The sequence below is a fragment of the Patescibacteria group bacterium genome, from assembly GCA_041674405.1.
GTDB lineage: Bacteria > Patescibacteriota > UBA1384 > XYA2-FULL-43-10 > XYA2-FULL-43-10 > JBAYVT01.
In genome coordinates this window covers 1-57,671 of sequence record JBAYVT010000002.1, presented here as the reverse complement: position 1 = coordinate 57,671, position 57,671 = coordinate 1, and the positions used below count along the sequence as shown (strand labels likewise).

Below are 57,671 nucleotides of genomic sequence, written 5' to 3'. Positions count from 1 at the left end.
AAAATATTATTCGAGATGAAATGAATAAGGTTGAGGGACAAGAGCTTCTAATGAATGTGCTTCAGCCAAGAGAATTATGGGAAGAAACTGGTCGCTGGAGTAAGATGTCTGAAGTGATGTATCAGTTTAAGGACTCAAGAAATAAGGAGATCGGTCTTGGCGCAACTCATGAAGAACAGATCATCGACATTGTGAGGCATCATATTTCTTCATACAAAGATTTGCCAATATCTCTTTATCAAATACAAACCAAGTTCAGGAATGAGCCGAGAGCTAAGTCAGGTCTCCTTCGTGGGCGAGAATTTATTATGAAAGATATGTATAGCTTTCATATTGATGAAGCAGATTTTGAAAAGTACTATCAAGAAGTGATCAAAGCGTATTTTAGAGCTTTTTCCCGATGTGGAATTGAGACCAAATTGGTCGAGGCTAGCGGTGGAGTATTCTCAGAATTTTCGCATGAATTTCAAGCTTTGGCGACTTCCGGTGAAGATACAATCTTTTATTGCAACAAGTGTGATTTTGCCCAAAACAGAGAAATTGCGAAAGTATCTGAGGGTGATAAATGCCCGAAATGCGATGGTAAAATTGTTATGGCCAATTCAATTGAAGTTGGTAATATTTTTCCTCTTTCAAATAAATATTCATCCCAAATGAATGCTAAAGTTCTGAACTCTGAGGGTAAAGAAGTGGCAATGATAATGGGTTGTTACGGCATTGGTCTAACACGCCTTTTGGGCACGGCTGTAGAATTATTTCACGATGATTATGGGATCATCTGGCCGAAAAACATTGCGCCATTCAGTGTCAATTTAATCTCTTTAAACAAAAATGAGGAAACAGAGAAGATTTACAAGGAGCTTCTTGACGCTGGAATTGAAGTGTTGTATGACGATAGAGAAGAAATCACTGCCGGCGAAAAGTTTGCCGACGCAGATCTGATTGGTTGTCCGATAACCATTGTTGTTTCTGAGCGATCTTTCAAATCCGGTGGAGTTGAGATAGCAAATCGCAAAAAAACAGAAAAGAAAATTATAAAAATAGATGAGGTTGTGAAATATATTAAGCAATTGAAATGAAGAGTTTACAGGATTATATAATTTACGCGCCAAAATCCCCGGGGGTATATCAGTTTCAGAATGCCGACGGGGATATTTTGTATGTGGGCAAAGCCAAAAATTTAAAAAGTAGGATAAAATCATATTTTTTAAAAGAGATTGGCCGTGGTCCGTCAATTGATCTAATGGTTTCAAACGCAAGAAAAATAATTTTCAAAGAAACCGAAAGTGAGATTGAGGCGGTAATTCTTGAAGCCGAGCTGATTAAAAAAATTAAGCCAAGATATAATATTCAGTTCAAGGATGATAAATCGTTTTTTGTAATTCATTTCACAAAAGAAGAATTTCCATGCGTTGGATTGAGAAGAATTAAAGATATACCGCACGAAGAGTTTGCTCGCGAGAAAAAAGCGGGCAGATTATTTGGCCCCTATCCAAATGGAATGGAACTTAAAAAATCATTGCGATATTTGAGGAAAATCTTTCCTTATCGCGATTGTTCAAAAACGAAATATAATCTGCAGGCCAAGAAATGCCGTGCTTGTATATATGGTGACATTCGTGTTTGCACTGCGCCCTGCGCCGATTGGGTAGATAAAAAACAATATAACAAAAACATCACATATCTTAAAAATTTTCTCCGTGGGAAGAAAGCCGAGGTTGAGCAAGCCCTTTACAAAGAAATGAAAGAATTGAGTCGGCAGAAGCGATATGAGGTTGCAGCGTTAACACGAAATCAGGTTGCTGCCCTTGACCATTTACGAGATGTGGCGCTGGGAATTCGGGATGATGTGTTTGATAGCACCAAAGTATATTTCAAAAGAATGGAATGTTTCGATATTTCCAATATTTCTGGCAGCTATGCGGTCGGCGCGATGAGTGTATTTATCTCTGGTAAAAAAGCGCCGGAAGAATATCGAAAATTTAAAATCAAAAATGTGAATGGTGCTAACGACATCGCGATGATGGCAGAAATTCTACGGCGCAGAATGAATAACAAATGGGGTGATCCTGATTTGGTAGTGATTGATGGCGGGGAAACACATCTTAAGGCTGCACTGAAAGTCCTTACGGAATCAGGTTTGCATGCCCCGATTATTTCAATTTCAAAGGGGCCAAAGCGTGACAAAGACGAGCTACACTTTCAGAATCATGATGTAAAAAGCTATATCGAAAAGACCCCCGGAATCAAAAACAACATTGTTGCATTGCGTGATGAGGCACACAGATTTGCAATTTCTTATTATCGAGACTTACATGCTAAAGGGATGATAAAATGAGAGAAAGCTTTTTCAAAACATGGTGGAGAAATCTCGTTTACGAGCCTAACGACCCTCGTCTTCTTGCTGGAAGTGATATTAAAATTGCCGCAATCGGTGGTGGCACGGGTTTATCCGTTTTATTATCCGGGCTTAAAAAATATTCTAATAACATTTCAGCAATTGTGGCTGTGACTGATGACGGCTCTTCCACGGGAGTAATCAGGAAAGAATTTGATATTTTGCCACCAGGAGATATCCGTAAATGTATTTCAGCGTTGGCGGAAGATGGAGAAATATTATCCAAAATATTGGAATATCGATTTCCTGGGAAAAATAAATCCTTATCAAACCATACGCTTGGAAATATTTGGATTGCAGCCCTAACTAAGCATCTAGGATCATTCGAACAGGCAATAGAGGCAACCTCCACGATTTTTCGCACGGCGGGAAAAATTTTACCAGCCACACTGGATAATATTAAAATTGGTGCTGTGTATGCTGGCGGAAAAAAAATTTTGGGGGAAGATAAGATTCCACAAGCTGGAAAAAAAATTAATATTGTCTTTTTAAATAAAGACAAAGTGAGGGCGTATGAAAAAGCGGTCCAGGCGATTAATGAGGCAGATTTGATCCTTTTGGGACCAGGGAGTTTGTATACTAGTGTAATTCCAAACCTGTTGATACCTGGAATTAAAAAAGCCATATTATCTAACAAAATAGCGCTGAAAATATATATTGCAAACATTTCAACCGAGAGAGGAGAGACAGAAAATTACTCTGTCTCTGATCACATTGCAGCAATAAAAAAACATGCCCCAGGCAAAATTTTTGATTATTGCTTAGTAAATAGCCATGTAATAAAGAAGTCAAAACAATCATCAAAACTTGGTGAAGTCTATAATATCACAACAGAAAACGAGAAAATATCTGGAGTGAAAATCTCTAGAGCGGATTTGGTTGATGAAAAAAAGCCTTTGTACCACGATAATACTAAATTGGCAAAGATGATTATTAAGCTATATAATAATGTAAGAGTGAAATAAGTTCTTAAAGCGAGGGAATATGAGACGGCCGATGGTTGTTGCGAACTGGAAGATGTATACGCGGGCATCTGATGCGTATATTTTAGCGACCTCAATCAGAAACTCTGTTGCCAGTCTTGATGGAGTCGAGGTCGTGGTCTGCCCGCCAGTGATCTGGCTTTCTGAACTATCAGAAATTTTGAAAAGAGACGGAAAGGTTAACCTAGGGGCCCAAAATATGTTTTATGAAGATGAGGGTCCTTACACCGGTGAAATCTCGCCGATTATGATTCGCGATGTTTGCAAATACGTAATTGTCGGACATTCGGAACGCCGGGCTCATTTTGGCGAGACAGATTTTGATGTTAATGAAAAAGTGTTAGCAGCCTTAAAACACGGATTGTCTCCAATCATTTGTGTTGGCGAGAAAACGAAAAGCGCCCCCCTGTCCGATGCTGCCGACCAGCTTGAAGAGGCCTTGACTCATGTTCCAAAAAACAAATACAAGGATATTGTTGTGGCTTACGAGCCCGTATGGGCAATTGGCAATCACAATGCCGCACCGGTCGAACATGCAGAAAAAGCAGTGGCCAAACTTCGCGAAGTGATATTCCGAGAAAGCCCAATTTTGTATGGTGGCAGCATAGACCATGAAAAAATATTAAATTTTGCTAAATCGCCGTTGATTGATGGAGTCTTGGTTGGCAGTGCCAGCCTTAGAGCAAGTGTATTTGTCGAAATCTGCCGCATTTGGGCAGCAAATAAAAGTTTTAAAGGTGACGTTGTTATCCCGAAGGAGGTGGATGCTGCGAGTAGCAATTAATGGCTTTGGACGGATCGGCCGGGCGGCGGCGAAGATAATTTTGGACCGGCCGAATGTTGAGCTTGTCGCTTTAAATGACCTGTGCCCGGCAGAAACCCAAGCCCATCTTTTAAAATACGACACATGCTACGGTATTTACGACCGGGAAGTTGGCTTTTCTGATAATGAGATTATCGTCAATAACAAGAAAATCCATTACCTTTCGGAGAAAAATCCGGGAGCTTTGCCATGGAAAGTACTTGATATCGATGTTGTCATCGAGTCGACCGGTATATTTTTGACTAATGATTTGGCAAAAGCCCATTTGGAAGCCGGCGCCAAAAAAGTTGTTTTGTCCGCGCCGGCAAAGGATGATTCGGTTCCGACTTTCGTGATCGGCGCTAATGCTGATAAATACGATGACGAGAGTATTGTCTCAAATGCTTCCTGTACAACCAATTGTATCGCGCCGGTGATGAAGGTGATTGAGGATGAATTTGGCGTTGAAAAATCAATGATGACAACGATTCATTCCTATACGGCTGACCAAAATTTGGTTGACGGTCCGCATAAAGACCTGCGCCGGGCTCGCGCTGCAGCCCAAAATATTGTTCCGACTACGACAGGTGCGGCAATAGCAGCGACTTTGACAATACCCAAGCTTAAGAATAAATTTGACGGCTTATCGATCCGTGTTCCATCCCCGGTGGTTTCGCTCTCTGATATCGTTGCGGTTCTTTCCAAAAAAGTTTCAGTCGATGATATTAATGAAGCACTTAAAAAGGCTGCAGATGGCAGCCACAAAGGAATAATTCAGGTTTCAGAAGAGCCGCTGGTATCAAGCGACCTTAAACAAAATCCATATTCATCGATAGTCGACCTACCATTAACATGCGTGATCGGTGGAGATCTTGTTAAAATAATTGCCTGGTATGACAACGAGTGGGGATACTCAGAGAGGCTTGTGGATATGGTGGAGCGGGTAACAAATTCAAAATAAATAATTCCAATTTTTTGATTTTTAAATTTTGATTTTTGATTTGGAGTGTAGTGACCATGTGTTTAGCAATACCTGGAAAAATCAAAGAAATCAAAGGGGCAATTGCCCTTTTTGATTATGAGGGTGAAGAATACAAGGCCGATATTTCTCTAGTTCAAAATCCTAAAGTCGGGGATTGGATTTTGATGCACGACGGCAGGGCACTTTCAAAAATCTCCGAAACCGAAGCAAAAGAGAACTTAAAATTTATAAAAACCCATAAAGAAATGGACCACCATGACACAGAATAATGCGATTTCTGCATATTTAGATCCTGAATTTGCGAGTTTTTGGAACGAAGCGACCGGAGATAATGGCGGGGTCTACAAACAATATGTGCTCAACCCGCAATTATTATCTGAGATTGGAACGTTAAACGGGAAGACGGTGGTTGATTTGGGGTGCGGCAACGGTTATTTCAGTTCGCAAATTGAGGGTCAGAACCCAGATCGACTAATTCTAATCGACATATCTCCCCATAATTTGGATTTTGCGAGAAAAAGAGTTCAGACCAATATAGCCGAATTTATTGAACAAGATGTTACCAAACCCTGGAAAATAAAACCGAATTCCGTAGATGTAATTTTTTCAGGTTTCTTGCTGAACGAACTCGAAGAGATTGACTTTGTTACGTCCCAGGCTTTTAAAACCTTGAAAAACGGAGGACGGTTTTTGTTTGCAATCACTCACCCTGTATGGGATCTCGTTACCTATTTGCGGGGACAAGCCGACGGGAAAGAGAGGACCATTCGGGGATCGAAAGGGTATTTTAGTAGGGGATACTCGAAATTTACAATGGACAACAGTAAGATTCGGGATGTTGATGTTGCTCAAAAATACCAAAAGGTTTACGAGATTGAACATTATCAACGGCCGATTTCTGATTATTTTAATTCTTTGATTAAAGCGGGGTTTGTGGTTGAAAAAATGTTAGAGCCGGAAGTAACCGCCGAACTTCTTGAAAAACAACCTAAGTTTCCAAAAACCTACCCGATCGGATTAGTTTTCGTTTCTAGGAAACCATAAAATATGGCGAACGGATAAATTTTATACGAATCGCCGATCTCGTTAACCAAATAGCTAGATATCTTTATTATTAAATATCAATATTGAACTAATTATTCCAACCACAAGAACTAAAAGCAAGAATTCGATCTGGTGCCAGTTTATGATGTGATCGGTCAAAAGTTTTTGTGGATTATACATATTAAACAATGTGTATTTTTCGATCTTTGCCAGTTTATCCACGATTTTCGAAAGAGCATTCAATATATACAAGCCCATGATAATAGATACCGTTATCGAGGCAACGGTGATTTTGCTGCGCAAGATGGAAGAAATCAAAACTGCTAACCCGTAAAATGCCCATAAGAATATTATCGCCACAAAAGCAAAAACGAAGATTCCCCGAGTGCTCATTGAAACATCGTATGCCTTTGCAAGAATATAGATACTGCCTGAAGTGGCAAATACCAAAAGTGCAGTGTTGAGGAGCCCGACGATTGTCTCACTGAGTAAAAGCTTAGCCCGAGAAATTGGCTGTGATAGCTGAAAATCCATTGTCCTTTTTTCGATTGCGCCAGCTATGGTTGATCCGGCGGACGAGCCGATATAAAAAGCGATAATTAGTATAAAAAACAGCGAAAGAAATTCTATAGATAAAAAACCTTCTACCGTTCCCATGCTTTCAATCCCGTTGGCGCCAAAAAACTTTAGAAATTCTTTGGGAAATTGGTTGTAAATACCGGCCAGATCTGCCGTCTTCATTGTTGGAAACATGGCGATCATCATCCAGGAGTAGGCGAGTAGGCCGCCAAAATAATATAGAAGTGAAATCGCTTGGTCAATAAATTTTCTGTACATTATTGCGATCATATTATCCATGTAATAACTTAAATGTTAAAACTTAAAACCATATTTTATCAAAACAATTATTTAACGACCCATCCTTAGATTTTACATTTTAGTTTCTAGCTATTAGTTATTTTTCGTAAAAATGCATAAATATTTCTTCAAGCGATGGTTCGGATATTTTAATGTCATCGATTGCAAATTTCGAAATGATTTTTATCAATTCGCCGTTATGGCCCTTGGTGATTAGGCGATAGCCATGATCAGTTTTTTCCGTCTTTTCGACGCCATCAATTTTCAAGGCCGAAAGAGGAATATCTGCGGTGGTTTCCAGATTTATTTCACGAATATTTTTTTCTTTAAATTTGTCGATGTCTTCAATCTGGAGCAGACGGCCATCCTTAATGATTCCGACTCGATCGCAAAGAAATTCAGCCTCATCCAAAATATGAGTTGAGAAAAAAGTTGTTGTTCTCCACTCCTTTGTTTCGGTGATAACCTTGTAAAATTCTTGCTGGTTTAAGGGGTCGAGCCCGCTTGTCGGTTCGTCTAGAATTAGGAGTTTCGGCTTGTGCATCAGGGCTAAAATTATTGCTAATTTTTGCTTATTGCCTTTGGAATACTGGGAAATCTTTTTCTTATCATCAAATTCAAAACGAGATTTTAAATCTTTAAGATATCTGTCATCAATTGTTTCCTTGAAGGATTTAAAATAATTAATACAGCTTTTACCGGTGAGATTTTCCGGCAAAAATATTTCTCCTGGCAAATAGCCGATATCTTGTTTAAGCTCCACACTATGGCGGTGGATATCTTTGCCAAAAATTTTTGCACTTCCCGCTGTTGGCCGAATTAAATCTAGCAAAAGCCTGATCGTTGTAGATTTGCCAGCGCCATTTGGCCCGATAAAACCAAATATTTCTCCTTCAATTACATCCAAATCAAGGCTTTTAATCCCGAGGGTTTTGCCATAATATTTTGTCAGTTTTTTGATTTCAATGATTGCATTCATAAATCGATTGCTAATATACTGATGGTTAATTTACTAATAATTCGTATATTTGCTATTGGTTCAGATTCGACCCGAACGGTCCCCTTTGGGGCTATTCATTTCTGTATTAATGTGTGGCGCAAGTGATGCATGGGTCATATGAACGAATAAGCATCTCAATCATTTCTGTTCTCTCTGTTTCGTCCAAGTCCTTGAGAAAGGGGCCGAGTTTTTTCATGTCATATTCCAATGCTGGCAGATTTTGTACGGTTGGCGTAACAATATCACACTTTTCAAGCATACCTTCTTTGTCAAATTTGTAGTAGTGAAACAGCGTTCCACGCGGTGCTTCGCAAGCAGCAACTCCTTCATCAATTTTTTTTGGTTCAACTATTGACTCTTCGGAAATACCCTCTTTAATTAATTTTTCAATTATCGCTTCTGATTTTACGATAAAATAATAGTTTTCAATTGCTTGGGCAATTATGTTACCGAATGGATTATCGGACAGCTCTTCACCTACACCAAGTTCCTTCAAACTTCCAATTTCTTTTTCCAATTGTTTCTTGTTGAGATTAATCCGGGCAATTGCGCCAACCATCATTTCTTTGCCCTTGAGCGTTCCAAATTTCGCACGATTATATGGCAGAATTTCTTCGTAAATATATTTTTTATAATCTTTTGCTTTAAAATTCTCACCGCTCGTGGTCTTGATTTCTCCGCCATAGAAAGCATATTCATTCAGGTCAGACAACGCCGAGTAAATTATCTTGCGGGAAATTTCAGGATAATTAAATGACTGAAAAAGCTTTAATGTTTTAATCCCAAGATCGGTCATCTTTTTACTTTCTTCCAGTAATTTCCGTAATTCAGAAATTTCCGGAAATTTTTTGAAACCGCCAGGTACGTTCGAAACCGGATGAACTGCCCTGCCTCCGATTATCTCAATAATACTATCGGCATATGATTTTAGGGCAACTGCATCGGCAAAAATATCCGGGTGCTTTTTTTGAAGCTCGAAAGAGGAAGACATTCCCATGAAATCGGGAAGAACCAGAAGGTATAGATGAAGCGAGTGGCTCTGAACCATCTGGCCACAGAGCATTAGTTTCCGCAGTGTTTCTACTTGTTCGGAAACCTTGATATCGAGAGCATTTTCCACAGCTTTGGTTGAGGTAACATTGTGAATTACGGGGCATATACCACAGATGCGAGAGGTAATTACTGGTACTTCCATATAGCTGCGCCCGAATAATATTTTTTCAACAAACCGATCTCCATCAAGGCCAATAATTCTGGCCTTGTCAACTTTTCCGGCACGAAGATGGGCGTAAAAAGTAGCGTGTCCTTCAATTTTGGGAACTGATGAACTCATGATCTATCTCCTGAAATTTTAGCTATATTTTATCAAGCAATGACTGATAATTATCATACTCGCTCTCAAGAAAGCGTTCGCATTTTTCTTTAGACGAATTCCATCCATTATCGCTAATTCTATATCTCAAATCTTCCATATATCTTGCTACAGCGGCGACATAAAGCCAGCGATTTATCTGGCGGTCTGTAAAGCCCTTGCAGACATCTGATTTTGATTTGTATAGTTCTAATTGGTTTTTATTGTTTAACAAAAAAGGAGCAAGATCAAACAAAAATGGCCCATATCCATAAGAAGATCCCCAATCAACCAATTTTTGTGGATTTCCAATGATGTTGTCCTGCTTGAAATCGTGATGTTGCCTCGCAAACGGCATGTTTGAAAAATCATCAAATATTTTTTGCTTATCTTTCTTCAAAAAAGATACCAACTCGAAGTGTTTTTTTACGATTGGCAAATTAGTTTTTGACAAGTCATCAAGTGTTTCCAATCCATATAAAAAATTTTCTGTTATTTGATTTCGGAAAAAACCACCATCAGTTTCGCTAAAATTCGAAATACCAAATATTTCTTTTTCTTTGAGGAAACTAATATTATTCATCAAATTTTGCATTTGGGTAAAACCTAGCAGAAGATTGTCCTGAATCTCCCAAGATTGCAGTGCGTCACCCTCAATAAATTCGGAGACGAGGATATTTTTATCGAGTAGATCAAGATATAAGATTTTGGGATAGAAATCTAGATCAATCATATCTAATATTTTGAGAATATTTGCCTCGTTGTCTTTGATCTCTTTTACAAAAAAACTCGAATTGTGGCTTTTAATTTTATATTTATGATTACTTACTATACCGGCATTAATTTTTACGACATCAGGGTCGTCAAAATCTTTAAATTCTATTTTACTTGCTAGTATTTTCTTTAATTCTTCAAATTTCATTGTCTGTCCTGATCTTTCCATTCTTGTTCCAGGTCTCCATATATGGTAAGGAGATTATTCGTTTTGTCTTCTCCGATCATCGGGTTTAGTATTTCTTTAATTTTATTAAAATTCGTTTGATCTAACGCACCGCGGCACCCAAGACACAATTCTCCACCATTTATACAAACACTATCACATCCTCCCCGGGTGATCGGGCCCAGGCAGGGTCTGCCATTTTTTATCAAGCATTCATTTTCATTTTTTCTACATTCGAAACATACGGCATAATCCTTCGGCCGAAATTTTTTGCCCCAATATGTGTCAAGAAGGGCGGCCACTGCCTCCTTGTGGGAAATCGGGCAGCCAGGAATAACCAAATCTACTTTTATTATGTCACTAATTTTTTTAACTTTTTCTTTTCCGATGTATTTTTTAGGTAAGCGATTTCGCTCTGATTGAATACCGCCTAAATGTGCACAAGCGCCAATTGAAACAACTGCTTTCGATACTTTTCTTATCTTTTTCAAATGCTCAAGTTCCCGAGTTGACTCGGGTGTTCCCTCAACAAGCGAAACATCAAAAAAGCATTCGTCATTTTCTTCTTGCCCGAGGCGAAAACTTTTTATTTCATAAAATCTTGTGATTTTTTCAAAACCAACAAAGTCCTTTAACAGCGAAAATTGGCAACCTTCGCAACAAGTGAGAGAAAAAATTCCTAGTGTTTTTTTGGGGAATATTGCATTCATTTTTCTAACTCCGGTGCTATTTTGCTCCAGGTAAATATGGGGCCATCCTCACAAACTTTATACTTGCCTATAGTACAATGTTGGCAAAAACCGATCCCGCATTCCATTCTTCGCTCGAAAGAAACGTAAATATTTTTCGGATTAATTTTTTTTTGTAATAGAACATCGACGCAGGGGCGAAACATAATTTCCGGACCACATAGAAATACATTGATATTTGGACTCAGATTTGTGTTTTTAATCAAGTCGGTGATCATACAATTTTCACCCCACCAATCTCTGTCGGTTTTTTCGACCGCAACCTTGAAATAGCTTATTTTCTTTTTGTAACGCAAAAGATCCTGTTCAAACATGACGTGGTGCGGAGTTTTAAATCCGGCGAGAAAGTAGATTTTCCCAAAATTACCTCGATATTTCACCAGTTCATCCATAAGCGGCATAAGCGGGATGATTCCGATGCCGCCGGAAATCAGCAAAATATCTTTTTCCAATGTTTTGCCGATTGGCCATCCGTGCCCATATGGCCCTCGAACAAACATCGAATCACCCGGTACCTTTTCAGATATTTTTTCGGTCGTATTTCCGGCTCTGCGAACGCAAAGTTCAAAATATGTTTTTTCATCTTTTTTAGAGCAGGGAACCAGAGTCACTTCTCCGATATGGGGAAATTTTACCTGGACAAATTGCCCTGGATCAAATTTCAATTTTCCTCTAAGTCGAAACAGAAATGTATCTGGAGCAACTTCAGTTTTGTTAGTAATTTTATATTCACGATATGAAAAAGGGCTATTCATCACTTTTTTCGCCTAACTTTTCAATTGATAAAAGAATATTTTTAATATTTAAATTTGCAGGGCAAGCCTTGATACATCGTCCACATCCGACGCAAAGATAAGGGGAGCGGACAAATTTGTGATGATACCAATTATATAGCCGGTCAACATTTTGAGGCCGTAAATCAGCTCTATTTTGTACTTCGGAAAATTCTTTTGCAAAGCAAGAATCCCAATTTATGCAAGATTTGCAGCTGCCATCTAAATTATTTTTCTCTTCTTGTCTAAAACAATAACAAAGCGGGCAAACAGCTGTGCAGGCGCCACAACCAAAGCAGTTATTTGCAATCTTGTTCCATAAGTCATCAAATTGGCCGCGTTTTTCAATCAGTTTTGTTATTTCTTCCTTGGACAATTTGTTTAGGGACTTATGGGTAACTGGGCGCAGGTTTAATTTGTGATCAGGCATTAGCGCTAATTTTTTTAAAATTTTTTCTCCAGCAGCTGTCCCTGAGAATGCATCGTACCCACTGCTATTTTTTTGAATATAAATATCAAAACCTGATCGCTTATCAGTACCGAAAAATTCACAAAAACAAGCATCGTCTGGCTTACATTCAGATGCAATCAGCAACAGATCATCTCGATCCGGTACTAATCCAGAATCTCTTAATTTGTAAATTAAATGATGGATGGCCGAGACATCACACAGGGGCATGCCAACGAAAGCAATCTTTTTATTGAGATCTTCCGAAATTATCTGTTGGTCTTCAAACAAGACTTTTTTGGGTGGCATTTGTGATCTGCCGTTTATCCAGATTAAATCTGATGCAATTTCAATTCTAGAAAATTTTTTGCTTTTTTTGGAAACGCCATAAATTTCATAATACTTATTTATTATGCTAAATATATGGTTTAAATGATGATCTTTAAGCCTGTAAGGCAAAACCCCTCCGTCAATCAGAGATAAAAATTATAAATCTGATTTTAAATCGCAATATTTTGAACGCACATTAATTTTATCAAAACGAACAGAACTCCGCCATGATCTATTTACGGTAAAAATTTACAATGGTAAAATATGGTTAATTGTAAAAGTGAGGGAATATGGTTAGCGTTAGGGATGCAAACGTTAGTGGAAAGCGGATTTTTGTTCGCGTCGATTATAATGTACCGATTAAAGACGGTAAGATTTTAGATAACAATAGAATTGTTGAATCTCTTTCAACTCTCCAGTATTTACTTGAAAGAAGGACTAAGATTATCATTGCCACTCATCTGGGAAAGCCGGCTGGAGAAATTATTCCAGAACTTTCTACCATCCCGCTCGCCTCTGAGCTTGCAAAGCTATTAAAACGGAAAGTGTATGCGACAGATCACATAATTCACCCCTTGGTCGCCAAAAAAATATCAGAGATGACTTTTGGTGATATTTTTATGTTGGGCAATCTGCGATGGCACAGAGAAGAAGAAGCCAACAATGAAAGATTTGGGGAAGAACTTGCAAGCTACGCAGATATTTATGTTAATGATGCTTTCGGGGTAAGCCATAGGGCCCATGCTTCAGTAGATGCGATTACCAATTATCTTCCAAGCTATGCCGGATTTCTGATTGAGTCTGAGAAAACAACTCTTGATATTTTGATACAAAATCCACAAAAGCCTTATAAGATTGTTTTGGGCGGAGCAAAAGTCAAGGATAAAGCCGCTTTGATAAATAATCTGGCAGGACAAGCGGACAAAATTTTAATTGGAGGGGCTATTGCCAATACTTTTCTTGCGGCGTCTGGCCAAGACGTAAGTGATTCATTATATGAAAGGGAAATGTTTGAAACCTGTGAGGATATTCTATCGAGATATCAAGATAAAATTGTTTTACCGGTAGATCAGGCTAGGGAAAATTCTGATGGTGGCCGTTTCAAAATCATGGATATCGGCCCGGAAACAATTGCTAAATTTGAGGCTGAAATAGCGACTGCTGCTACGACGTTCTGGAACGGAAATCTGGGACACTCGGAAGACGAACGATATGAGACTGGAACAAGGAGAATTGCAGAGGCAATTTCCAAAAACAAAGGGACTACCATTGTTGCGGGCGGAGATACGGTTGGGTTTATCGATGCAAACAATCTTCGTGGCGATATTAATTTCATTTCAACAGGCGGTGGTGCAACTCTTTCATACCTTGCTGGTGAAAAGATGCCGGGCTTGATTGCACTTGACAACAATAAATTTGTGAGCAATATCAAGACAAGCGTAATTTGATGCCATTATTAAATCTCAAAGAAGCATATCAAGGAGCCAAAAACGATGGCTATGCCATAGGTGCTTTTAATGTATATAATCTCGAAACAGTACAAGTAGTCGTAGCTGCTGCAAAAAAAATGAATTCACCAGTAATTATTCAGACTACGCCAAGCGCAATCGATTATGCCGGGCTTCCTGAACTATTTGGAATAATAAAAAGCGAACTGGACAGCCAAGATGTTTTTGCCGCAATTCACCTTGATCATGCGCGTGATTTTGGAATAGTCAAGGAGTGCATCGATATCGGATATAATTCTGTAATGATTGATGCTTCAAAACTGCCATATGAATCAAATATCGCTTTAACTAAAAAAGTTGTTTCGTATGCGAAAGAATTTGATGTAGATGTGGAAGCGGAACTGGGTGTAATTTCGCGCGAAGAGGGTGGAGAATTATCGAACAAAAGTTCATATACCCATCCTGATTTAGCTAGTGATTTTATTAATCGAACCGGGATTACTTCATTAGCAGTTTCTGTAGGCAATGAACATGGTGCACCGAGGGGTGAAAAGTTAGATATTTCACTTTTGTCAAAAATCGCCCATGCTAGTTCTGTTCCAATTGTGATCCATGGTGCATCGGGCCTTTCACAGAAGGACATAAAAGCTGCTATAGCAGCGGGTGCGGTCAAATTTAATATTGATACCAAAATACGCAAGGCGTTCTTGTCCAGCGCCTCAAAGAATATCGATATCAGCGATGATCCAAGAGATGTCTTCAATGAAGTGAAGGCTGATATTGAAAAATTAGTCTGTGATTACATAACATTATTTGGTTCAAGAAATAAAGCAAAAGTATGACAAAGTATGATATTGTCACAATTGGGGATGCTTCAGAGGATATTTTTGTTAAGCCTCATACTTTTGATATTGAAAGCAGCCGGAGATATGCCTCGGGCAAATCTGTTTCTTTTGAACTGGGGGAAAAAATTTCTTTAGAACATGCATTTTATGATATTGGCGGTTCAGCATGCAACACTGCTGTTTCGTTCAATCGCCTTGGATATAACACTGCAATTATTACTGCTATTGGAGACGATTCTCCTTCTGAAAAAATACTGGAAAGGCTTAGGATTGAGGGTGTAGACGAAGCGCAGGTCATTAAAAAACATGATGTCCAAACAAATTTTTCAATCATTTTTAATCTTGGGGACGAAAGAACAATTTTTGTTTGCCACGGGGTTTCAGATTACTCAGTGCTGAAGCCTAAAAAAAATTTAAAAACTAAATGGTTTTTTGTTTGCCCGATGGGGGAAAACACCGAAGAAGTTGAAAAGGATCTAATATCTATGGCTTCTGAGAAGGGAACAAAAATTGCATGGAATCCTGGTTCTTTGCAAATCGAAAAGGGTGTTTCGAAATACAGGGCATTATTAAAATGTGTTTCGATATTGATTTTGAATCGTGAAGAAGCAATAAAATTTTCCAATTATCCTGTGCGGCCGCGGGTTGAAGAAATTGCCAAATCGCTTCATGCTCTTGGGCCAAGAATAATTATCGTAACCGATGGAAAAGAAGGCGCTTACGCATTTGATGGGGTTCGGTCATATCGAATCGAAGCAATGAATCGAGAAAGAGTGGATGCGACTGGAGCGGGTGATAGTTTTGCATCAGCTTTTGTTGCGAAATTTTTAGATTCAAAAGACGCGGATTTTTCCGATCAATACAAGATATCTGAAGCACTCAAAGCAGGTATAGTAAATTCTACTTCCGTTGTCAGAATAATTGGAGCACAAGGGGGGTTGTTGCCCAAATCGGAGCTTGAGGCGCAAGTAGCTGAAAATCCACGCATGGTTGTCGAGATTTATTAATAAGGGTATATTCTAAATATTAAAACAAAAACAAACAGCTGTTTGTTTTTGTTTTAATTAGGTGGCCAAAAATATTAAGGCACTTTAGGAGTTTCATGAGGCATTTAGCGATTTTTGTTGGTGATGCTATAGAAAATATCCTGGTTGGAAAAAAAACAATCGAGTCACGATTTTCAATTCATAAAATTGCCCCTTACGGATCTGTTGCAAAAGAAGATGAAATTTATCTTAAAAAATCAGGTGGCGGTATTGTTGGACGAGTTTTTGTAGATAATGTTTTGTATTACGAAAATTTTGGATCGAAAGGTCTTTCGGAATTTCGTAAAATGTATTCTGATGACTTATGTGTCGATGAAAAATTTTGGGAAGAAAAGAAAAAAGCAAATTTTGTTTCTCTGATATTTTTGAAAGATCCTGAACGTTTTGTTGCCTGCGTTAAATACAAGAAACAGGATCGGCGACCCTGGGTAATCATGTCGGACTAAGCTATTTCAATCAATTTGATCTATTTTTATATATCGTATATTATCGTATATGAATAATTTTTAAGGAGTTCTATGGAACGAGAAAAGTTAACCGTCACCATTAAAAAAGACCTATTTTCAAAGATTGATGCAATAATCGATGGTAAAAAAATCAGAAATCGATCGCATGCGACAGAATATCTTATCGAAAATGGCCTTGGCATAAACCAAATCAAAAAAGCAATTCTTCTCGTTGGGGGCGAGGGGACAAGGCTTCGGCCATTTACTTATGAATTACCAAAGGCGCTTTTGCCAGTTGCTGGAAAGCCAATGGTGGAACATGTGATAGACCTTCTGCGCTCACATGGTGTTACCGAAATCTGTCTGGCATTGGGTTATAAGGGGGAGATGATCAAGGATTACTTCAAAGATGGCACAAAATTTGGCGTCAGGATAAATTATGTTGAAGAAAGATCCCCACTAGGAACAGCAGGACCATTGCGATTGGCAAAAAAATTTCTAAATGAAACCTTCTTTATTGTTTGGGGGGATGTGCTTTCGGAAATTGATCTTTCGGATTTTATGCATTTTCATCGAAATAATGAAGGATTAGCTACAATTGCACTCACACCGGTTGAGGACCCGAGCCGTTTTGGGGTTGCATCACTTACCGGCAGCCGAATAACCGGTTTTGTCGAAAAACCAAAGAGATCAGAAGCACCAAGTAATCTTGCTAATGCGGGTATGGCTATAATGGAACCAGAAGTGATCGATAAATATGTTCCCCAAAAGGGGAAGGCAATGGTTGAATATGACATATATCCAAAGTTGGCGGAGGAGGGGAAATTATTTGGTTACCCCTTCTTTAGCCAGTGGCTTGATACGGGTACCTATGAATCATACGAAAAGGCGATTAAGGAATGGAAGAAATCCAGGAGGAAATGATGAAAAGGGTAACTCTGTTCGTGCCAGTTCGTGCAGATATTGCCGGCGGTTCTACAGATATTAGCTACTACCTTAAGAAACTTAAAGCGGATCGTGGCTCGGTTGTAAATATTGCCTTACCGGTACAAGTCAAAGTTGAAGCGAAACTGAATGGCGGCAAGGGTATTAAACTCGAACTTCCTGATTTGGGCGAGAAAATCGAAGGGAGTATTGAAGATCTTATCAAACAAGAAAAAAATAATGTTAGCCAGATTGTCCGACATTTTATTTCGTTATTTAACCTAAAGCCGGATGGATTGGAAATAAAAGTTACCAGTGTTGGCATCATTCCGTCTGCTTCTGGCCTAGGCACTTCTTCGGCGGTAGGGGTTGGAGTGATCATGGCACTTTCCGAACTTTATGAAATTCCCGGTGTAAATGTTCCCGAATTGAACTATTTGGTTGAAATGTCGATGGGAATTTTAGGAGGCAAGCAAGATTATTATGCTGCGTGGCACGGAGGAATGAACTACATGACTTTTGGTGGTCCTGGATATGGAGAAGCGAAGATGATTGACCATAGAGAAGAAAACTCTCCGTTATATAACTGGGTGTTGAATCATATTCTGGTATATTACAGCGGTGAATCGAGATCATCAGGAAAACTAAACTCTCAAATGAGATCTGGATATGAAAAAAATCCATTATTAATTAAGAAGATTGCCAAAAATGCGGAAGATATTTGGCGAGGGATCTTGGGGAAAGACCTATCTATGCTCAAAACAGGAATCGCCAATGATAGGAATTTGCGCCTAGATCTATCAAGTGCATATTATACAAAAAACATGAAAATGATGGCTAAAATTGCGGAAAAATACGGATATTCCCACCGTGCTTGTGGTGCTGGGGGAGGAGGATGTTTGCTTTTCTGCGGTGATAAAAGCAATAAAAAGCTTCTGCTTTCTGAATTAAAAAAATTTGGTGGATATAGCGTATATTGATCTAAAGTGATATATAAAATGCAAGAGGGAATCAAGGACCAGGAGGTAGTTTTATGTGTGGTTATGCCGGCGATTACCAGGTAGCTTCGGACTCAGTACCCGATGTGCCGTTTGCCGACCTGTTGATCATCCTGAATGATGCCCGCAAACGGGCTAAGCCAGTCACCTACGACCCCGACAACGATCCGGCCAACTGGCCCGGATAACGTCCCACACCCTCTGCTGCCGTCGGTAGCACAGGCGGTTCCGCCTGTGCTACCAGACTTTCAATCCTAGTCTTAATATGATAATCTATACGAGTAAATTATTATTTTATTGTTGGGAATATTATGAAGGTAAAACTTGAAAATCTTAAAAACAGCCGAGTGAAACTAGAAGTTCTAGTTGAACCCAAAGAGCTTGCAAAATATTTTCGTGAAGCTTACGAAAAAGTTGCATCCGGAATGAAGCTTGATGGATTCCGCCCCGGCAAGGCCCCGTACAAAATTGTAGAATCTGCAGCTGGCCACAATCGCCTCATTTCTGAAGGGATTGATTGTGCTGTAAGGGGAAGTTATCCGGAAGTGGTTGCAAGCGAAAAAATTATGCCACTATCGCAGCCAGATATCAAAATTACAAAATCTCCGAACTTTTCGATCGATGAACTAGATATTAAGGACAATTTGGAATATACTGCCGAAATTGATGTTATGCCCAAAATTGAGCTTGGGGATTATTCGAAACTAAAAGTGAAAGCACCAAAAAAAGAAGAACCAAAAGAAACTGATGTCGAAAAAATTTTAGAACATTTGCGCAAACAAAAAGCAACATTTAAGGATGCTGAACGCTCGGCAAAAAAGGGAGATCGGGCAGAAATTTCATATGAAGGTTTTAAGAAGGGCGTTAAAGTTGATGCAATGTGCTCAAAAAATCACCCGATCATTTTGGGCGAAGGAAATCTGATTCCGGGATTTGAGGATGAAGTTGTGGGGATGAAAAAGGGTGAAGAAAAAACCTTTAAAATCAAATTTCCGAAAGATTATCACGAGAAAACACTTTCCGGCAAGGAAGCAGAATTCAATGTTAAACTTGAAGACCTCAAAGAGGTCATCCTTCCCGAACTCGACGACAAATTTGCAGAACATTATGGGCACAAGAAATTTTCCGAATTAAAATCGGCTGTCATGGATAGCCTCAAAAAAGAAACTGATGCGAAATACAAAAACGAGCTTGAGCTTTCAGTAATCGAAAAAGTATTACCTCTTCTCAAAGTTGACATTCCCGAGATATTGATTATCCAGGAAACAGAAAGAATGATAGAACATTTTCGCGGACAAGTAGAATCTTCGGGAATGAGTTTCGAAAAATATCTGGAAAATATGAAGAAAAAAATTGATGATATTCGCAAAGATATGCGCGAACAGGCTACCAAAAATGTTAAAATTGGTCTCATGTTAGGTAAAATTATTCAAGACCAAAAAATTGATTCGAGTAAGGAAGATGCGGGAGCAAAGGCTCTTGACCACCTGGTAAAAACTTTGACGAAATAACAAACGCGGAGGGTCCGTGTCATCTACATTTGTAAGTGTGCTTAAATACAAAGATTTTTTCAAACTCTGGACTTCGCAATGGACTTCGCAGGTTGCTCTAAATATGTTGAATTTTGCATTGATCTTGCATATTTATCAGCTTACAAATTCGACGACCGCAATTTCACTCGTATTAATTGCTTCTGCAATACCATCGGTTCTTCTCGGGCCTTTTTCCGGAGTTTTTGCGGATAGGTTCAATTATAAGAAAATTTTGATACTTACCAATTTTCTAAGATTTGTTGCTGTAGTTCTTCTAATCTTTGCCCAAAGCAACGTTTTGGCTCTCTTGGAAATTATATTTATAATTTCTTCTGTTGCACAATTTTTTTCTCCGGCCGAGCAAGCCTCAATTCCACTCATAGTGCCTAAGGAGAAATTGATCGCAGCGAATTCATTAATTGTAACGACAACATATGCAACGCTTCTGGTCGGCTATTCGCTGGCTGGTCCGATAATGAGAGTTAGTTCTCCCTTATTTTTGTTTCTGATCTGCGGCTTGTTTTATCTGATTGCAACCCTTTCAGTGAATAGGATGACAAACTATGATTTGAAAGAAACCAAGCCAATATCTCTCTCAACTCTCGCACCGGACATTGAAAGTATCTGGAAATCGACTAAAGAGGGAATAGCGTATAGCTTAAAAAATCGCCAGATTTTTAGAATGATGGCTAAACTTACCGTCGGCTGGGTCGCACTGGGCTCTTTTGTGGTCTTGTTGCCAGGTTTCGGAACGAGCGTCCTATCCTTACCGGCAGAATTGGTTGGTCCTTATGTTATTGCTCCTGCGGGTATCGGAATGATAATTGCGGCATATATCCTTGAGAGACGGCGAAAATTTAATTTTGATTTTAGTACTAATTGGCCTTTCCTTGCTGTGGGTTTGGCTCTGCTAATGTTTTCAGGATTCAAATTTTATCACACTTTCATTTTCTCGAGATTGATTGTAACTCTGCTTGTTATTGCTCTGGGGTTTGGCTGTTCCATTATTTATATCTCAGCACAGACATTCCTTCATATTAAAACGGAAGGACATTTCCGAGGAAGAGTGTTTGGTATTGTTTCTATGCTTATCAATCTTGCGATGTCGATCCCTGCTCTCGCAGTAGGAGGAATATCGGATGCGACTTCTCCATTTGTAGCAATGGTCGCCCTGTCGATATTCATTTTGTCTTTCGGAATCTTCATAAGCTTGCGCTACAATCAGTATTCTGAGGCTAAAAAATCTGTATCAATGATGGATTTTATCGCTTAAACAATTATTATCCAAGAACCGGAAAAAGCTATCGACGAAAAGTATCTGAATGATATCCGTGCCGCGCGGTTTCGCCCTTGTGTAATCGGGGCGATAATTTTCAATGGGCGAGTTGCCTTGTTCAAAAGTAATAAATATCCCGGATATATTGCACAAAAAAGGCTATCTAAAATAAGTGCTGTATAACGATTTTGCATCTATATATTGAAGACAAAGCTCGTTTTTGCTATGTTGATTTAACAGATATTGATTTTTTTATTAAGCAAAATATCAGGTATTTATCATAATGTGGGTATATCACATTTAAACAAAGGAGAATCATGTCATATCTAGTTCCTACGGTAGTAGAAAAAACTTTTGAAGGAGAGAGGGCTTATGATATATACTCACGGCTTCTAAAAGACAGAATTGTTTTTTTGGGCGGACCGATCACTGATGATTTGGCCAATATTATTATTGCCCAACTTTTATTTCTTGATTCGGAAGATTCAAAAAAAGACATTAATATGTACGTAAATTCACCAGGTGGATCGGTGACAGCAACTTTGGCGATAATCGATACGATGAATTATGTGAAAGCACCAGTTTCGACGGTCTGTGTTGGTATGGCGGCATCAGGCGGTGCCTGGGTTTTGTCCTCAGGTGAAAAAGGCAAAAGATTTGCCTTGCCAAATGCCGAAGTCATGATTCATCAGCCACTGGGTGGAGCAGAAGGCCAAGCTTCTGACATCGCGATTAATGCCGAGCATATCTTGAAAACAAAGAAAAATCTGACTAAAATCATGGCGCAAAACACTGGCCAATCCGAATCAAAAATCGAAAAAGATCTCGACCGCGATTTCTACATGGATGCCAAAATGGCAAAAGACTATGGTCTAATTGATAAGGTTATTACGAAATGATTGACCCAAGAACAAAAAAGCTCGCGCAATTAGTCGTCAGATATTTTTTGAAGGTGAAACACGACTCAAATGTTGTAATTTCTGGCTCGACAGAAGCGGCAGCATTTGTAGAAGCGCTTTATATCGAAGTTCTGAAAGCAGGTGCACACCCGGTTTTGCGACTTTCATTGCCTGGTCTTGGACCATTATTTTACAAATATGCAAAAGATCATCACCTAAAAAAATTTCCGGAAATTCTCGATTATACTGCAAAAAATGCACAGTATTACATTGGAATTGTGACCGACTCCAATACAAAAGAAATGACCAGTGTCGATCCGTCCAAAATGATGATACGCGAATCGGTGACTCATCCGATAACAAACTATATTTGCAATGAGAGGGGAAAAATCAGACGTGCATCAGTTGGTTATCCTTGCCAGGCCTTAGCTCAAGAAGCGGAGATGTCAATTCATGAATACGAGGATTTTGTATTTGGGGCAGAGATTCAAGATTGGGATAAAGTAAAAAAGAATATTAACAAAGTCTCCGGTAAGTTCAGGGCTGGCAAGCACGTTCATCTTTTGGGAAAAAACGTTGATCTTGAGTTTGATATTCATGGTGATAAAGTTGCCAACGATATGGAAGGCGACAACATCCCCTGTGGCGAAATTTTTATGGCACCAGTTCGGGAATCAGCAAAAGGCTGGATCAAATTTGATTTCCCGGCAATTGAGGCGGGAAAAGAAGTGCCGGATATTTATCTGGAATTTAATCAAGGCAAGGTAATTAAATCAGATTGCTCAAAAAATAAGAATTTTTTAAAAGAACAATTAAAGACCGACAGTAACTCATCATATTTGGGAGAATTTGGAATTGGTCTGAACCCCAAAATTAAAAAATTTACTAGGAATTTATTGTTCGATGAGAAAATAATCGGAACCATTCACCTCGCTCTCGGTATGGCATACAAGGAAAATGGTGGGGGAAACGACTCGGCGATCCATTGGGATATTGTTAAGGATATGAAGAGGGGTAAAATCATTCTCGACGGTAAAGTAATACAGGAAAATGGGGCCTGGAAGATATAATTAGTCCATAAAGTCGGTAAAGTTCGTAAAGTCCATAAAGTAAACTCCGTTGATTAACTTTGCACTGCCACTCCCGGAGTGGCAGTGCAAGGCTTTTTGTTGTAAGAAATTATGAACGAATTTGAATAACCGCGTAGTATAATTATTGTTGAATTATTATAAACAAGGAGGATCATGTATGAGGCAAAAAATTTTGAAGAGTTGATCGGAACAAAAGGGTTTTCTGAAGAGCTTCTTAAAAATCATTTCACTCTCTATCAGGGTTACGTAAAGAATATCAATGGCCTAATCGAGGAAAATTCCAAGATGGCGGAATCTGGTGATTTTGAATCTCGCTGTTTTTCCGAATTGAAGCGCCGGATGGGCTGGGAGTGGAACGGCATGCGGCTGCACGAGCTATATTTTGGAAATTTAATCAAAAGCGGGAAAGAGCAAGATCCATCCTCGAAATTACATAAGTATTTAGCGAGCGAATTTGGGTCGATTGACAGGTGGCGAGAATCATTTAAACGAATGCTCACGATGCGCGGTATCGGCTGGCTTGTAATTTATTATGATAAAATCGGTGACAAACTACTCAATGTCTGGGTTGGAGAACACGACACCGGACATCTTGCTGGATGCGAGCCAATACTAGTTGTAGATGCCTTCGAGCATGCATACATGCTGGACTACGGTACAAAGCGCGATGGATACATTGAGGCAATCATAAATGCAATTGATTGGTCAGTGTGCGAAAGAAGATTTGCTAATGCGACAGAAGTAAAATGATGTGCTATAGTGCAAACAATGATTAAGCAAGCAGCGAAATCTCACAAGGTGGATTACGTTTTTTCAATGTTAGTGAACATCATATTGCTAATAATTTTTTACAAGTTACCTGACTGGCATTTAAAATTTTTGAAGGACTCAGCTATTGCCGCTATCTTGCTGTTCGTTCTAAATTTTTTTGCCCAAATTTTAGGGAATACTATTCTTCTGATCTATGACCGAATAATCTTTAGAAATATCATACTGATATTTTTGGCAGTAATTTCAATTATGCCTATGTACGCATTGTATTTGACATATCCATTTGATTTTTCCGCTGTTTCGGCACCTTCATGGACCGATCTTATGGTAAAAATATTTATCATATTAAGTATGATGGGGGTAGTGATAACCATAATTGTTGAAATAGTTAAAATTTTTCAAATATCAAACATCAGTATCTTAAAATTTGTATCAAAAGAAAGGAAGTAAATGGATTTCAATATTTTTGGAAAAGGAGTATTTGTAGTGAATTTGTTGGCGATAGTTTACGACGAGAAACAAAAAAAGATTTTGATTGGTAAGCGTGAAAATGACCCTAACATTCCTAAGCTTTCATGGTGTTTTCCTGGTGGCAGACCGGGTTATGAGGAAGATTTGGAATTCAGTCTGATTAAAGAAGTTAAAAAGAAAACCGGAATTGAAGTTCGCGTTAAAGAAGTCGTTTTTGCCAAAACCTATCCGGAAAAACAGGAATTTCTTTCGATCTATTATCTTTGTGAGCCATATGAGGGGATGGAGCAAGCCGGGGAATCATTCAAAGAACTTATGTGGATAAAGCCGACAGAAGTTACAAAATATTTTACAACCTCAATCCATCCAAAAGTGCTCGAATATCTAACGAAACTTTGATTTGCTTCTTTGCCATAAATAATGGCTATTTTGGCCAATTTTTGCTATAATTTTGGCTATGAAAGAGCAGCTTAATATTGGTGGAACGCTAGTATCGTATTACAAATTTGGCACTGGCAAAAAAGCCATTGTTTTTTTGCATGGCTGGAGATCGGATGGCATGGTTTGGAAAAATGTTGCCGACTCGATTGATCAGAATTTATTTTCAATTTATCTTGTTGATCTACCGGGATTTGGATCTTCACCGAAGCCAAGTACGGTCTTTACCGTGTCCGATTATGCAAAAGTCGTCGCTGGATTGATTGACAAGCTTGGGTGTGAAAAAGTGATTATCGTCGGACATTCATTCGGCGGTCGGATTGCGATCAAACTCTCCGTTGAATATTCTGATCTGGTATCTCGATTAGTCCTAGTCGATAGCGCAGGCATTAGATCACCGAAGGCTGACAATTATAATCGAATGGCAAAAATTGCCAAGCCATTTTTCAAACCAAAGTTTATGCAAGGGCTGAGAAAATTAATTTATAAACGGATTGGTTCTGAGGACTATCTTGAAACGTCCGAACTTAGGGAGACCTACAAAAATCTTATCAGCGAAGACTTGAGCGTTTTTCTTTCAAAAATTGATGCACCGACATTAGTTGTTTGGGGAGAAGATGATGAATCTACGCCGATCGAAGACGCAAGAGTAATACATAAAAAAATAAAAGATTCACGTCTCGAAATTGTCAAAAATGCCGGCCATTTTAGTTTCTTGGAGAAGCCGGCAGAATTTACTAAATTACTAAACGAATTTATAGAATGAATCCACTTACATATCAGCTTTATCTTTTGCAAATTGAGAATTACGAAATAATTCGGTACTTTCGGCTTTTGTTTCGCCGCGGGTTTTATAAAGCAAATGTACCGCTTCGAAAAAGATTAGTATGGACAAAGAAAATAATGCTTCTGGCACTTCTTTCGTTCGCGATTTTTGCGGTATCGACCTACCTATTTTTAACACTCGGGACATTGGCTGGCGTTATCTGGATAATAATTTCGTTTTTTATTGCGCCGATATATTTTACGCTTTCGCTGCTGATTTTAAGCCCTTTTGATTATGTGGCCAAGAAGATAGTTATGAATCGAGCACGGAATTTGGTCAAAAATTCCAAGCTGAAAATTATCGGCATCGCCGGCAGTTACGGTAAGACTACACTTAAAAACGTAATAGAATCTGTGCTCAAGCAAAAATATAAGGTGTTGGCACCGGGTGAAAGCATCAATACTGCTGTTGGCATGAGCTCGTGGATAATCAAAAATTATAAGAAAACTTCAGAGATGTTAATTGTTGAATTTGGAGAAGAATATCAAGGTGATAATAAACGAATTGCCGGGATCTTTCCTCCAGATATTCAAGTTATTAGCGGTATCAACGAGGCACACTTTGAGCGGATTGGCAGCATCGAGAGAATTGCCGCGACAATTTTCGAAGCGGTGGAAAATGCAAAACCTAATGCCAGAGTGTTTTTAAACGCCGATGATGAAAATGTGAAAAAATATTACGAAAAATACTGCAGTACAAGAGAAGTCAAATTCTTCAGCACGAATGATGTTAAAGCAAAAAAGTTTGATGTGGACAAATTACACTGGAAAGCGGAGATTGCAGAGCTGGGAGAAATTGAGATTCCTATTCTGGGCGAATACATTTTGGGTGATGTTCAAGCTGCCAATCTTGTAGCAAAATCTCTTGGTATGGAAAATGCTGAAATCAAACGAGGTATCTCCGAAATCAAACCGGTCAATCACCGACTTGAGCCAATCATGGGTGCTGGTGGTGTTCTTGTGATTGATGACAGCTACAACGGCAACCCCCAAGGGGTAACAGAGGCAATCAAAGTACTTGCAACATTTACTGATAGGCGTAAATTGTTCATCACTCCTGGTTTGGTTGAGTCCGGCAGCCAAAATAAAAATGTTCACACCGAAATTGGCAAAAAATTATCAGCGGTTGCCGACAAGGTAATTCTTATTAAAAATAGCGCGACCCCATATATTGCCGAAGGACTTAAAAATGCTGGTTTTGACGATAAAAATATTATCTGGCACGAAACGGCGAAATCGGCGCATGATTCATTATCCAAGATTCTACAACCGGGTGATGTTATACTTTTTCAAAATGATTGGGGAGATCAGCACATCTAAAAGGAGAAACATGAAAACAATTGGTGTATTCTTTGGCAGCCGGAGTACCGAGCACGATGTTTCAATTATTACCGGCCAGTTGATAATTTCCGGACTTTGTGGACTAGGGTATGATGTAGTTCCAGTATATATCACGCGCGATGGTGAATGGATGATTGATGAATCTTTGGGCAAACTTGCCAGTTTTACCGATCCCAAGGTGAGGATAGAAGAAAAAACCTCCTTCAAACAATACCTTCTCGACCTTCAGAATTCGCGCGGGAAAATGGTCTTTAAGAAAAAGGGGATTGTTGGGAAATCGATCACAATCGATCTCGCTTTTCCGGCTTTTCATGGAGCATATGGCGAGGATGGGACAATACAGGGATTGTTTGAGATGTTGGATGTTCCCTACGTCGGTTGTGATGTGGCGTCCTCGGCAATTTCAATGGATAAAGCACTTACCAAGCAACTTTGTGAAGTAAATGGAATTCCGACAACTAAATATGGAGTTTTCCGTAAAAAAGATTGGGATTCGAATAAAAAATTCATTGTCGATCGAATCCAAAAAATGAAATGGCCGGTTTTTGTGAAACCCGTACATCTTGGATCCTCAATCGGCATTGCGAAAGTGAAGGATGAGAAGGATCTAGAAAATAAAATTGAAGTCGCGCTTTATTACGATGACAAAGTCTTGGTTGAAGAGGGGGTCGACAACCTTATGGATGTGACTTGCTGCATTATTGGCAACGATGATTTAACGGCTTCAGAACTGCAAGAATCTGTTTTTCAGGCAGAACTTTTTGATTTCGAGGAAAAGTACCTAAAAGATGGTGGCGCACAGCTCGGGAAAGCGGAATCGGGGCTGGTAATCCCTGCGCGCCTTGATAGGGGAATGACAAAGAAGATTCAGGAAATGGCGAAAAAAGTATATACTTCTGTTGGTTGTTGTGGGATTGCCCGGGTCGATTTTCTTCTTGATAAAAAAACTAACGAAGTTTTTGCAAATGAGATCAATCCCCTGCCTGGCACCGTTTATCACCACCTCTGGGAGAAAAGCGGAGTGCCACTCCACGATCTTTTATCAAAGCTTATTAAATTTGCTGAAGAGAAGCACGCGGCAAAGAAAGATTTCACCCATACATTTAAATCAGCTCTCTTGTCTGGCCTTAATTCCTCGAAGATGGGAATAAAGGGCGGCAAATTAAAACAATAAATGCCTGCAGAAATTATCGAGAATGCCCAAATAATTTGGGATTACATGTTGATGAATCAGAAGCTTAAAAAAGCTGACGCTATTTTGGCTTTGGGGTCTCATGACAAACGTGTAGCCAAAAGAGCCGCCGATCTGTTTCTTGATAAATATGCTCCTTTGCTAATATTCTCAGGTAGTCACGGCGTGCGGTCTTTTGAAAAATCTGAAGCAGAAATTTTTGCCGACATCGCTATTGGCATGGGAGTTTCGAAAGACAAGATTATTATCGAAAACAAATCTACCAACACTGGCGAGAATATTCAGTTCACTCGGAAATTATTGGACAAAAAGAATTTGAAGATTGATTCATTCATCATTGTTCAGAAGCCTTATATGGAACGTAGAACTTACGCTACATTTGCAAAGCAATGGCCTGGAAAGGAATTTGTGGTAACTTCGCCCAAAATTGACTTTATTGATTATGCTGACGAAAATTATCCGCAAGATTATCTCATAAATATTATGGTTGGTGATTTGCAGAGGATAATCGAATATCCCAAAATGGGTTTTCAGATTTATCAGGATGTACCCAACAAGGTCCTGAAAGCTTTTCGCGAATTAATTGATTCAGGATATACAGAACGGCTTATCGATGAAAAAAGCTCAAAGTAAAATCCATGGCATTGGAATTTTTGCGACAGAGAATATTGCTGCTGGAAAAAAATTTTATGATGTGCCGATGGATAATATTCATTCGAAACCAAAGTCTGGATACGCAAAAATTGGTAAAAATAAATTTGTAGACGATCCGGAAATTTTGAACTATATGAACCATTCTTGCGATCCGAAAGCGGAACTGATTCTTGGAGATGAAGTTTGTCTAAATGCCTTAAAACCAATTTCCACCGGTGATGAAATTACTTGTGATTACAATAAAACAGAACAGGGCGGAGAAAAGATGCCATGCAATTGCGGTAGTGAGAATTGCCGTGGTTTTTTCTTGCGGAATTAGATAAAATTAAGTCGCAATTAAAAACCCCTCGATTTTACCTGCCTGTCGGCAGGCAGGCTCGGGGCAAACCCCTCGACTTCGCTCGGGGTAAAGGAGAAATATGTCAGAATCTAGTGAACCGGAAAAGTGTGTGGCATGCGGTATGCCTCTAGATGAGAATGCAAAATGTTCGTGTCATGAAGAGCCTACATGTATCCATTGTTGTACATGTGGCCCGGATTGCACCTGCGGTTGCCAGGAGAAAAAAGCCGCAAATAAGCAGGTAGAATAATTCTTGAGATAGTTAATTCAATAAGCCCTTACCGGTCATACGCGAGGGCTTATTGATTTCGAGAAGTTGAAGAACTGTTGGCGCAATGTCGGAAAGGGCGCCATTAGATACTTTAGAATACTTTTCGCCAATATAGATCAAGGGGACGGGATTCACAGTGTGGGCAGTATCGGGAGCTTCGGCATTTCCATGATCGGCGGATATGACGATCTCATACTTTTTTTCTTGTGCTGTCTCTACCAGTTTTCCGAGCTCTCGGTCGGTTGTCTCAATTGCTTCAATAACCGCTTTTTTTACCGCTGTGTGGCCGACCATGTCGGGATTGGCGAAGTTTACGAAGATAAAATCTCTCCCCTTCTGAATTTCTTCGACGGTTGTATCAGCAATTTCAGAAGCTCGCATGCCGGGAGCAAGGTCATGGGTTTTTATATCTTTGCGGCTCTCGATCAGAATAAACTTTTCGTCTTTGTGTTCATCTTCGACGCCGCCGTTTAGAAAATAGGTTGCATGCGCAAATTTTTCGGTCTCAGCAATGTGAGATTGGGTAAGATTATTTTCAGAAATAATATCGGCCAAAGTATCTTCAATGTTATCTGGCGGGAAAGCGATGACGCTATCAATATCTTTGCCGTAGTCAGTCATAGTGACAAAAAACAGATTGAGTTCCTCCTGTTTTTCGAGAATTTTTTTCGAAAACATTCTGGCTCTATCAGCGCGGAAATTAATAAATATGACACCGTCATTTTTTCCAATTTTATAACCATTGCCTTTTTCATCTAGAAAAATGTGCGGTTCGATATGTTCATCGGTGATGCCTGATTCATATAATTCCTCCATAATTTCGGATGGTTTTTTACGGACAACCGTTTTTGCAACTCCGCCGAAGATCGCATCCTCGGCAACTTTCAAACGATCCCAATTATCATCGCGATCCATGGCATAAAACCGGCCGACTGCCGTAGCTATAAAGCCAACGCCGATTTCCTCAATAGCATTTTCTAACTCTTTTAGATATTTGTTCGCACTTTTGGCGTCTGTGTCGCGGCCATCGGTAAATGCATGGAGTGCAATTTTTTCAATGCCCGTAGCTTTTGCTGCCTTGAGGATTGCAAGTAAATGGTTGGAATGAGAATGAACGCCACCTGGACCGATCAAACCTTGAATGTGTAAGATGCTATCATACTTTTTCACATGGTCAAATACGGATTTAAATGCGTGATTTGCGGAGAACTCTCCTCTTTCTGCCGATTTAGAAATTTTGACAAGATCAGTATCAATTACTCTACCGGAGCCGATAGTTAGGTGGCCTACTTCGGAATTGCCCATTTGCCCTGCCGGCAAACCAACAGCAACGCCGGAGGTCTTTATCTTGCCATGAGAAAAAGACTCCCAGAGTTTATCGAAATTAGGAGTCTTAGCGAGGTGAATGGCGTTATCTTCATCCTTTTCGCCGATTCCCCACCCATCCAAAATGATTAAAATGACTTTTGGCTTGGTCATTTTTTCCGTGCTCTGATTAAAATGAAATTGGAGGAAAATTGATATTCTTTGTTGTTAAACGACACTCTTTCTGGCTCTGATTTGTCAGCGAACATTTCCACTAAATAGTTTGAAAACATTTTTGAAAGCAATTCTTTGGCGTCTTTGAGAGAATAATTGGGCTCGTTTTCGATTACCCAGAGCGAACCGTTCGGGTATTCTCTTCGAATATCGGCTGCATAATCAATGACTATTTTACCATTTGGCTTTAGCACCCGATCCATTTCATTGAAGATTTTGCGAAGAATATCCTCAGGGAACAGGTGTAATGTGCCGGAGCAGAATATTCCGTCAAACTCCGCATCTTTGAATGGAAATTTCTCGGTCACATTCAGTATCTTTGTCTTAAGTTTTTTTTCCAACTCTTTTGGCGTGATTCTTGTCAATTTTTCTAATGCGCTTTCATCAATATCTGCTGCGATAACCTGATTGGCGAGTGAAAGAAGGCGATTGTTGAACCGTCCATCGCCAGCACAAAGATTTAGCCATTTTCCTGAAGTAACAGTTTCGTCAATAATTTTCGACGTGATTTTCTCTTCAGTTCCCCAAACGGAATCCGCAGACGTCTTGGAATAGTCGATTCCGTCGGTGTAGATGAATTTATCGTCTCGTGGCTGCATAGTCACCTTTTCGGTGTTATTTGTTAAATTTAAAAGCCTCAAGCCCGGGGTATTTTGCGCTTGTACCCAGCTCTTCTTCGATTCTAAGGAGCTGATTGTACTTGCAGATTCGTTCGGAGCGGCAAGCCGAGCCGGTCTTGATCTGGCCTGTGCCGAGTCCGACGACAAAATCGGAAATTGTCGTGTCCTCTGTCTCGCCGGAACGATGTGAAACTACCGCTGTGTAGCCAGCTTCTTCCGCCATCTTGATAGCCTGTATCGTTTCGGTCACGCTGCCAATCTGATTAAGCTTGATCAGAATCGAATTGGTCACGCCTTTATCGATGCCATCCTTTAGGCGCTTGATGTTGGTGACAAATAAATCATCGCCAACAATTTGGACTTTTTTGCCGAGTTTATCTGTCATCAATTTATAGCCATCCCAGTCATCTTCCGCAAGGCCGTCCTCGATCGAGATTATTGGATATTTAGTAAGCCAGTCCTCATAGAAACCGACCATTTCCTCTGATGTAAGCGCTCGATTTTCGGATTTGAGTTCATATTTGCCATCTTTGTAAAGTTCGGTTGCAGCACCGTCGATGGCGATGTAAATATCCTTCCCGGCTTCGTAACCGGCCGCTTTGATTGCCTCGAGGATAACTTCGACTGCTGCCTCATTGTTTTTAAGCGTGGGGGCATACCCGCCTTCATCACCAACAGAAGTATTGAGTCCTTTGGCCTTCAAAATTTTTTTCAAATTGTGAAATACTTCGGCGCCGTATCGCAGCGCTTCTTTGAAGCTTGGAGCGCCGGCAGGCATGATCATAAACTCTTGAAGATCAGTCGAATTTTCAGCGTGTTGGCCGCCATTTAGAATATTCATCATCGGTACCGGCAATCGAAAATGAGAATTTCCTGCAATTTCACCGAAATATTTGTAGAGAGGAATATTTTTGGATTTGGCGGCGGCATGGGCAAAAGCTAATGATATTCCTAGAATCGCGTTAGCACCGAATTTGCCTTTATTCTCTGTACCGTCAAGCTCGATCATTTTTTCATCAAGTGATTTCTGATCAAATGAATTTCCAGTGAGAGCGTCGCGAAGAGGTCCGTTTGCATTGGTCACAGCTTTCTCGACGCCTTTACCCAAATATCGATCGCCGCTGTCGCGAAGTTCAACTGCTTCGTATGATCCTGTAGATGCACCAGATGGAACCGCTGCCCGTCCGAAAGAGCCGTCTTTAAGCGTCAAATCAACCTCGATGGTAGGGTTTCCGCGCGAATCTAAAATTTCGCGAGCATGAATTTCTGAAATTTCAAACATACTGCCTCCAAAATTAAATAGTCATCGCGAGGCTATAAGCCGTGGCGATCTTTGCAAAGATTGCTTCACCCTCGACGGGCTCGGGATTCGCAATTACGATCAAAAATGTGATCGTCACTTTGGTAATATAGCACTTAATCTGGACTTGCGTCCAGAATTAAGTGCGAGTCCGAAGCCGGTTGTTCATAGTCTGTAATGTAGCAAACAAATAGCCTGAGTGATAAAATAGACTAAGGACTACTATCTAAGGACTAGAAAGTTGAGGGGTTATGCGTAAATTTCTATCGATTTTGCTCTTGGTTATATTTATCCTGACTTTTCCGGCAGCACTGTTTTATTTTAATTCCGAGCGGACAATATTAAGTCCTACATACTATAAAAACGCATTCGAAAAGGTTGATTTTTATAACCGTTTAATGAAAATTGATCCACGCACCATCACGAATTATCTGGCACAAAAGGAAGGTGGGGATCAAAACATGGATTCTGGACCTCAAAGTGATGAATATATAGCCCATGTAATGTCAATGATTTCCCCGGAGATAGTCAAAACTACTGTTGAAAACAACATAAACGAGATCTTCAATAATGTTCTCGACAAAGGAAGCAAGACGATGACGATCGACTTGTCGCTTATCAAACAGGCTTTCTCTATCCAAAAACTTTCATCCCAAGACTCAGAATTCATCAATCAAATTAAGGAAAAATATGTTATCCCAGTTCCACCGGAGTTGGAGCAGGCGCAAAAAATCATCGGCAAACGCCATGTCACAGCACCGCTTTATTTGGGAATAGTGACTCTCTTGTTGCTCCTTTCGGCAGCAATGTGGCCAAACTGGAAAGGAAAATTGCGAATCCCAGGGATCGCCCTTTTGATTTTTGGCATCTTGACATTGCTTGCATCATTGTTATTAAGATATATACCAACGCCAAATCTCGGAATGACTGAAATTAAAGAATTTGCCAGTCTAGTACAGGATCTTTATAATAAATTTAGGTCTGATTTTTTCATTTTCTATTTGGCCGAAGGCGGGGGTTTATTTGCAGTTGGGCTTATCCTGATTATCGTCTCTGCATTTTTGCCCGGCCAGAAACAGCAAACGGCGCCAGTGAACATTCCCCAATCTCCAGTCCAACTGCAGCCAGCCGCCCCTCTTAAGAAACCCGAGATCCCAAAAGCAGCTAGCACGAAAGAAAGCAAAGGGGAAAAATAAAGCTAGATTATGATGTTGGAGTCGTCGGCATTGGCAAGTTAATCTTTTGCTAACCTTAATTAATCTAGCTCATTAATAGTGCTAAAATGATAATATGAGGAAATATTATTTCCATTTTTTAACTGAATTTAAAGGCTTCACCGCCTACAAGACCGATTTTACTTTGTCGATCTTTTTTAACATGGTTTTTTTTATTATTTTCTTTCTTGTTTGGAAATCGGTTTATGCAACTGCCGGGACTGCCGAAATTGCGAGCTATTCACTAAAAAGCACGGTCACCTATTATTTGATTACCTCATTTATTTACCGGATAGAGGTAACAGATTCTTTGTATCTGGGAGAAGATATCTGGAATGGTTTTTTTACAAACATGCTTGTGCGCCCATGGAATGTAATCGCCTCATATCTTTTATCAACTGCTGCTGATGTTCTTCTCTCTTTAATTATTTTTGCGCCGTTTTTGGCTTTAATTGTCATTTTTGCCCATGATTATCTGCTGATTACTTCAGTAGCCAACATTGTGTTTTTTGTTATAACCATAATCATTGGTTTTGCCATGAATTTATTGATCAATTTAATTATTCAATCACTGACTTTTTATTTTGGCGATCAGCGGGCAAATAAAGGTCTAGCCAACTGGATCATTTCTATGATTGGTGGAGGGCTTTTTCCTTTAGCTTTTTTGCCTGCCGCGTTGAAGTGGATAAATGTTTTACCGGCGAGATTTTTGTTCGATTTTCCCTCAAGGGTTTTTCTGGGTAAATTTACAATTACAGAGTTATTTTCGAGCTGGGCCCAAATGATCATTTGGATTTTGATTTTGTATTTTATTTTCTACCTTGTCTACCGAGGCGGACTTAAACGATACACGGGGGTAGGCAGATGATGAAATATTTGAAAATAAATGTAATATTGTTCCGAAATTCGCTTATCAGGGATCTTAAGATTAACGGATATATCATTTCCTCGGTTTTGTTTCAGGTATCTGATTTATTTTTTTCAATTGTCTTTTTCGGAGTGATTTTTGCAAACGTTAAAAGTCTTGGGGATTGGAATTTTTATCAGGTATTATTCCTCTTTGCTTTTTCGAAAATCATTATTACTGTCAGCACGATTTGGTATCGCCGAGGCGTACAAACCATTGGCCGAGACCTAGTCCGGATGGGGGATCTGGATTTTTATTTGGCAAAACCGGTCAATCCGCTCATCTTGGTTTCGATAAGCAAGCCGGAAATATATGAATTTATTAATTTGTTTTTCTCGGTACCGCTAGTATTCTATGCTGCAATGAAATCGGGAATTGCCATTGGCTTTACGAACTTAATATGGTTTATTGCTTTGTTCGTTTGTGCGTTGCTTCTGTATTATTTCATCCAAATTATTACTGTTGTTCCGGCTTTTTGGTTTATCAAACTTTGGTCTTTGACGGATATTTTAAACCGCTTATCTCAATTTATGAGATATCCCGTCAATATCTTTCCGCTTTATCTGAAATTCCTTCTAATGGTGCTGGTGCCAATTTTGACGGTTTCTTATGTTCCCGTCGCTACCCTGTTTTATCCGCCACGTACGTTGTATATTATATTTATGTTCGCGATTACATTGGTATTTGGAATTATCGTTTCATTGGTTTGGAAGGCAGGGCTTAAACATTATGGGAGCGCATCGAGCTAGTATGCCAATAATCGAATCAAAAAATATATGCAAAAATTTTGTCAAAACCCGATTTAATTTTGGCGATGTTTTCCATCCGGATAAAGAAATTAAAGAAGCGGTAAAAGATTTGGCAGTTTCGATTGAGGAAGGGGAGTTTATTGGATTTCTCGGGCCGAACGGAGCAGGAAAGACAACATTTTTAAAGATATTATCCGGAATAATTCATCCCACATCCGGAGAAGCCAAAGTATTGGGTTATGTTCCATGGGAGAGAAAATATAATTATCTGCGCCAAATATCAATAGTTATGGGACAGAAAAATCAGTTGTGGTGGGACTTGCCCGCTATTGATTCTTTTAAAATGCTTAAAGAGGTATATGGAATATCCAACTTGAGATATAAAAAAAACCTTGAACTTTTGATTGATACCATGGACATGGGGAGTATAGTTAATAATCGGCTTCGAAGCATGTCTCTTGGCGAACGAATGAAGTGCGAATTGGCTGCGTCTTTGCTTCACGATCCCAAAGTGATATTTCTGGATGAACCGACAATTGGGCTTGATGTAATTTCAGCAAAAGCAATTAGAAGCTTCCTCTCAAAAATTAACAAAGAAAAAAAGACGACGATGATATTGACCAGCCACTATATGGGAGATATTGAAGAGTTGTGTAAACGGGTCATAATCATTAATTCGGGTATGAAAATATATGATGGAGGCCTGTCGGTTTTGAGGGATAAATATGCGCCGGAAAAATGCATAAATATTACGCTCTCGAGCGTTGATGAAAAAAAGAAATTTGCCTCGCTTAAGTGCAAAAAAAATATATTTAATAATGTTGGCACAATAAGCGCGAAAAAAGATGAGATAGGCAAACTTGCCCAAGACGTTTTCAGCTTATTCTCACCGGACAATATTACAATCACAGAGCAGGAAATTGAAGAAATAATCACAAAGATATTTGAATCTAAATCTGAAATAATAGGATGAACCATGAACTTTGGAAAAGAATCACTAAAAAAACATCGGAAGCTTGCAGGTAAAATCGAGATTAAAAGCAAAGCGAAGATCGAAGATGCCGAAGACTTGGCGATTTTCTACACACCGGGCATTGCCGCAGTATCTTCGGAAATCGCAAAAAATGAATGTAAAATTTGGGAATATACCTCTCGAAGCAATTTTGTTGCAGTCGTGACAGACGGATCGGCAGTTCTTGGGCTTGGTAACATCGGTCCGGAAGCGGCACAGCCGGTAATGGCGGGAAAGGCGATACTCTTTAAAGAATTTGCAGGAGTGGATGCCATTCCAATTTGTCTTGACACGCAAGACACTGATGAAATTGTCAAAGCTGTAAAATATTTAGCGCCATCCTTTGGCGGCATAAATCTGGAAGATATTTCAGCGCCAAGATGCTTTGAAATTGAGAAAAAATTGCAGAATCTAGGAATTCCGGTGATGCATGACGACCAGCACGGTACAGCCGTTGTTGTGTTGGCAGGATTAATAAATGCAGCAAAAGTTATTGGAAAAAAATTGGAAAATTGCATGATCGTAATCAATGGCGTTGGCGCCGCCGGCCATGCCGTCGCTCTAGCAATCGACGAATTTACAAAGGGCAAAGCCAATATCATCACCCTGGATTCAAAGGGGGCTGTATGCAGAAATCGCAAAGACCTAGACGAATACAAAGAGGATTTGAATCATATAATCAACGAGGGGAACATCTGTGGTGATCTGGATAAAATCATTTGCGGAGCGGATGTTTTTATCGGTTTATCTGTGGGCAATGTACTCAAGGCCACAATGGTTAAAAAGATGGCCAATAATCCAATCATCTTTGCTTTGGCTAACCCTGTACCGGAAATTGATCCGGTTGAGGCAAAGAAGGCCGGAGCAAAAATTGTGGCCACTGGAAGATCGGACTATCCAAATCAGGTCAATAATGTTCTTGCGTTCCCGGGGATTTTCCGCGGCGCACTCGATGCCAAAGCAATAAAAATAACTCCCGGAATGCTGAATGCTGCGGCGATGTCACTGGCAAGTTACGTCGAGTCTCCAGCCATTGATAAAATTCTTCCCAACCCAATCGATAAAAAAGTCGCTAAAGCTGTGGCAGAAGCAGTAAGAAAAGAGGCGATAAAAGAGGGTTCAATACGGCCGGCTTGTAAATAGTCCCCTTTTTTCTTTTTAAGAAACTATATTAAAATTATCAAAAAACGTATTAAAACCTCCACGATCGTGGAGGTTTTAATACGTTTGCAGAAAAATATAGTGTGAAACTAGCAAATTATTGTGGATAATATTGACAATGATTATAATAGTTTGCCCAACTAACAAAAAAACTAACCTGCAGCGGGGGTATGTGCCAACAGGTCGGTTCTTGCGGCCGGGGATGGCCACGTTTGTGTTGGGGATTCGTGTCTAGAAAGACAGGCGGACCATACCGGTGGGCAGGGCTTCAACAGGGACGAAAGAACCAGATGATGGGATTGTTGTTTTTCGTCGGTTCGAGCGCTTTCCCCATTGTGTTCGTAGCCTGTACTGTCTAGGGGGACGGGTTCGCGAGATCTGCGGGTTGGGCTGTCCAGGTGACCCCCAGACCTTGACCCCTCTTATCATTGGCAAAACCTCCCTTACTATCCCAACATTACAAATTACAATATATTCTGTCCAACCATTTTTTCCACAACCATGAACTAGTGTTGACAGAAATGATTTTTTTCGATAATATCGATTCAGATTTAATAAAATCTAGGGAGTAAATCGAAGGGGTTATGGTTTCTGTTGCTAGAAACTTATGTATTTGTTTCCCGAAAAAACGCACTTTGACAACTAAATAGTGATACATGTACGTCAATTTCAAAAGAATTTTTTGGTTTAGTACTATTATTAGGGCTAAGTCAGATTCTCTACACGGAGAGTTTGATCCTGGCTCAGGATTAACGTTGGCAGTGTGCCTAACACATGCAAGTCGAGCGACATAGCGGCAGACGAGAGAGTAATAACAAGGAACTTACCCCCGAGTGAAGGATAGCCATCCGAAAGGATGGGTAATCCTGCATAATATCGAAAGATCAAAGCTTTACGCGCTTGGGGAGAGGCCTTGTTCCTATCAGCTAGTTGGTGAGGTAATGGCTCACCAAGGCGATGACGGGTAGCTGGCCTGAGAAGGTGACCAGCCTCGATGGGACTGAGACACGGCCCATACTCCTACGGGAGGCAGCAGTTGGGAATTTTGCACAATGGAGGCAACTCTGATGCAGCAACACTGCGTGAAGGATGAAGGTTTTCGGATCGTAAACTTCTTTTATCTGGGAATAATCTTGAAGGTACCAGATGAATAAGCACCGGCTAACTACGTGCCAGCAGCCGCGGTAATACGTAGGGTGCAAACGTTATCCGGATTTATTGGGCGTAAAGAGCTCGTAGGTGGATTTGTAAGTTGGATATGAAATGCTTAGGCTCAACCTAAGAACCGTATCCAAAACTACAAGTCTTGAGGTATGCAGGGGCAGATGGAACTTACGGTGTAGCAGTGATATGCGTAGATATCGTAAGGAACGCCAATGGTGAAGACAGTCTGCTGGGCATTACCTGACACTGAGGAGCGAAAGCGTGGGGAGCGAACGGGATTAGATACCCCGGTAGTCCACGCTGTAAACGATGCATACTAGGAATTTGGAGTATCGACCCTCTGAGTTTCGAAGCTAACGCGTTAAGTATGCCGCCTGGGTAGTACGGCCGCAAGGCTAAAACTCAAAGGAATTGACGGGGACCCGCACAAGCGGTGGAACATGTGGTTTAATTCGACGACAAGCGAAGAACCTTACCAGGACTTGACATCTCCGGAATCCCCCAGAAATGGGAGAGTGCCGTAAGGAGCCGGATGACAGGTGCTGCACGGTCGTCGTCAGCTCGTGCTGTGAAGTGTCCCGTTAAGTCGGTGAACGAGCGCAACCCCTATTGTATGTTAAATATCTCATACGAGACTGCCGGCGTTAAGTCGGAGGAAGGTGGGGATGACGTCAGATCAGCGTGGCTCTTACGTCCTGGGCCACACACGTGTTACAATGGGTAGCAACAAAGGGTCGCTAAGCTGTAAAGCGGAGCTAATCCTATCAAACCTACCCCCAGTTCGGATTGAGGGCTGCAACTCGCCCTCATGAAGCCGGAATCGCTAGTAATCGTGGGTCAGCCATACCACGGTGAATACGTTCTCGGGTCTTGTACACACCGCCCGTCAAGTCAGGAAAGCCGGTAATGCCCGAAGGACCCAACAGGGTACCACGGCAGGATCGGTGATCAGGACTAAGTCGTAACAAGGTATCCCTATCGGAAGGTGGGGATGGATCACCTCCTTTCTAAGGAGCAAGCCGAAATTTATTTCGGCTTAGGTCGGTCACTTGGTCATCTTCGGATGATCGAAAGTGTTAAAGTCCTTGATGTAGTAATATCTCAAGGCAAAGACGTACAGTATCACTATTTAGTTGTTAATATTTTGACAACACTAAAAAATCCGCTTCAAAATTTAAGCGGATTTTTTAGTCTGTTGATAAGTAGCTGGTTTTTTGGTATCATTTCTGTGTAAAAATCCATTTGCATGGGCGTGTAGCTCAGTTGGTTAGAGCGCGGCTCTGATAAAGCCGAGGTCAGAGGTTCGATTCCTCTCACGCCCACCAAAAAGATAGGCAGTATTATTACTGGCTATTTTTTTGTAATTTAGAATCGGACCCGGGAAGGGGTCGGGAAACAGAAGTTTCCCGTGTAGGAGATAATTCAGAACCGAGGGTTCTGAAAAGCGAAGCGCGTGAGATTCCTCTCACGCCCACCAAATGGATTTTTTTGTTAGAATATATCTATGAATAAAATCAAAGCAATCGAAAAAGAAGTCAGAAACATTTTTGAGAAATCGCCCGGGTGTCATGATTTTGATCATACTGAGAGAGTTCTTAAAATGGCACTACATATCGGCAAAGATGAAGGGGCAGACATACGAGTCTTGCATTATGCAACCTTGCTCCACGATATTGCCCGCGATGAAGAGCGGTTGTCTAAGGGAGAAATCTGTCATGCCGAGCTTGGGGCGAAAAAAGCTAGGCAGATCCTTACGAAATACGAGCTCGAACCAGAATTTATTGATTCCGTAGCCCATTGCATTGAACGCCACAGATCAAAAAAGGGCGGAATTCCTGAAACAATAGAAGCAAAAGTGCTTTTTGATGCAGATAAATTGGATAATTGCGGCGCAATCGGAGTGGCTCGCTCATTCGTATTTGCAGGTGAAATAGGTTCCCGTGTGCATGATCCGAAACCCAAGCTCGGAAAAGAATTCGAATATACTAAGGAAGATACTGCTTACCGCGAGTTCATCTTGCACATGTCGAAGGTTAAAAACAAACTCCTCACAAAAGAGGGAAGACGCATCGCTAAAAGGCGGCATGATTTTATGATTAAATTCTTTGATGAACTAAATCGCGAATCCGAAGGAATTGTTTAGTTTCGATCTTGAAAAATTTAGCTTCGAGCGCTATATTAATACTGATAATGGGCCTATAGTTAAACGGCACCCCAGTATCAGAACAGAGTTCAATACGGGGCAGGTAGCAGGCATTTTTACCCCGTACCCATTTGGGCCTATGGTCTAGCGGTACGATTCCACATTCGCATTGTGGAGACGCGAGTTCGACTCTCGCTAGGTCCACCAAGATGTGGTACGGGGCGTATTGCTCAGTTTCGGGTTTCCGCCTCGGCTGCGCCAAAGCGAGACGGGCAATTCCCGGTAGGTCCACCATTCGACTCGCTTCATTTGCTTATGGCAGGCCATTCGACAAAACTTATAGCAAGCTATCAGTCTCATTTATCTGTTAATTATAATCAAAATTTTGGAGGAAATATGGTATTCGGAATAAACATCGGACGCAGACCCGGACCGGAAGATGTGGGGCCAGATACTGAGGAGCGGCAAATTGAGCCGGAAGTGCTTGGTGATGAATCGGGCTGGATTCGTCAAGGTAAAGTAAAAGCAAAATTTCCGTCAGGAATAGACGGCCTTTCGTTGGTAAGGACCTGGGGAGGGATAGTTTGGGATAACCGCGCACCGGGAAACAAAGAAAGTGCTGGATCACCCATGGTGCTGATGACCGAAGACGAAGCTAATGATTATGAGGTGGATGCACCATTTACCGATTTGCGAATCACAGAATTTGAAAATGGAACTGGAAAACTGCTAGCTACCCCCGATGCTTACAGAATATTTATTGAGCAATTAAAGGGGGAATAAATACTTTTTGCAACTCATGGATTTATTGGTGGTATTGCCGGCGAATACATTAATTCGCCAATTCCTGCTTTTTTCGCCGGATTTATTTTGCATTTTATTCTCGACTCAATTCCCCATTTTGACACGACCGATGATGGCAAATTTACATTGCGGCAAAACGTCTTAATTCTGTTGGATATATTAATTGGTGTTGTTTTGTTTGTGATTTTTTATGACAAAATTAGTCATCCAGTTGCGTTTATTTCGGGAGCATTTGGTTGTCTTTTGCCTGACATTCTCGACGTAGCCCCTTTTTGGAAAAAGAATTTTCAAAAGACTTGGTTTGGGGACAAAATGCATTATGTTCACGACAAGATTCAGGCGATAAAAATTGGCCCATTTTTGGGGCTTTCAATACAAGCAATATTTATTGCATTTTCGGTTTTAATTTTGATCCTAAAGTAGTATCATTGTAGATGTGGAAGAGAGGGAACATCTGCCATCATCAAATATCAAGTATCAAGTATCGAGCTAAAAAGCAAAACAAGACCAGTGGTTTTACCATAATTGAGGTTTTGGTTGATTTTATTGTGATTGCTTTGGTTGCAACTGCTATCGTTTCCTCATTTATGGCAGCGGAAAAAGGGATCTTGATGGCAAAGGCCAAAGTAGCAGCTGTAGCTATTGCGAATGAAAAAATGGAGGATATTCGCAATTTGCCCTACGATTCATTGGCGACTATACACGGAACGATTTATCCTCCGGGCGAGATTCTTGATGATGAACCAATAACAGAAAATAATATTCAATATAATGTGCATACGACAATTAGTTATGTAGATGATCCCTTTGATGGGAATGTGGCCGGAAGCATTCCCGGAAAACCGCAAGATATCTATCCGTATGACTATAAAAAAGCCGAGGTAAAGGTATATAAGGTTGGTCGGCCAGATCCGCTTGCGACTCTTACGACAAATATTTCAGCGAAAGCAGCTGAAACTCCAACCAATTCCGGTATTTTATATCTGTGCGTGATCGATGCAAACAATCAACCAGTTGTCGATGCCCAAGCAACTCTGCAAAACCCCAATGTTGATCCGCCCGTGGATATGCAATTCACAACCGATCTTACGGGCTGTATCATGGTGCCAAGCCTTCCGCCGGATCAGCATAATGAATATCATATTGTGGTTACAAAAGATGGATACTCTACCGATATGACCTATCCGCGTACACCACAAAATCCCAACCAGCTTCAACCGGATATTGATATTTTGGCACAACAGGTTACAAATGTGACGCTTACGATAGATAAAGTTAGCACATTAAATATTCAAACGGCTGATCTGAATGGGGTTCTTGTGCCCAATATAAGTTTTCATCTTGAGGGTAGTAAAGAAATATATTTTAATCCCGTTACCCATAAATACTCACAAGATCAACAGACTGATGCAAACGGCAGTTTGTCGCTTACTGGCATGGAATGGGATGATTATAATTTTACAATTTTATCTGCCGATAAATATATTTCAGCAATTTCGCCTGTTCAACCCGTCCATCTCGCTCCAAATTCTACTCTTCAGGTCATCATTTATTTAACAGATTCTGCGACAGCGCCAAGAATACGCTCAATTACACCGCCGACAGGGGTGAAGGGTGATATTGCTACCCTCACAATCACCGGAGAAAATTTTAGCAACGAACCGATAATAAAATTGAAAAATGCAACCAAAGAGATTTTAGGCACAAATATTTCTGTCAAGTCAGGAACAACCATCGATGTAGATTTTGATCTTTCGCTTTTTGATCTAGGAAAATACGATATTTATATCGAAAATCCTGGCGGTGAATTTGCCAATCAGCCGGGTGTGTTTGAGATAGTGGCACCATAGTCTAATTCAAAACTCAAAAATCACCCGTCTCGGCCGAGGCACGAGCCGAGGTTGGAAAATTACAACTTGAAAATTACTAAAATTTGATAGGTTTTCGATGAAAATTAGCACAAAAAAAGCATTTACCTTGGTCGAGATGACATTCGTCATCTTGCTTCTTGGCGTAATTGGAATCGTGGTTGCAACGATGATTGTAAGAGGGTTCCAAAGCTACCGTTATGGCCAGGAAGCGATCAGTTCGCAAGAGGAGGCTGCTAAAGCAATGCGTGATTTCGAGAAAAATGCAAGAGGAAGTACACAGGTTATTGCTTCCACTGCCGATACCTACGAATTTTATGCATATCTTCTCGGCGATGAGCAGCCTGCTCCGAGCAAAGTTAGATACTTTTCCGAAAATGGTGAATTTAAGAAAGGGATTATAGAGCCCACGGGGCCTGGGCCGGTATTTAATTATCCACCTGAAGAAGAAAATGTAAGCATGATAATCAAAAACGTCACCAATGGATCAGATTTGTTTCGTTATTTTAACGATACCAGCTCGCAGATTTCTGATCCGGTACCGACCGATGCTGTGAGAATGGTGCAATTCCAAATTATGGTTGATAAAGATCCGAACAAAAGCCCGGATGCGGTGACCACAATAACCAGGGTTAATTTGAGAAATCTTAAAACAAACCTATGATCATTAAGCCAAAGATCGAAAATCCCTTCGGCCCTGCTCAAGGCGGGCAAGGGTCAAAAATAAGCTTTCAAAAAGGCGCCTACCTTCCGGTGATTATGGTCACTTCGGTATTATTTTTGGGGTTATCGATGGCGGTAGCCGGTTTTGCTCTATCCAACCTAAAGGATGCAAAATTGCACATGCAGACAGTCTCGGCACTTGATGTAGCCGAAGCAGGAGTCAATTATTATATGTGGCATTTGGCACACGACAACAAGGATTATTGCGATGGCAACGTTTGCCCCCAGGGAGACGGGCCTTATGGACCTTATGCTCACGACTATACTGATCAATCTGGAAATGTAGTTGGAACGTATGACTTGTATATAACCCCACCTGGGCTTGGAGATGCGGTGGTGAATGTGAAAGCGGTCGGAAAAATCAAAGGGGAGAGCATGGATAGGATTGTTCTGGCAGATCTTGGCATGCCCTCATTTGCAAGATACGCATTTTTGACAAATACTGAATGCTGGTTTGGTGTAAATGAAACAACAAACGGCCCTGTTCATTCCAATGTCGGAGTGCATTTTGACGGAACAGCAAATGGAATTATCAGTTCATCTTCGGCAACATATAGGCCGACATCAAGTTTTGGTGGAGATGGCCAACTACATGATGGCGTTTGGGGCAATGGGGGACCAAAAAACTATTGGGTTTTTCCGGTGCCGACGGTTGATTTTAATCGAGTAAGCGTGGATTTTGCCAACTTAAAAACCGAGTCCAAAACCGGTGGTATATATCTGGATTCCTCAAAATCACGCGGCTATTATCTAAAGTTGCGCTCAGATGGAAAGATTGATGAATACCGGGTGAGTGGTGAGAGGTCAACCGGCATCACTGCAAACTTTTTGGGAACTTTAGATGCGCCTGGAAACGGAGTAGTATATGTCAATGATAATGTTTGGGTAGATGGTACATATAATGGCCGGATTACAATTGCTGCCTATATAGACAAATCAGGCCCAGCATTGATCAAAATTAAGGATAATTTGTTGTACGGAGCCAAAGATGGCACTGCCTCAATTGGTCTTGTTTCCCAGGGTAATATTGAAATACCCGATTATGCAGTTTCATCGTTGGAAATTGACGCGGCCCTTCTGTCCCAAACCGGCCATGTCTGGTATCCTGATAGCAAAGGACCTGTCAAAAGCTCCATTTCCATATATGGAAGCATTTCAACAAATCAGTACTGGACATGGTCGTGGGTTTCGGGAAGTACTGTTATCGCCGGTTATCGAAATACATTGCAAACTTATGACCCATACCTCACGTTAAGCCCGCCCCCAGAATATCCAACCACAGGATCTTATGCGATTCTGTCATGGAGAGAAGAGTGAGAGCAAACCCAAGGTTTGTAATGACTAATTACTAATTTCTAATGTCAAATAAAATATTTCAATTCGGAACAAAACCACTCGGAACATATCGAGAAAGGCCAGGGGCTTATGCGGTAGTTTCTGATGAATCGGGGCAGATTTTATGTTTAAATGTGAATGGTTCCTTTCACTTACCCGGAGGTGGGATTGATAATAATGAAGACCCAAAGATAACAGTGGTTCGAGAAACTTACGAAGAATCAGGATGCGATATTTGCGATTTGAAATATTTAGGAAACGCAAATCAATATTTTCAGAAAGAAGGCAGGGAATCAATGAATAAGCTAGGCACGTTTTATTTGGCCAAATTGGATAAGATTAACGAAGCTGAATCAATCGAAGATGACCATATTGTGACATGGATGAAACCCGAAGAATTCCTAAAATCGAATGCCAGTGATTTTGCAAAGTGGGCTGTGGGAGAATCACTAAAACTATGGACTAATAACTAAGGACTGAATATGAAATATTTAATTTTTATCGCTTTAATATTATTCGGTTATCTTCTTATTAAATATGCAAAATGGATCACCGACAATACGATGCGTTTTCCTTCCGTTGAAAAAGTGCTCGGTGCATATGGAACTTATACTTTTTGGAAAATTGTTGGGGTACTCGTGATTGTAGCAGCATTTTGGTATGTAGTTAAATTCTAGATAACAAAAAATAATAAGGAGGAAGATGAACAAGACCGCGATAATAATTATCTCTGTAGTTTTGGGCGTAATCATTCTTGCTGGTGCCGGATTTGCCGGTTGGTATTATTTCATCAAAAAGGTCCCCGAGGGCCAGGCTTGCAAAGCAAACAACCGCTGTACCGAAGGTACAAGTTGTATATCGGGTGTTTGTTCCTCGGGCAAATTGGGCTCGACCTGCAGTGTCAAAGAGGACTGCAAAACCGATTTTTGCTCCAGTGGAAGGTGTACGAATGGCGAAGTCGGAAGCAGCTGCGCAACCTACAAAGATTGCAAGGATGGCCTGCTATGTAAATCCAAAATTTGTGCTGTGAAGCCATCATACACAAAATATTTTGACAAAATTGAAATCGGCCAAATGAAACCCGGGACGCCGCCCGGTCCAGATAATATTCCTGTGCCTACCACTGAATTCAAAGCAGGAATGTCAATCGAGGTAGATATTACCGATACCAAAGGAACCACGGGAGAGTTTTGGGTAGAGGTCATAAACCAAGAGACTGGTGAAAGAGCGTTTGTTACCGAAAAACAAACAATTTCCAACCCGGGCAAAGGGACGGGTTTTCAATTTAATGAAGTCGGGCAGTTTGATCTGAATGTTTATTTCAATAACGAGCTGATTCATTCTATTGCTATCACCTCGACACGTTAGCTGCATACGCAGTTCAAGGCGCGGTTTGCATAAAAATATATTTATAAAGTCATAACGCTATCATTCACAATACATTAAAATATTAAGTGCATTTTGGTATGTAGTGAAGTTTTAAGCACAGATAATCAAAATTTTGGAGGGCAAATGTTAACAGGTTTGATTCTAATCATAGTTTCGCTCTCATGCCTGATCTGGGGCATTGTAAAGAAAAATAGAGGGCTCGTAATTGGATCTATTATTGCTCTTTTAGTCATTGGAGTTCTCTACGCAGTGTATTCATATTTATATTCCCAAAACCCATATTAATTACTGTTGGGATGAGGGTGTATAAGGTTGATAAATAGCCCCGTTTATGCTATCATTACGTCGATCTGGGCCCTTAGCTTAGTTGGTAGAGCGCCACATTTGCACTGTGGAGGTCATCGGTTCGAATCCGATAGGGTCCACCAATAAAAAGATTAGTTCTAGACTAGTCTTTTTATTATACCAAAAAATAGGTCAGAACTATCTCATGTTATTGACTATTAGTATAAAGTATGCAATTCTGTAGTGGCCGACGGACGACAAGTGAAGGGAGGCTGTTCAAATGGGGCATTTAACACGTACCCCGACGAGTAACGACCCGCCAGGGGCGACTGCTGGCAAAAGCCCGTATCTCGAGGAGACCGAGCTCATGGACGAGACTGCGTTATTGCTGAGCGGTGCCGCGATGCGATGTTCGAGGTGCAGACTAGCGGTTCGCACGCAGTACCTCGAGGGTGGGCTTTGCCCAGACTGCCGCTGATGAAGTCCGACTCGACAGAGCTGCCAGTGTGATGACAACTTGTTGTCATCACACTGGAGTCCCATACTATCAATCTATGTTATACAGAATGGTGGAAAAGCAAATAGCCGCTAAATATGGAGAGATTTAATTCTCATCTTTGGAATACAGATATACTCATTTGAATTCATAACGATATTTCTTACTTCTTGGATTGTGCCCCACCAAAAATGTCGCCTTAATGGTGATTTTTTATTTAGTGAGTTAAAGCTGAGGATTCGAACGGGAAGGGGTCGGAAAACTGGAAAACCGAGGGTTTTCCAAGGGAGTGTAAGCGATGCTCGAGATCCTATCGGGTCTACCAAAAAAAGATTAGTCCAAGGCTAGTCTTTTTATTATATATGGAAAAATAACGCTAGAACTGTCATTATAAGATTATGAAAACGAAAATTTTAGTAATCGGTGTTGTTAAAAAAGGTGATTCAGTTTTAATGCGTAAAAAACCAGACGGCTCATTACCATATAAAGAAACTTGGTATTTATTTGGCGGCGAGCTAAGTGCAGGCCTAAGTCCCGAAGATGTTATCACTCAAGAAGTAAAAGCAAAGACTGGCATAGATATTAAAATCTCTGAAAGGTTATCCTGGGACACAGAAATTAAAAAAGATGTTGACGGGGAAGAGAAACATTTTATTTATCTCGATACTCTATGTGAGTATGTTGGGGGAAAAGAAAAATTAAGTCCTGGCATTCAAAAGTTGGAATGGATACCCATTGGACAATTGAAAGACTATGATATCGTGCCACCTTCAAGAAAATTATTTATCAAATTGAACTATCTCGAACGTTAAAATGATTCATACTTAGAATATGAATCATTTTCTGTCTTTAGAAAAATACTTCTAATGAAAAAAGAAATTGGTCTTAAAAAGGGTTTTGTTAAAGTCGAAAAATATAATCCGCAATGGCGGGACGAGTTTAATAAGGAAAAAACAATTTTAGAAAAAATATTTGGTGATGTGGCAAAATCGATCGAACATGTGGGCTCTACCTCCATTGTCGGTTTATCTGCAAAACCAATAATTGATATTGCTGTTGGCGTTGATTCACTTGAAGATATTAATAAGATAAAAGAAAAGATATTGAAGTTTCCAAGCTATACAATAAAGGAAGACAATGCGGACGGTGAAATTCTCATGAGAAAAGGCGTGCCAGTAAAGCCGGGTCAGATTAAACCGGATTATATAACTCATTTTATACACATTATGGAAATTGAGGGTACAAAATATAGAGAAACAATAGTATTCAGGGATTACTTAAGGGCGGATAGGGATGTGCTAAAAGAATATGAAAATCTAAAGCAAAAGCTAGCAATAAAATACGAAAATGATCGGAAAGCTTATTCAAAAGCTAAAGATGAATTTATAAAAAGCGTTTTAGGTAGGTGTAAATTGAGCTAGCCATTGAACTGCGTGGAAAGTTGTCCCTATAAATTGTTTTGATTCTTATACTAGAAATATAAACGCATTCATTTGGGCTCACGATAATATTTCTAACCAGCAACAATACATTCCATCAATAATCCCGCTTAGGCGGTTTTTTTATTTTTAAAAATTTGGTATATACTGATATAGCGTGCCAAACCAAACCGAAAGAAAGAGGCTCGGTGAATGCAATACTTGCCCGGAGGCATTCGTTTGCCGGATGACATCGATCTGCATGTCAGACCCAACGTGGGCCATGCCATTGCCATGTATGTCCTTGGCCCGACCATCGATGGCGAGCCGGACAAGAACAAGTCAATACAGCTGCCGGTGGGGTACTATTTCGGTGAGACTACCGATGAGCCATTCGGGGTGAGGACGGAGGAAGTCTGGGTGAAGGTATGGTACCAGGAAAAGTGGGTTGGATACTGGCTGAATTTCCTGGAGGCCATTAGCTTTCATCAACCAGGCGGCAGGAGGCTCACGAACGCGCCGATCAACCTTCGCCGATTCCCGAGGGCTCAGCTCGGATTTCAGGTTGAGGTTGAGAAGGTGGTTGTCGCAAGTAGCCGGGGGATAGCTAGCTTGCCAGTTTTATCGGTAAGCAGCTCGCAGGGCCAGCTGGCTTTTGCGATGGAGAGCGATTAGCCGGCGCTGCCACTCTCGCGGAGTGGCAGCGCAAGCTTAACTAAAGTTTTGTATATCTTCTTATATTTTTTTCATTTTTCTGTAGGCCAAATATTCTATCGATCCCCAGAGAATAAGAACGGCACTAGCTGCTGCAATCCAATAGATAAACTCCTTGGCACTCCTGGAAGTGGTTGTGGTCATCGATTTAACTACGGGATTATTTTGAGTTGTTGTTAAATTTCCGCCTGCGTCCGGAAGAACATTGCTTTGCTCGAAAGATGCGAGTTTGGCCAAAGGTTTTGCATTTCCGATAAACCCACCCAGGCTGCTGCCAGTATCACTTGGATTTTCCGAAAAACCGCCGCCTCCCTGTCCGCTACCATTTTCATCGCTGCCATCACTCTCGCCACCACCATTATTATCATCGCCACCTCCACCCTTGCCGTCTCCGCCACCACACCAGTTGCCGAAGATATTGATGATACGGAGAGCGAAGGCTTTTGCGCCTTTTCCAACCAGGTTGGAAATATTAATTACATTGGACGCGAGCTTTATATCACCTGTCGAGAGCCCGCCAGCAACAGTATTGTTAGAAATTTTGTTGTTGCCGGTGTTGGCCTTAATATTCAAATTGTTATTAATTAAAGCATTGTTTTCGATCGATAGGTCAGCATTATTTTCAGCAGTAACAAGATTGGAATTTTCCGAATTGGTTCCTGTTGTATTGTTGATTTCATTAATAAATATCATCGATGGATCGATACCAAGGAGTGCTCCACTGGTCCATGTACCAAAGACATTCACCAGATAAAAAACCGGTGCAGTAATGATATTGGCGACATTCACCAGTGTGTTTTTGATTGTTGAGTCACCGGTTTTTATATCGCCAATTGCCGTATTTGAACCGATGGCATTGCCTCCGGTATTGGCGCTCAAGTTAATATTATTATTGGTTTCAGAATTATTGCTGATCGAAATGTCTTCCCCGCCATCCAGATTGACCAAATTTTTATTCTCTGAATCTGAACCTGTAATATCATTTGCTTCACTGATAGTGATATCCCCAACAAGCCCGCCGAAAAGATTCCAAAAGTCAATTGAAAGTGCAATTTCCGGAGAAATGTTTAAAAGGTTAATTAAATTTGCAGCGATGGCAATATCTCCGGTCTGAAGCTCGCCGACTTTGGTATTGTTGGAAATTTCGTTGTTGCCAGTATCAGCATCAATTTCAATAGAATTATTCGCGGCTGCATCGTTAACTTCGAAAAAATCGATAACTTGTCCGCCATTAAAAACATTAGAATTTTCCGAATTTTCGCCGGTCGTTGCATTTTGAAGGTTTAGCCTGGTATCAGCTGGAGCGAGAGTGATGCCATTCATTCCTGAAGTATTAATCGACTGTCCGCCAATAGAATCGTCTGGCCCGAGCGAGGAATTTAGGGCATTAATAACACAAACATTTCCGTTGATATCGCCAGTGGATACATTACCGACCACCGTGTTTGATCCAATTCCATTTTGACCGGTAACTAAATTGGCACTAATATCGTTGTCGGCCTCGGCATTATTCGTAAGATTTATATTCGCGTCGGCCGAAGAGTTTGAATCATTTAGATTTTCAGAATTTGATCCGGTAAAATTATTTGATAGATTTTGTTCAGTTTGATTCTCTGTCCCCGAAGTTTCCACAATCGGGTTTGAAATAATTTCCTGCGGACCTGTCGGTGTCTGCGGACCTGTCGGTTCAATAGCTCCAGTTTGAGTTTGCGGCCCAGTTGGTTCGATAGCTCCGGTTGGTTCCTGTGGGCCGGTCGGGCCAATATTACCAGCAGCAAATGCTGGTAATGAATAGAATGACACAAAGACCAGAATCATTATTCCAGCAATAATTTTTTTCATTTTCCTATAAACCTTTGTCATGGCCACTCCATTGTTTGATTATTAGTGTTAATTAATTCGACATCTGCGGGACCCAGGTGTTCGACATACTCACACCGGAGTCCTCGCTAATGTCTAATCCAGGGGACTAGTTGGCCATGTTGGTAACGCTAAAAGAAAGATCTACACTTCCTGTCTCAACATCACCAACAACAGTGTTTTTGCCAATCCAGTTTTTCCCAGTGTTGGCATCAACTTCAAGCTCATTTTCAATATCGGCATTGTTATCGATATTTACATCGACGTCAGCATCAATGTCGAGCTCATTGCTGTTTTCAGAATTTGGACCGGTTAGCTCATTTCCGAAGTCTCCCTCGATGTCCATTTCACCAAGTCCGCCCAAATCAATTTCTCCCTGATTAAGCACATTGGAGAAATCAGCGCTTAGGGAAACATCTCCGGTTCGAACATCTCCAACAACAGTGTTGTTGTGAACGCGATTCTTTCCTGTGTTGGCATCAAGTTCTAGCTCGTTTTCAACATCTGCATCGTTGTCGATGTCTATGTCTCGATCCATTGAAATTCTGACCTCGTTCTCATTCTCTGAATAAGGCCCGGTTGTTTCATTTCCTAGGTCAACCTCAATGTCGCCGACATCTGCCGTTCCGACTTCGATTTCGGATGAATTAAGCTCATTCTCTACGGAAATATCTCCTTCTATATCACCAGTAAGAATGTCATCAACCTCAGTATTGCAATCGATGTCATTATCACCGGTTTCTGCATCTAGCTCAAATTCACTTTCTAAGTCGGCATTGTTATCCACATCCAGATCATAATCGGCATCGATTTTCCATTCATTTTCATTTTCTGAATTTGGTCCCGTGGTGTCGTTTGAGCCGCCAACACTGACAGATGCAAGCGCTCCGCCCGAACCGACAGCAAACACAAAGGCAGTCGATACTGCGGCAACACGTGCAATTTTTGCCAATTTTAAATAATCCATCATTGCTCCTTTTTCATTTATTACTTAATACTTTTACCTTTCGGGTATCGACCTAAGCAATAAATTTGCCACCCTGGTTGTCCACATATTAATTTTTATATATAACCAGCTTTTTTTATATGGAAGAGTTCACACCAATAGGCCAGCATCTTGATAAAATTTTTGTGAAAAATTCTAATTGATGTGTTTTATTTTTGTTGTATCCTTGAACGGATGAGCTGTGGTTTGCGAATAACGGCCTTGTCTGAGGGACTAGAGATCACCAGTTGTGGACGAATTTTGTAAGTATATATTAGTAACAATAAAGAGGAGATTCTATGGATAAGTCTACAAAGAGGAAGAGCTGGATCATTGCAATAATTATTATCGTCGTGGTGATCGTCGCTGCAGGATTTGGCGGATATTACGTCAATAAAAAATATTTATTAAATAAGCATAGTGTGAGGCAGGCGGTTTTTCTTACAAATGGGCAAGTATATTTCGGATACATTTCGAATTCCGATGACCAAATCGTGAAACTAACCGATATATACTATTTGAAAACTACAACTGATTTGCAAAATAGTAATACGGACCAAAATAAGAAAGTGTCGCTAATAAAACTTGGAAGTGAACTCCATGGCCCAGAGGATCAAATGTATATAAATCGTGACCAAATTTTGTTCTTTGAAGATATGAAAAGTTCCAGCAAAATTATGGATGCGATAAATAAATTCTCAAGCCAACAATAAACTAGTTTGTAGTCCATAGTCCTTAGTCCGTAGAGAATATACGCTACGGACTATCGACTACTCGCTACGGACTGAACACAAAACACCCTCCTGTGCCAATGTGGCGGAGGAAGGCGTTTTTGTTGTAGGGTTCGACATACCGTCTGGACCATGTTTGAAATAAAGTTGAGAGATCCCTTGGGTGGGAAATTAATCCGTGCCAAGGAGAATCATCTCGGTTGTTCAAAAAATTTGTTGGGTCCCGGTATCTCGAACTTGTAGCGTATTGAAATCTTAAAATAATAAATCTCATGTTTCTTTGAAAAATAGCACAATATAAAATTAAGAACTGATGAAGTGATTGTAGGATGTTACAAAAATAGGATCAAAATGAAATAGTTTTTAACCGCTGGATTATTTCCGCAGTTTTTCAATTCAAAGTAGATTTTCATAGCTCTGCGTTTGCGAAAAGTTTGAATTTGTGATAGAAATTTCTTGTCTGTACTCAATCCTTGCAAGGGCAGAGAGGGGATCAATATGAACCTGAGAGAATTGATGGATCCGATTCCGCGTAACCCGCAGTCACTGCCAAAAATCGACGTCCTCACGTGGTTCGAGAAGATCGTCGAATACGAAGCCGTAGCTTCGAGGCTACCGGCGGACAAGGTCTCGGATAGCGATCTCGAGCAACTTCGGGGACTCCAGACTGCGTACAAGCGGGTACTGATCGAGCTGTGCCGGTGAGAGTAGGAGGAGGAGAGCTGGCGCGTCGCATTCGAAATTGAATGCGACGCAGAGCAGAGGGATTAATTAATGTAATTTTTCTGCTCTCCACTGATAAGTTGTAAAGTGTTGACAAGGTTTGTGCGTTTATGTTAAGTTGATTTTGCGCACAAGTTACCCGAGGATAAAGGAACAAATTAATCGGGTTTAGGCACTATGAGAAACAATCACACTACGAGAGAGGGGGTCAGCGGATAATTTTAATTTCGCAAAGTTTATTTTGTGGCATTAAATCATTCCGCTTTCCGGCGGATTTTTTGTTTCCTATATGTGAGATATATACTTTTGATACCAGCTGCGAGCCTTATGGTCCATCCCCCTTCGCCCTTTAGGCTCCGGTGGGACAAGCAAATTTGTTACACAATCAGGATTTTAACTACAAGATAGGGACTTGTATATTGAAATCCTATCAGCACTTTAACAATTGAATAAATGAGTAATTAATATGTAATTACACAAAATGTATTCTTCCGATAAAAATATTAAAACAATTATTTTTTCAACGAAAGTTGAATCCAGTAATTGCTAGTCAAACAGGTCAGGTATTATTCCTCCTTCGGGGGGAAAAGTACTTTGATCTAAAGTATATTTCGTTTAAGGGCTAATGGCGGATGACTTGGGAGATATAGCCGATGAAGGACGTGGTAGGCTGCGATATGCCTCGGGGAGCTGTCAAACAAGCTTTGATCCGAGGATTTCCGAATGGGGAAACCCCACCGTAAGGTGAAGCTGCGCTTGCGTAGCTGGGTAAGCCGGGGAACTGAAACATCTTAGTACCCGGAGGAAAAAAAATCGAATGAGATTCCCTTAGTAGTGGCGAGCGAACAGGGAAAAGTCCAAACCGGTTGATTTATCAACCGGGGTTGTGGGACCCATATAATTTTTGCGAAACGATAGAAGAACGCTCCTGGAAAGGACGACCACAGAGTGTGATAGTCACGTAATCGAAATCTTAGTAGCAAAAAGTTGGTGTTCCCGAGTAGCACCGGACACGTGAAACCCGGTGTGAAGCTGGGGCGGTCATGCTCCAAGACTAAATACTATATCCCACCGATAGCGAACAAGTACCGTGAGGGAAAGCTGAAAAGAACCCCGATAAGGGGAGTGAAATAGAACCTGAAACCATTTAGCTCACAATAAGTCAGAGCTCCGGCGCAAGCCGGGGTGATGGCGTGCCTTTTGTAGAATGAGCCAACGAGTTAGCTATGTGTAGCAAGCTTAAGGGGTAATCCCGTAGGCGTAGTGAAAGCGAGGCTAAAGCCGAATAGTTGCACATACTAGACCCGAAACCGAGTGATCTATCCATGGTCAGGATGAAGTTTGGGTAAAACCAAATGGAGGTCCGAACCGCCGAACGTTACAAAGTTCTCGGATGAACTGTGGATAGTGGTGAAATGCTAATCGAACTCGGAAATAGCTGGTTCTCCTCGAAATATATATAGGTATAGCCCGGAAATTGTCGCAGGGAGAGGTAGAGCACTGAATGAGTTCCGGGGGCGCAAGCTCTCGGCCTCAAACAAACTCCGAATTCTTCCTGATTCTTTCCGGAGTCAGACAGCGGGGGCTAAGCTTCGTTGTCGAAAGGGAAACAGCCCAGACTATCGTCTAAGGTCCCTAACTGGAATCTAAGTGGAAAAGGAAGTGGGACTTCCAAAACAACCAGGATGTTGGCTTAGAAGCAGCCATGCATTTAAAGAGTGCGTAACAGCTCACTGGTCTAGTTTAGAGGTCCTGCACCGAAGATTTAACGGGGCTCAAGATTCCGACCGAAGACATAGGCTCGCGCTTGCGCGAGCGGTAGAGGAGCGTTCTTAGTGCAGTGAAGGTCATCCTGTGAGGGAGGCTGGAGCGCTAAGAAGTGAGAATGTTGGCATAAGTAACGAATTATCCAGGCGAGAAACCTGGACACCGCATACCCAAGGTTTCCTGGGCAACGATAATCGTCCCAGGGTTAGCCGGTCCTAAGCCGAGGCCGTTGTAGTGGCGGCGTAGGCGATGGAATGGAGGTTAATATTCCTCCGCTTTTGCAATCATAACCGATGACGCTTTTTTGAAACTGCACGTGAATTATGGTTTATCTAGTGCAGCGTAGAAAGAGACAAGAAAAGTTCGGCTCAAGAGATTGCAAAATCCGTACCGCAAACCGACTCAGGTGGGTGAGGCGAGTAGCCTCAGGTGATCGGAAGAACCCTCGTTAAGGAACTCGGCAATTAAGCGTCCGTAACTTAGGGATAAGGACTGCCTATCGCAAGATAGGCCGCAGCGAAAGAGCCCAAGCGACTGTTTACCAAAAACACAGGTCTCTGCTAAATCGTAAGATGATGTATAGGGACTGATGCCTGCCCAATGCTCGAAGGTCAAATCTGCTGGTGACTCCAATTTATTGGAGAGGCTGGCGGGCTAAGCCCGAGTGAATGGCGGCCGTAACTATAACGGTCCTATGGTAGCGAAATTCCTTGTCGGGTAAGTTCCGACCCGCACGAATGGCATAACGATTTGGGCACTGTCTCAACGAGGGATCCGGTGAAATTACATAGTCGGTAAAGATGCCGATTACTCACAGCAAGACGGAAAGACCCCGTGGAGCTTTACTACAGTTTAATATTGGTCCGAAGGTCTACATGTGTAGCATAGGTGGGAGACTTTGAAGCTTTGGCGCTAGCCGAAGTGGAGTCGCCAGTGCAATACCACCCTTGTATTTCTTTGGCCCTAACTTTGGCCTGTGATACGGCCGAAAGACAGTATTTGACGGGTAGTTTAACTGGGGCGGTTGCCTCCCAAATTGTAACGGAGGCGTTCAAAGGTGCGCTTAGCCCGGATGGAAATCGGGCCTCAAAGCATAAAAGCATAAGCGCGCTTAACTGTGAGACCTACAAGTCAAACAGACACGAAAGTGGGATTTAATGATCCGATATTTTCATATGATAGAGATATCGCTCAACGGATAAAAGTTACCCCGGGGATAACAGGCTGATCGCATCCAATAGTCCACATAGACGATGCGGTTTGGCACCTCGATGTCGGCTCATCCTATCCTGGGGCTG

At 40.8% G+C, this 57,671-nt stretch carries 57 protein-coding genes, 3 tRNA genes and 2 rRNA genes (1 of these 62 running past the window's edge); 49 read left to right on the top strand and 13 right to left on the bottom strand.

Features of this window, described 5'->3' with window-relative positions; translation table 11 throughout:
• The 7 genes in view from WC080_01710 to WC080_01680 are tightly spaced (at most 56 nt apart) and all read left to right on the top strand, a layout consistent with a single transcriptional unit that may run on beyond the window.
• Nucleotides 1-1,079 carry the 3' portion of an aminoacyl--tRNA ligase-related protein gene (locus tag WC080_01710; protein MFA7243985.1) on the top strand. The gene continues 160 nt to the left of window position 1, outside the view, so the window shows 1,079 of its 1,239 coding nt (coding positions 161-1,239); its start codon lies off the left edge, out of view; its stop codon occupies nucleotides 1,077-1,079.
• A complete protein-coding gene (locus tag WC080_01705; GenBank protein MFA7243984.1) occupies nucleotides 1,076-2,338 on the top strand; it encodes a GIY-YIG nuclease family protein in 1,263 nt (420 codons plus the stop codon). Before WC080_01710 ends, WC080_01705 begins: the two co-directional genes overlap by 4 nt.
• Nucleotides 2,335-3,363 carry a gluconeogenesis factor YvcK family protein gene (locus WC080_01700; protein ID MFA7243983.1) on the top strand — a complete coding sequence of 343 codons (1,029 nt, stop codon included), beginning with the start codon at nucleotides 2,335-2,337 and terminating at the stop codon, nucleotides 3,361-3,363. The genes WC080_01705 and WC080_01700 overlap by 4 nt, the downstream gene beginning before the upstream one ends.
• A 19-nt stretch (nucleotides 3,364-3,382) precedes the next feature.
• The gene (gene tpiA, locus WC080_01695; protein MFA7243982.1) at nucleotides 3,383-4,165 is read left to right on the top strand and encodes a triose-phosphate isomerase; all 783 of its coding nucleotides are present in this window, start codon (nucleotides 3,383-3,385) and stop codon (nucleotides 4,163-4,165) included.
• Nucleotides 4,146-5,144, top strand: a complete 999-nt coding sequence (gene gap / locus WC080_01690) for a type I glyceraldehyde-3-phosphate dehydrogenase (GenBank protein ID MFA7243981.1) — start codon at nucleotides 4,146-4,148, stop codon at nucleotides 5,142-5,144. The genes tpiA and gap overlap by 20 nt, the downstream gene beginning before the upstream one ends.
• Nucleotides 5,145-5,200: 56 nt before the next feature.
• Entirely contained in the window at nucleotides 5,201-5,434 is a 234-nt protein-coding gene (locus WC080_01685) for a HypC/HybG/HupF family hydrogenase formation chaperone (protein MFA7243980.1), read from the top strand.
• Entirely contained in the window at nucleotides 5,421-6,209 is a 789-nt protein-coding gene (locus WC080_01680; GenBank protein MFA7243979.1) for a class I SAM-dependent methyltransferase, read from the top strand. Before WC080_01685 ends, WC080_01680 begins: the two co-directional genes overlap by 14 nt.
• A gap of 54 nt (nucleotides 6,210-6,263) precedes the next feature.
• Here the strand turns inward: WC080_01680 and WC080_01675 are convergent, their stop codons facing one another.
• From WC080_01675 to WC080_01645, 7 genes are all read right to left on the bottom strand, one after another.
• The gene (locus tag WC080_01675; protein ID MFA7243978.1) at nucleotides 6,264-7,067 is read right to left on the bottom strand and encodes an ABC transporter permease subunit; all 804 of its coding nucleotides are present in this window, start codon (nucleotides 7,065-7,067) and stop codon (nucleotides 6,264-6,266) included.
• A 97-nt stretch (nucleotides 7,068-7,164) separates the two neighbouring features.
• Nucleotides 7,165-8,046 (bottom strand): ABC transporter ATP-binding protein, encoded by an 882-nt coding sequence (locus WC080_01670; protein MFA7243977.1) that lies wholly within the window; start codon nucleotides 8,044-8,046, stop codon nucleotides 7,165-7,167.
• A gap of 106 nt (nucleotides 8,047-8,152) precedes the next feature.
• Nucleotides 8,153-9,400 carry a Ni/Fe hydrogenase subunit alpha gene (locus WC080_01665; GenBank protein ID MFA7243976.1) on the bottom strand — a complete coding sequence of 416 codons (1,248 nt, stop codon included), beginning with the start codon at nucleotides 9,398-9,400 and terminating at the stop codon, nucleotides 8,153-8,155.
• Nucleotides 9,401-9,422: 22 nt separating this feature from the next.
• Nucleotides 9,423-10,361 carry a hypothetical protein gene (locus WC080_01660; protein ID MFA7243975.1) on the bottom strand — a complete coding sequence of 313 codons (939 nt, stop codon included), beginning with the start codon at nucleotides 10,359-10,361 and terminating at the stop codon, nucleotides 9,423-9,425.
• On the bottom strand, nucleotides 10,337-11,068 hold the full coding sequence (locus WC080_01655) for a hypothetical protein (GenBank protein ID MFA7243974.1): 732 nt from the start codon (nucleotides 11,066-11,068) through the stop codon (nucleotides 10,337-10,339). The genes WC080_01660 and WC080_01655 overlap by 25 nt, the downstream gene beginning before the upstream one ends.
• Nucleotides 11,065-11,862 carry an FAD/NAD(P)-binding protein gene (locus WC080_01650; protein MFA7243973.1) on the bottom strand — a complete coding sequence of 266 codons (798 nt, stop codon included), beginning with the start codon at nucleotides 11,860-11,862 and terminating at the stop codon, nucleotides 11,065-11,067. The genes WC080_01655 and WC080_01650 overlap by 4 nt, the downstream gene beginning before the upstream one ends.
• Nucleotides 11,855-12,787, bottom strand: coding sequence for a 4Fe-4S dicluster domain-containing protein (locus tag WC080_01645; protein MFA7243972.1), 933 nt, complete (start codon nucleotides 12,785-12,787; stop codon nucleotides 11,855-11,857). Before WC080_01645 ends, WC080_01650 begins: the two co-directional genes overlap by 8 nt.
• Before the next feature lie 161 nt (nucleotides 12,788-12,948).
• Here WC080_01645 and WC080_01640 point away from each other — a divergent pair, with 161 nt between their 5' ends.
• The 12 genes from WC080_01640 (at nucleotide 12,949) to WC080_01585 (ending at nucleotide 23,913) form a co-directional block, all read left to right on the top strand.
• Nucleotides 12,949-14,106 (top strand): phosphoglycerate kinase, encoded by a 1,158-nt coding sequence (locus tag WC080_01640; GenBank protein MFA7243971.1) that lies wholly within the window; start codon nucleotides 12,949-12,951, stop codon nucleotides 14,104-14,106.
• Nucleotides 14,106-14,948 carry a class II fructose-bisphosphate aldolase gene (locus WC080_01635; GenBank protein ID MFA7243970.1) on the top strand — a complete coding sequence of 281 codons (843 nt, stop codon included), beginning with the start codon at nucleotides 14,106-14,108 and terminating at the stop codon, nucleotides 14,946-14,948. The genes WC080_01640 and WC080_01635 overlap by 1 nt, the downstream gene beginning before the upstream one ends.
• A complete protein-coding gene (locus WC080_01630; protein ID MFA7243969.1) occupies nucleotides 14,945-15,958 on the top strand; it encodes a carbohydrate kinase family protein in 1,014 nt (337 codons plus the stop codon). Before WC080_01635 ends, WC080_01630 begins: the two co-directional genes overlap by 4 nt.
• Nucleotides 15,959-16,053: 95 nt before the next feature.
• Nucleotides 16,054-16,443 (top strand): hypothetical protein, encoded by a 390-nt coding sequence (locus WC080_01625; protein ID MFA7243968.1) that lies wholly within the window; start codon nucleotides 16,054-16,056, stop codon nucleotides 16,441-16,443.
• Nucleotides 16,444-16,515: 72 nt separating this feature from the next.
• Nucleotides 16,516-17,367, top strand: coding sequence for a sugar phosphate nucleotidyltransferase (locus WC080_01620; GenBank protein MFA7243967.1), 852 nt, complete (start codon nucleotides 16,516-16,518; stop codon nucleotides 17,365-17,367).
• Nucleotides 17,364-18,347 carry a hypothetical protein gene (locus WC080_01615; protein ID MFA7243966.1) on the top strand — a complete coding sequence of 328 codons (984 nt, stop codon included), beginning with the start codon at nucleotides 17,364-17,366 and terminating at the stop codon, nucleotides 18,345-18,347. The genes WC080_01620 and WC080_01615 overlap by 4 nt, the downstream gene beginning before the upstream one ends.
• 53 nt (nucleotides 18,348-18,400) lie before the next feature.
• The gene (locus WC080_01610) at nucleotides 18,401-18,553 is read left to right on the top strand and encodes a hypothetical protein (protein MFA7243965.1); all 153 of its coding nucleotides are present in this window, start codon (nucleotides 18,401-18,403) and stop codon (nucleotides 18,551-18,553) included.
• Nucleotides 18,554-18,676: 123 nt separating this feature from the next.
• Nucleotides 18,677-19,876 (top strand): trigger factor, encoded by a 1,200-nt coding sequence (gene tig, locus WC080_01605; GenBank protein MFA7243964.1) that lies wholly within the window; start codon nucleotides 18,677-18,679, stop codon nucleotides 19,874-19,876.
• Nucleotides 19,877-19,892: 16 nt separating this feature from the next.
• Entirely contained in the window at nucleotides 19,893-21,170 is a 1,278-nt protein-coding gene (locus tag WC080_01600) for an MFS transporter (GenBank protein MFA7243963.1), read from the top strand.
• A gap of 320 nt (nucleotides 21,171-21,490) precedes the next feature.
• Entirely contained in the window at nucleotides 21,491-22,072 is a 582-nt protein-coding gene (locus WC080_01595; GenBank protein ID MFA7243962.1) for an ATP-dependent Clp protease proteolytic subunit, read from the top strand.
• Nucleotides 22,069-23,142: an aminopeptidase gene (locus WC080_01590; protein MFA7243961.1), complete on the top strand. Its 1,074-nt coding sequence runs from the start codon at nucleotides 22,069-22,071 to the stop codon at nucleotides 23,140-23,142. The genes WC080_01595 and WC080_01590 overlap by 4 nt, the downstream gene beginning before the upstream one ends.
• Nucleotides 23,143-23,316: 174 nt before the next feature.
• Entirely contained in the window at nucleotides 23,317-23,913 is a 597-nt protein-coding gene (locus tag WC080_01585) for a Fe-Mn family superoxide dismutase (GenBank protein ID MFA7243960.1), read from the top strand.
• Between the two features lie 212 nt (nucleotides 23,914-24,125).
• Here WC080_01585 and WC080_01580 read toward each other — a convergent pair whose 3' ends face one another.
• Nucleotides 24,126-24,308 (bottom strand): hypothetical protein, encoded by a 183-nt coding sequence (locus WC080_01580; protein ID MFA7243959.1) that lies wholly within the window; start codon nucleotides 24,306-24,308, stop codon nucleotides 24,126-24,128.
• A 76-nt stretch (nucleotides 24,309-24,384) separates the two neighbouring features.
• On the opposite strand from WC080_01580, the gene WC080_01575 reads away from it, so the two are divergent.
• From WC080_01575 to WC080_01550, 6 genes are read left to right on the top strand one after another with little or no spacing between them, the layout of a single operon-like run.
• On the top strand, nucleotides 24,385-24,804 hold the full coding sequence (locus tag WC080_01575; protein ID MFA7243958.1) for an NUDIX domain-containing protein: 420 nt from the start codon (nucleotides 24,385-24,387) through the stop codon (nucleotides 24,802-24,804).
• Nucleotides 24,805-24,862: 58 nt separating this feature from the next.
• Entirely contained in the window at nucleotides 24,863-25,609 is a 747-nt protein-coding gene (locus tag WC080_01570) for an alpha/beta hydrolase (protein ID MFA7243957.1), read from the top strand.
• Entirely contained in the window at nucleotides 25,606-26,988 is a 1,383-nt protein-coding gene (gene murF / locus WC080_01565; protein MFA7243956.1) for a UDP-N-acetylmuramoyl-tripeptide--D-alanyl-D-alanine ligase, read from the top strand. The genes WC080_01570 and murF overlap by 4 nt, the downstream gene beginning before the upstream one ends.
• Before the next feature lie 10 nt (nucleotides 26,989-26,998).
• Nucleotides 26,999-28,183, top strand: a complete 1,185-nt coding sequence (locus WC080_01560) for a D-alanine--D-alanine ligase family protein (protein ID MFA7243955.1) — start codon at nucleotides 26,999-27,001, stop codon at nucleotides 28,181-28,183.
• Nucleotides 28,184-28,834 carry a YdcF family protein gene (locus WC080_01555; GenBank protein MFA7243954.1) on the top strand — a complete coding sequence of 217 codons (651 nt, stop codon included), beginning with the start codon at nucleotides 28,184-28,186 and terminating at the stop codon, nucleotides 28,832-28,834.
• The gene (locus WC080_01550) at nucleotides 28,815-29,174 is read left to right on the top strand and encodes an SET domain-containing protein-lysine N-methyltransferase (GenBank protein MFA7243953.1); all 360 of its coding nucleotides are present in this window, start codon (nucleotides 28,815-28,817) and stop codon (nucleotides 29,172-29,174) included. The genes WC080_01555 and WC080_01550 overlap by 20 nt, the downstream gene beginning before the upstream one ends.
• A 283-nt stretch (nucleotides 29,175-29,457) precedes the next feature.
• Here the strand turns inward: WC080_01550 and gpmI are convergent, their stop codons facing one another.
• Genes gpmI through eno form a run of 3 tightly spaced genes read right to left on the bottom strand, consistent with a single transcriptional unit; the run spans nucleotide 29,458 to nucleotide 32,907 of the window.
• Nucleotides 29,458-30,945: a 2,3-bisphosphoglycerate-independent phosphoglycerate mutase gene (gene gpmI / locus WC080_01545; GenBank protein ID MFA7243952.1), complete on the bottom strand. Its 1,488-nt coding sequence runs from the start codon at nucleotides 30,943-30,945 to the stop codon at nucleotides 29,458-29,460.
• Nucleotides 30,942-31,604 carry a class I SAM-dependent methyltransferase gene (locus WC080_01540; GenBank protein MFA7243951.1) on the bottom strand — a complete coding sequence of 221 codons (663 nt, stop codon included), beginning with the start codon at nucleotides 31,602-31,604 and terminating at the stop codon, nucleotides 30,942-30,944. The genes gpmI and WC080_01540 overlap by 4 nt, the downstream gene beginning before the upstream one ends.
• 16 nt (nucleotides 31,605-31,620) lie before the next feature.
• Nucleotides 31,621-32,907, bottom strand: coding sequence for a phosphopyruvate hydratase (eno, locus tag WC080_01535; protein MFA7243950.1), 1,287 nt, complete (start codon nucleotides 32,905-32,907; stop codon nucleotides 31,621-31,623).
• A gap of 269 nt (nucleotides 32,908-33,176) precedes the next feature.
• Here eno and WC080_01530 point away from each other — a divergent pair, with 269 nt between their 5' ends.
• From WC080_01530 to WC080_01430, 21 genes are all read left to right on the top strand, one after another.
• On the top strand, nucleotides 33,177-34,121 hold the full coding sequence (locus WC080_01530; GenBank protein MFA7243949.1) for a hypothetical protein: 945 nt from the start codon (nucleotides 33,177-33,179) through the stop codon (nucleotides 34,119-34,121).
• 94 nt (nucleotides 34,122-34,215) lie between these two features.
• Entirely contained in the window at nucleotides 34,216-35,007 is a 792-nt protein-coding gene (locus tag WC080_01525) for an ABC-2 family transporter protein (GenBank protein MFA7243948.1), read from the top strand.
• Nucleotides 35,004-35,795, top strand: a complete 792-nt coding sequence (locus WC080_01520) for an ABC-2 family transporter protein (GenBank protein MFA7243947.1) — start codon at nucleotides 35,004-35,006, stop codon at nucleotides 35,793-35,795. Before WC080_01525 ends, WC080_01520 begins: the two co-directional genes overlap by 4 nt.
• Before the next feature lies 1 nt (nucleotide 35,796).
• Complete coding sequence (locus WC080_01515; GenBank protein MFA7243946.1) at nucleotides 35,797-36,768, top strand: ATP-binding cassette domain-containing protein; 972 nt, start codon at nucleotides 35,797-35,799, stop codon at nucleotides 36,766-36,768.
• Between the two features lie 3 nt (nucleotides 36,769-36,771).
• Nucleotides 36,772-37,950: an NADP-dependent malic enzyme gene (locus tag WC080_01510; GenBank protein MFA7243945.1), complete on the top strand. Its 1,179-nt coding sequence runs from the start codon at nucleotides 36,772-36,774 to the stop codon at nucleotides 37,948-37,950.
• A gap of 738 nt (nucleotides 37,951-38,688) precedes the next feature.
• A 16S ribosomal RNA gene (locus WC080_01505) occupies nucleotides 38,689-40,139 on the top strand.
• A gap of 241 nt (nucleotides 40,140-40,380) precedes the next feature.
• Nucleotides 40,381-40,457, top strand: a tRNA-Ile gene (locus WC080_01500).
• Nucleotides 40,458-40,636: 179 nt separating this feature from the next.
• On the top strand, nucleotides 40,637-41,275 hold the full coding sequence (locus WC080_01495; GenBank protein ID MFA7243944.1) for an HD domain-containing protein: 639 nt from the start codon (nucleotides 40,637-40,639) through the stop codon (nucleotides 41,273-41,275).
• 133 nt (nucleotides 41,276-41,408) lie between these two features.
• Nucleotides 41,409-41,482 (top strand) — tRNA-Ala (locus tag WC080_01490).
• Nucleotides 41,483-41,671: 189 nt separating this feature from the next.
• Nucleotides 41,672-42,058, top strand: a complete 387-nt coding sequence (locus WC080_01485) for a hypothetical protein (protein ID MFA7243943.1) — start codon at nucleotides 41,672-41,674, stop codon at nucleotides 42,056-42,058.
• An 87-nt stretch (nucleotides 42,059-42,145) separates the two neighbouring features.
• Nucleotides 42,146-42,502, top strand: a complete 357-nt coding sequence (locus tag WC080_01480) for a hypothetical protein (protein ID MFA7243942.1) — start codon at nucleotides 42,146-42,148, stop codon at nucleotides 42,500-42,502.
• 11 nt (nucleotides 42,503-42,513) lie between these two features.
• On the top strand, nucleotides 42,514-43,929 hold the full coding sequence (locus WC080_01475; protein ID MFA7243941.1) for a hypothetical protein: 1,416 nt from the start codon (nucleotides 42,514-42,516) through the stop codon (nucleotides 43,927-43,929).
• Nucleotides 43,930-44,026: 97 nt separating this feature from the next.
• On the top strand, nucleotides 44,027-44,611 hold the full coding sequence (locus WC080_01470) for a type II secretion system protein (GenBank protein ID MFA7243940.1): 585 nt from the start codon (nucleotides 44,027-44,029) through the stop codon (nucleotides 44,609-44,611).
• Complete coding sequence (locus WC080_01465; GenBank protein ID MFA7243939.1) at nucleotides 44,608-45,987, top strand: hypothetical protein; 1,380 nt, start codon at nucleotides 44,608-44,610, stop codon at nucleotides 45,985-45,987. Before WC080_01470 ends, WC080_01465 begins: the two co-directional genes overlap by 4 nt.
• A 41-nt stretch (nucleotides 45,988-46,028) precedes the next feature.
• Complete coding sequence (locus WC080_01460; GenBank protein ID MFA7243938.1) at nucleotides 46,029-46,478, top strand: NUDIX domain-containing protein; 450 nt, start codon at nucleotides 46,029-46,031, stop codon at nucleotides 46,476-46,478.
• A gap of 9 nt (nucleotides 46,479-46,487) precedes the next feature.
• Nucleotides 46,488-46,682: a hypothetical protein gene (locus tag WC080_01455; protein ID MFA7243937.1), complete on the top strand. Its 195-nt coding sequence runs from the start codon at nucleotides 46,488-46,490 to the stop codon at nucleotides 46,680-46,682.
• A 25-nt stretch (nucleotides 46,683-46,707) separates the two neighbouring features.
• Nucleotides 46,708-47,373, top strand: coding sequence for a hypothetical protein (locus tag WC080_01450; protein MFA7243936.1), 666 nt, complete (start codon nucleotides 46,708-46,710; stop codon nucleotides 47,371-47,373).
• 373 nt (nucleotides 47,374-47,746) lie between these two features.
• Nucleotides 47,747-47,822: transfer RNA gene (locus WC080_01445), tRNA-Ala, on the top strand.
• Nucleotides 47,823-48,573: 751 nt separating this feature from the next.
• The gene (locus tag WC080_01440) at nucleotides 48,574-48,987 is read left to right on the top strand and encodes an NUDIX domain-containing protein (protein ID MFA7243935.1); all 414 of its coding nucleotides are present in this window, start codon (nucleotides 48,574-48,576) and stop codon (nucleotides 48,985-48,987) included.
• A 54-nt stretch (nucleotides 48,988-49,041) separates the two neighbouring features.
• Nucleotides 49,042-49,596 (top strand): GrpB family protein, encoded by a 555-nt coding sequence (locus tag WC080_01435; protein ID MFA7243934.1) that lies wholly within the window; start codon nucleotides 49,042-49,044, stop codon nucleotides 49,594-49,596.
• A 237-nt stretch (nucleotides 49,597-49,833) separates the two neighbouring features.
• Nucleotides 49,834-50,268: a hypothetical protein gene (locus WC080_01430; protein MFA7243933.1), complete on the top strand. Its 435-nt coding sequence runs from the start codon at nucleotides 49,834-49,836 to the stop codon at nucleotides 50,266-50,268.
• 60 nt (nucleotides 50,269-50,328) lie between these two features.
• Here the strand turns inward: WC080_01430 and WC080_01425 are convergent, their stop codons facing one another.
• On the bottom strand, nucleotides 50,329-52,170 hold the full coding sequence (locus WC080_01425) for a hypothetical protein (protein ID MFA7243932.1): 1,842 nt from the start codon (nucleotides 52,168-52,170) through the stop codon (nucleotides 50,329-50,331).
• 106 nt (nucleotides 52,171-52,276) lie between these two features.
• Complete coding sequence (locus WC080_01420) at nucleotides 52,277-53,134, bottom strand: hypothetical protein (GenBank protein MFA7243931.1); 858 nt, start codon at nucleotides 53,132-53,134, stop codon at nucleotides 52,277-52,279.
• Between the two features lie 317 nt (nucleotides 53,135-53,451).
• Between WC080_01420 and WC080_01415 the strand changes: the two genes are divergently transcribed.
• The 3 genes from WC080_01415 to WC080_01405 all read left to right on the top strand — a co-directional run.
• Complete coding sequence (locus tag WC080_01415; protein MFA7243930.1) at nucleotides 53,452-53,865, top strand: hypothetical protein; 414 nt, start codon at nucleotides 53,452-53,454, stop codon at nucleotides 53,863-53,865.
• Nucleotides 53,866-54,381: 516 nt separating this feature from the next.
• Nucleotides 54,382-54,588, top strand: coding sequence for a hypothetical protein (locus WC080_01410; protein MFA7243929.1), 207 nt, complete (start codon nucleotides 54,382-54,384; stop codon nucleotides 54,586-54,588).
• 623 nt (nucleotides 54,589-55,211) lie between these two features.
• Nucleotides 55,212-57,671 (top strand): 23S ribosomal RNA (locus WC080_01405); the annotation flags it as partial.

What these genes read in the sequence shown, in the direction of transcription:
- WC080_01555 (MFA7243954.1), top strand. Translation starts at nt 28,184, where the DNA reads ATGCCTGCAGAAATTATCGAGAATGCCCAAATAATTTGGGATTACATG.
- WC080_01640 (MFA7243971.1), top strand. Translation starts at nt 12,949, where the DNA reads ATGGTTAGCGTTAGGGATGCAAACGTTAGTGGAAAGCGGATTTTTGTT.
- WC080_01485 (MFA7243943.1), top strand. Translation starts at nt 41,672, where the DNA reads ATGGTATTCGGAATAAACATCGGACGCAGACCCGGACCGGAAGATGTG.
- WC080_01470 (MFA7243940.1), top strand. Translation starts at nt 44,027, where the DNA reads ATGAAAATTAGCACAAAAAAAGCATTTACCTTGGTCGAGATGACATTC.
- WC080_01420 (MFA7243931.1), bottom strand. Translation starts at nt 53,134, where the DNA reads ATGGATTATTTAAAATTGGCAAAAATTGCACGTGTTGCCGCAGTATCG.
- WC080_01455 (MFA7243937.1), top strand. Translation starts at nt 46,488, where the DNA reads ATGAAATATTTAATTTTTATCGCTTTAATATTATTCGGTTATCTTCTT.
- tpiA (MFA7243982.1), top strand. Translation starts at nt 3,383, where the DNA reads ATGAGACGGCCGATGGTTGTTGCGAACTGGAAGATGTATACGCGGGCA.
- WC080_01440 (MFA7243935.1), top strand. Translation starts at nt 48,574, where the DNA reads ATGAAAACGAAAATTTTAGTAATCGGTGTTGTTAAAAAAGGTGATTCA.
- WC080_01705 (MFA7243984.1), top strand. Translation starts at nt 1,076, where the DNA reads ATGAAGAGTTTACAGGATTATATAATTTACGCGCCAAAATCCCCGGGG.
- WC080_01525 (MFA7243948.1), top strand. Translation starts at nt 34,216, where the DNA reads ATGAGGAAATATTATTTCCATTTTTTAACTGAATTTAAAGGCTTCACC.
- WC080_01550 (MFA7243953.1), top strand. Translation starts at nt 28,815, where the DNA reads ATGAAAAAAGCTCAAAGTAAAATCCATGGCATTGGAATTTTTGCGACA.
- WC080_01665 (MFA7243976.1), bottom strand. Translation starts at nt 9,400, where the DNA reads ATGAGTTCATCAGTTCCCAAAATTGAAGGACACGCTACTTTTTACGCC.
- murF (MFA7243956.1), top strand. Translation starts at nt 25,606, where the DNA reads ATGAATCCACTTACATATCAGCTTTATCTTTTGCAAATTGAGAATTAC.
- gap (MFA7243981.1), top strand. Translation starts at nt 4,146, where the DNA reads ATGCTGCGAGTAGCAATTAATGGCTTTGGACGGATCGGCCGGGCGGCG.
- WC080_01425 (MFA7243932.1), bottom strand. Translation starts at nt 52,170, where the DNA reads ATGACAAAGGTTTATAGGAAAATGAAAAAAATTATTGCTGGAATAATG.
- WC080_01700 (MFA7243983.1), top strand. Translation starts at nt 2,335, where the DNA reads ATGAGAGAAAGCTTTTTCAAAACATGGTGGAGAAATCTCGTTTACGAG.
- WC080_01510 (MFA7243945.1), top strand. Translation starts at nt 36,772, where the DNA reads ATGAACTTTGGAAAAGAATCACTAAAAAAACATCGGAAGCTTGCAGGT.
- WC080_01585 (MFA7243960.1), top strand. Translation starts at nt 23,317, where the DNA reads ATGTATGAGGCAAAAAATTTTGAAGAGTTGATCGGAACAAAAGGGTTT.
- WC080_01570 (MFA7243957.1), top strand. Translation starts at nt 24,863, where the DNA reads ATGAAAGAGCAGCTTAATATTGGTGGAACGCTAGTATCGTATTACAAA.
- WC080_01465 (MFA7243939.1), top strand. Translation starts at nt 44,608, where the DNA reads ATGATCATTAAGCCAAAGATCGAAAATCCCTTCGGCCCTGCTCAAGGC.
- WC080_01530 (MFA7243949.1), top strand. Translation starts at nt 33,177, where the DNA reads ATGCGTAAATTTCTATCGATTTTGCTCTTGGTTATATTTATCCTGACT.
- gpmI (MFA7243952.1), bottom strand. Translation starts at nt 30,945, where the DNA reads ATGACCAAGCCAAAAGTCATTTTAATCATTTTGGATGGGTGGGGAATC.
- WC080_01475 (MFA7243941.1), top strand. Translation starts at nt 42,514, where the DNA reads ATGTGGAAGAGAGGGAACATCTGCCATCATCAAATATCAAGTATCAAG.
- WC080_01610 (MFA7243965.1), top strand. Translation starts at nt 18,401, where the DNA reads ATGTGTGGTTATGCCGGCGATTACCAGGTAGCTTCGGACTCAGTACCC.
- tig (MFA7243964.1), top strand. Translation starts at nt 18,677, where the DNA reads ATGAAGGTAAAACTTGAAAATCTTAAAAACAGCCGAGTGAAACTAGAA.
- WC080_01495 (MFA7243944.1), top strand. Translation starts at nt 40,637, where the DNA reads ATGAATAAAATCAAAGCAATCGAAAAAGAAGTCAGAAACATTTTTGAG.
- WC080_01620 (MFA7243967.1), top strand. Translation starts at nt 16,516, where the DNA reads ATGGAACGAGAAAAGTTAACCGTCACCATTAAAAAAGACCTATTTTCA.
- WC080_01650 (MFA7243973.1), bottom strand. Translation starts at nt 11,862, where the DNA reads ATGAATAGCCCTTTTTCATATCGTGAATATAAAATTACTAACAAAACT.
- WC080_01655 (MFA7243974.1), bottom strand. Translation starts at nt 11,068, where the DNA reads ATGAATGCAATATTCCCCAAAAAAACACTAGGAATTTTTTCTCTCACT.
- WC080_01415 (MFA7243930.1), top strand. Translation starts at nt 53,452, where the DNA reads ATGGATAAGTCTACAAAGAGGAAGAGCTGGATCATTGCAATAATTATT.
- WC080_01520 (MFA7243947.1), top strand. Translation starts at nt 35,004, where the DNA reads ATGATGAAATATTTGAAAATAAATGTAATATTGTTCCGAAATTCGCTT.
- WC080_01680 (MFA7243979.1), top strand. Translation starts at nt 5,421, where the DNA reads ATGACACAGAATAATGCGATTTCTGCATATTTAGATCCTGAATTTGCG.
- WC080_01575 (MFA7243958.1), top strand. Translation starts at nt 24,385, where the DNA reads ATGGATTTCAATATTTTTGGAAAAGGAGTATTTGTAGTGAATTTGTTG.
- WC080_01435 (MFA7243934.1), top strand. Translation starts at nt 49,042, where the DNA reads ATGAAAAAAGAAATTGGTCTTAAAAAGGGTTTTGTTAAAGTCGAAAAA.
- WC080_01625 (MFA7243968.1), top strand. Translation starts at nt 16,054, where the DNA reads ATGAGGCATTTAGCGATTTTTGTTGGTGATGCTATAGAAAATATCCTG.
- WC080_01670 (MFA7243977.1), bottom strand. Translation starts at nt 8,046, where the DNA reads ATGAATGCAATCATTGAAATCAAAAAACTGACAAAATATTATGGCAAA.
- eno (MFA7243950.1), bottom strand. Translation starts at nt 32,907, where the DNA reads ATGTTTGAAATTTCAGAAATTCATGCTCGCGAAATTTTAGATTCGCGC.
- WC080_01615 (MFA7243966.1), top strand. Translation starts at nt 17,364, where the DNA reads ATGATGAAAAGGGTAACTCTGTTCGTGCCAGTTCGTGCAGATATTGCC.
- WC080_01635 (MFA7243970.1), top strand. Translation starts at nt 14,106, where the DNA reads ATGCCATTATTAAATCTCAAAGAAGCATATCAAGGAGCCAAAAACGAT.
- WC080_01410 (MFA7243929.1), top strand. Translation starts at nt 54,382, where the DNA reads ATGAACCTGAGAGAATTGATGGATCCGATTCCGCGTAACCCGCAGTCA.
- WC080_01515 (MFA7243946.1), top strand. Translation starts at nt 35,797, where the DNA reads ATGCCAATAATCGAATCAAAAAATATATGCAAAAATTTTGTCAAAACC.
- WC080_01630 (MFA7243969.1), top strand. Translation starts at nt 14,945, where the DNA reads ATGACAAAGTATGATATTGTCACAATTGGGGATGCTTCAGAGGATATT.
- WC080_01660 (MFA7243975.1), bottom strand. Translation starts at nt 10,361, where the DNA reads ATGGAAAGATCAGGACAGACAATGAAATTTGAAGAATTAAAGAAAATA.
- WC080_01540 (MFA7243951.1), bottom strand. Translation starts at nt 31,604, where the DNA reads ATGCAGCCACGAGACGATAAATTCATCTACACCGACGGAATCGACTAT.
- WC080_01460 (MFA7243938.1), top strand. Translation starts at nt 46,029, where the DNA reads ATGTCAAATAAAATATTTCAATTCGGAACAAAACCACTCGGAACATAT.
- WC080_01685 (MFA7243980.1), top strand. Translation starts at nt 5,201, where the DNA reads ATGTGTTTAGCAATACCTGGAAAAATCAAAGAAATCAAAGGGGCAATT.
- WC080_01595 (MFA7243962.1), top strand. Translation starts at nt 21,491, where the DNA reads ATGTCATATCTAGTTCCTACGGTAGTAGAAAAAACTTTTGAAGGAGAG.
- WC080_01450 (MFA7243936.1), top strand. Translation starts at nt 46,708, where the DNA reads ATGAACAAGACCGCGATAATAATTATCTCTGTAGTTTTGGGCGTAATC.
- WC080_01560 (MFA7243955.1), top strand. Translation starts at nt 26,999, where the DNA reads ATGAAAACAATTGGTGTATTCTTTGGCAGCCGGAGTACCGAGCACGAT.
- WC080_01580 (MFA7243959.1), bottom strand. Translation starts at nt 24,308, where the DNA reads ATGGTTATCACTACCCCCATCATACTTAATATGATAAATATTTTTACC.
- WC080_01590 (MFA7243961.1), top strand. Translation starts at nt 22,069, where the DNA reads ATGATTGACCCAAGAACAAAAAAGCTCGCGCAATTAGTCGTCAGATAT.
- WC080_01675 (MFA7243978.1), bottom strand. Translation starts at nt 7,067, where the DNA reads ATGGATAATATGATCGCAATAATGTACAGAAAATTTATTGACCAAGCG.